This window comes from Massilia sp. HP4, from assembly GCF_005222695.1.
In the GTDB taxonomy this organism is placed as follows: Bacteria; Pseudomonadota; Gammaproteobacteria; order Burkholderiales; family Burkholderiaceae_D; genus Telluria.
Genome location: NZ_STGG01000041.1, coordinates 459,258 through 512,980, shown reverse-complemented (window position 1 = coordinate 512,980; position 53,723 = coordinate 459,258). Strand labels below are relative to the sequence as shown.

General features: G+C 66.9%; 47 protein-coding genes (1 of these 47 only partly in view). 35 read left to right on the top strand and 12 right to left on the bottom strand.

Annotated features, from left to right (window positions below; all coding sequences use genetic code 11):
* Positions 1 to 137: 137 nt before the first annotated feature.
* Complete coding sequence (locus E8M83_RS16230) at positions 138 to 980, bottom strand: chemotaxis protein (protein ID WP_137174351.1); 843 nt, start codon at positions 978 to 980, stop codon at positions 138 to 140.
* A 7-nt stretch (positions 981 to 987) separates the two neighbouring features.
* The gene (locus E8M83_RS16225; RefSeq protein ID WP_137174350.1) at positions 988 to 5,901 is read right to left on the bottom strand and encodes a response regulator; all 4,914 of its coding nucleotides are present in this window, start codon (positions 5,899 to 5,901) and stop codon (positions 988 to 990) included.
* Between the two features lie 341 nt (positions 5,902 to 6,242).
* Between E8M83_RS16225 and E8M83_RS16220 the strand changes: the two genes are divergently transcribed.
* Positions 6,243 to 6,983 (top strand): LuxR family transcriptional regulator, encoded by a 741-nt coding sequence (locus E8M83_RS16220; RefSeq protein ID WP_229491556.1) that lies wholly within the window; start codon positions 6,243 to 6,245, stop codon positions 6,981 to 6,983.
* Here the strand turns inward: E8M83_RS16220 and E8M83_RS16215 are convergent.
* The gene (locus E8M83_RS16215) at positions 6,958 to 7,230 is read right to left on the bottom strand and encodes a DNA-binding transcriptional regulator (RefSeq protein WP_137174349.1); all 273 of its coding nucleotides are present in this window, start codon (positions 7,228 to 7,230) and stop codon (positions 6,958 to 6,960) included. The two genes, E8M83_RS16220 and E8M83_RS16215, sit on opposite strands and share 26 nt — an antisense overlap.
* A 186-nt stretch (positions 7,231 to 7,416) precedes the next feature.
* On the opposite strand from E8M83_RS16215, the gene E8M83_RS16210 reads away from it, so the two are divergent.
* Complete coding sequence (locus tag E8M83_RS16210) at positions 7,417 to 7,998, top strand: acyl-homoserine-lactone synthase (RefSeq protein ID WP_137174348.1); 582 nt, start codon at positions 7,417 to 7,419, stop codon at positions 7,996 to 7,998.
* A 7-nt stretch (positions 7,999 to 8,005) separates the two neighbouring features.
* Here E8M83_RS16210 and E8M83_RS16205 read toward each other — a convergent pair whose 3' ends face one another.
* Positions 8,006 to 10,090, bottom strand: a complete 2,085-nt coding sequence (locus tag E8M83_RS16205) for a prolyl oligopeptidase family protein (RefSeq protein ID WP_267874229.1) — start codon at positions 10,088 to 10,090, stop codon at positions 8,006 to 8,008.
* A gap of 44 nt (positions 10,091 to 10,134) precedes the next feature.
* Between E8M83_RS16205 and E8M83_RS16200 the strand changes: the two genes are divergently transcribed.
* The 4 genes from E8M83_RS16200 to recD all read left to right on the top strand — a co-directional run bounded on the left by E8M83_RS16200 (position 10,135) and on the right by recD (position 22,301).
* Positions 10,135 to 13,224 carry a CHASE domain-containing protein gene (locus E8M83_RS16200; RefSeq protein ID WP_137174346.1) on the top strand — a complete coding sequence of 1,030 codons (3,090 nt, stop codon included), beginning with the start codon at positions 10,135 to 10,137 and terminating at the stop codon, positions 13,222 to 13,224.
* A gap of 80 nt (positions 13,225 to 13,304) precedes the next feature.
* Entirely contained in the window at positions 13,305 to 16,733 is a 3,429-nt protein-coding gene (gene recC / locus E8M83_RS16195) for an exodeoxyribonuclease V subunit gamma (RefSeq protein WP_137174345.1), read from the top strand.
* Entirely contained in the window at positions 16,730 to 20,395 is a 3,666-nt protein-coding gene (gene recB, locus E8M83_RS16190) for an exodeoxyribonuclease V subunit beta (protein WP_137174344.1), read from the top strand. The genes recC and recB overlap by 4 nt, the downstream gene beginning before the upstream one ends.
* On the top strand, positions 20,382 to 22,301 hold the full coding sequence (gene recD, locus E8M83_RS16185; RefSeq protein ID WP_137174343.1) for an exodeoxyribonuclease V subunit alpha: 1,920 nt from the start codon (positions 20,382 to 20,384) through the stop codon (positions 22,299 to 22,301). Before recB ends, recD begins: the two co-directional genes overlap by 14 nt.
* Before the next feature lie 63 nt (positions 22,302 to 22,364).
* On the opposite strand, the gene E8M83_RS16180 is transcribed toward recD, so the two are convergent.
* Together E8M83_RS16180 and E8M83_RS16175 are read right to left on the bottom strand one after the other, a co-directional pair.
* Positions 22,365 to 23,288: a serine hydrolase gene (locus E8M83_RS16180; RefSeq protein WP_373995054.1), complete on the bottom strand. Its 924-nt coding sequence runs from the start codon at positions 23,286 to 23,288 to the stop codon at positions 22,365 to 22,367.
* 321 nt (positions 23,289 to 23,609) lie between these two features.
* Positions 23,610 to 24,629 (bottom strand): sulfate ABC transporter substrate-binding protein, encoded by a 1,020-nt coding sequence (locus E8M83_RS16175; protein ID WP_137174341.1) that lies wholly within the window; start codon positions 24,627 to 24,629, stop codon positions 23,610 to 23,612.
* A 204-nt stretch (positions 24,630 to 24,833) separates the two neighbouring features.
* On the opposite strand from E8M83_RS16175, the gene E8M83_RS16170 reads away from it, so the two are divergent.
* From E8M83_RS16170 to E8M83_RS16150, 5 genes are all read left to right on the top strand, one after another.
* The gene (locus E8M83_RS16170) at positions 24,834 to 25,355 is read left to right on the top strand and encodes a GNAT family N-acetyltransferase (RefSeq protein WP_137174340.1); all 522 of its coding nucleotides are present in this window, start codon (positions 24,834 to 24,836) and stop codon (positions 25,353 to 25,355) included.
* A 127-nt stretch (positions 25,356 to 25,482) separates the two neighbouring features.
* Complete coding sequence (locus E8M83_RS16165) at positions 25,483 to 26,100, top strand: DUF882 domain-containing protein (protein ID WP_137174339.1); 618 nt, start codon at positions 25,483 to 25,485, stop codon at positions 26,098 to 26,100.
* Positions 26,101 to 26,250: 150 nt separating this feature from the next.
* Positions 26,251 to 26,502: a DUF378 domain-containing protein gene (locus tag E8M83_RS16160; protein WP_137174386.1), complete on the top strand. Its 252-nt coding sequence runs from the start codon at positions 26,251 to 26,253 to the stop codon at positions 26,500 to 26,502.
* A 12-nt stretch (positions 26,503 to 26,514) separates the two neighbouring features.
* Positions 26,515 to 26,976, top strand: coding sequence for a metallophosphoesterase family protein (locus tag E8M83_RS16155; RefSeq protein WP_137174338.1), 462 nt, complete (start codon positions 26,515 to 26,517; stop codon positions 26,974 to 26,976).
* Between the two features lie 59 nt (positions 26,977 to 27,035).
* A complete protein-coding gene (locus tag E8M83_RS16150) occupies positions 27,036 to 27,437 on the top strand; it encodes a hypothetical protein (RefSeq protein ID WP_137174337.1) in 402 nt (133 codons plus the stop codon).
* Positions 27,438 to 27,440: 3 nt separating this feature from the next.
* Here E8M83_RS16150 and E8M83_RS16145 read toward each other — a convergent pair whose 3' ends face one another.
* Positions 27,441 to 28,397, bottom strand: coding sequence for an SMP-30/gluconolactonase/LRE family protein (locus tag E8M83_RS16145; RefSeq protein ID WP_137174336.1), 957 nt, complete (start codon positions 28,395 to 28,397; stop codon positions 27,441 to 27,443).
* A 154-nt stretch (positions 28,398 to 28,551) separates the two neighbouring features.
* Between E8M83_RS16145 and E8M83_RS16140 the strand changes: the two genes are divergently transcribed.
* Positions 28,552 to 29,664: a Gfo/Idh/MocA family protein gene (locus E8M83_RS16140; RefSeq protein ID WP_137174335.1), complete on the top strand. Its 1,113-nt coding sequence runs from the start codon at positions 28,552 to 28,554 to the stop codon at positions 29,662 to 29,664.
* Positions 29,665 to 29,741: 77 nt separating this feature from the next.
* Complete coding sequence (locus E8M83_RS16135; protein WP_307721860.1) at positions 29,742 to 30,539, top strand: transporter substrate-binding domain-containing protein; 798 nt, start codon at positions 29,742 to 29,744, stop codon at positions 30,537 to 30,539.
* Positions 30,540 to 30,600: 61 nt separating this feature from the next.
* Here the strand turns inward: E8M83_RS16135 and E8M83_RS16130 are convergent, their stop codons facing one another.
* From E8M83_RS16130 to E8M83_RS16120, 3 genes are all read right to left on the bottom strand, one after another.
* A complete protein-coding gene (locus E8M83_RS16130; RefSeq protein ID WP_137174333.1) occupies positions 30,601 to 30,981 on the bottom strand; it encodes a hypothetical protein in 381 nt (126 codons plus the stop codon).
* Between the two features lie 134 nt (positions 30,982 to 31,115).
* The gene (locus E8M83_RS16125) at positions 31,116 to 32,090 is read right to left on the bottom strand and encodes an alpha/beta hydrolase (protein ID WP_137174332.1); all 975 of its coding nucleotides are present in this window, start codon (positions 32,088 to 32,090) and stop codon (positions 31,116 to 31,118) included.
* Positions 32,091 to 32,100: 10 nt separating this feature from the next.
* The gene (locus E8M83_RS16120) at positions 32,101 to 33,777 is read right to left on the bottom strand and encodes an electron transfer flavoprotein-ubiquinone oxidoreductase (protein WP_170976833.1); all 1,677 of its coding nucleotides are present in this window, start codon (positions 33,775 to 33,777) and stop codon (positions 32,101 to 32,103) included.
* A 183-nt stretch (positions 33,778 to 33,960) separates the two neighbouring features.
* Here E8M83_RS16120 and E8M83_RS16115 point away from each other — a divergent pair, with 183 nt between their 5' ends.
* From E8M83_RS16115 to E8M83_RS16010, 22 genes are all read left to right on the top strand, one after another.
* The gene (locus E8M83_RS16115) at positions 33,961 to 34,737 is read left to right on the top strand and encodes an SDR family oxidoreductase (protein ID WP_123069242.1); all 777 of its coding nucleotides are present in this window, start codon (positions 33,961 to 33,963) and stop codon (positions 34,735 to 34,737) included.
* Positions 34,738 to 34,759: 22 nt separating this feature from the next.
* Positions 34,760 to 35,179 carry a thioesterase family protein gene (locus E8M83_RS16110; protein ID WP_137174331.1) on the top strand — a complete coding sequence of 140 codons (420 nt, stop codon included), beginning with the start codon at positions 34,760 to 34,762 and terminating at the stop codon, positions 35,177 to 35,179.
* Between the two features lie 284 nt (positions 35,180 to 35,463).
* Complete coding sequence (locus tag E8M83_RS16105) at positions 35,464 to 36,141, top strand: beta-ketoacyl synthase chain length factor (protein WP_229491555.1); 678 nt, start codon at positions 35,464 to 35,466, stop codon at positions 36,139 to 36,141.
* A complete protein-coding gene (locus E8M83_RS16100) occupies positions 36,131 to 36,904 on the top strand; it encodes a 1-acyl-sn-glycerol-3-phosphate acyltransferase (protein ID WP_137174329.1) in 774 nt (257 codons plus the stop codon). Before E8M83_RS16105 ends, E8M83_RS16100 begins: the two co-directional genes overlap by 11 nt.
* Positions 36,897 to 37,151 (top strand): phosphopantetheine-binding protein, encoded by a 255-nt coding sequence (locus tag E8M83_RS16095; RefSeq protein ID WP_137174328.1) that lies wholly within the window; start codon positions 36,897 to 36,899, stop codon positions 37,149 to 37,151. Before E8M83_RS16100 ends, E8M83_RS16095 begins: the two co-directional genes overlap by 8 nt.
* A gap of 27 nt (positions 37,152 to 37,178) precedes the next feature.
* Positions 37,179 to 37,463, top strand: a complete 285-nt coding sequence (locus E8M83_RS16090) for an acyl carrier protein (RefSeq protein ID WP_137174384.1) — start codon at positions 37,179 to 37,181, stop codon at positions 37,461 to 37,463.
* Between the two features lie 4 nt (positions 37,464 to 37,467).
* The gene (locus E8M83_RS16085; RefSeq protein ID WP_137174327.1) at positions 37,468 to 38,013 is read left to right on the top strand and encodes a hypothetical protein; all 546 of its coding nucleotides are present in this window, start codon (positions 37,468 to 37,470) and stop codon (positions 38,011 to 38,013) included.
* Complete coding sequence (locus E8M83_RS16080; protein ID WP_137174326.1) at positions 38,006 to 39,703, top strand: AMP-binding protein; 1,698 nt, start codon at positions 38,006 to 38,008, stop codon at positions 39,701 to 39,703. Before E8M83_RS16085 ends, E8M83_RS16080 begins: the two co-directional genes overlap by 8 nt.
* A 6-nt stretch (positions 39,704 to 39,709) precedes the next feature.
* Entirely contained in the window at positions 39,710 to 40,786 is a 1,077-nt protein-coding gene (locus tag E8M83_RS16075; protein WP_137174325.1) for a methyltransferase, read from the top strand.
* Positions 40,787 to 40,791: 5 nt separating this feature from the next.
* Positions 40,792 to 41,532, top strand: coding sequence for a glycosyltransferase family 2 protein (locus E8M83_RS16070; RefSeq protein WP_137174324.1), 741 nt, complete (start codon positions 40,792 to 40,794; stop codon positions 41,530 to 41,532).
* Positions 41,520 to 42,470: an acyltransferase gene (locus E8M83_RS16065; protein WP_137174323.1), complete on the top strand. Its 951-nt coding sequence runs from the start codon at positions 41,520 to 41,522 to the stop codon at positions 42,468 to 42,470. Before E8M83_RS16070 ends, E8M83_RS16065 begins: the two co-directional genes overlap by 13 nt.
* Positions 42,457 to 44,016 (top strand): histidine ammonia-lyase, encoded by a 1,560-nt coding sequence (gene hutH, locus E8M83_RS16060; protein WP_137174322.1) that lies wholly within the window; start codon positions 42,457 to 42,459, stop codon positions 44,014 to 44,016. The genes E8M83_RS16065 and hutH overlap by 14 nt, the downstream gene beginning before the upstream one ends.
* Entirely contained in the window at positions 44,009 to 44,443 is a 435-nt protein-coding gene (locus E8M83_RS16055) for a thioesterase family protein (RefSeq protein WP_137174321.1), read from the top strand. The genes hutH and E8M83_RS16055 overlap by 8 nt, the downstream gene beginning before the upstream one ends.
* A complete protein-coding gene (locus E8M83_RS16050; protein WP_137174320.1) occupies positions 44,440 to 45,042 on the top strand; it encodes an outer membrane lipoprotein carrier protein LolA in 603 nt (200 codons plus the stop codon). Before E8M83_RS16055 ends, E8M83_RS16050 begins: the two co-directional genes overlap by 4 nt.
* Positions 45,039 to 47,417, top strand: coding sequence for an MMPL family transporter (locus E8M83_RS16045; protein WP_137174319.1), 2,379 nt, complete (start codon positions 45,039 to 45,041; stop codon positions 47,415 to 47,417). The genes E8M83_RS16050 and E8M83_RS16045 overlap by 4 nt, the downstream gene beginning before the upstream one ends.
* The gene (locus tag E8M83_RS16040) at positions 47,401 to 47,961 is read left to right on the top strand and encodes a DUF3261 domain-containing protein (protein ID WP_137174318.1); all 561 of its coding nucleotides are present in this window, start codon (positions 47,401 to 47,403) and stop codon (positions 47,959 to 47,961) included. Before E8M83_RS16045 ends, E8M83_RS16040 begins: the two co-directional genes overlap by 17 nt.
* Before the next feature lie 8 nt (positions 47,962 to 47,969).
* Complete coding sequence (locus tag E8M83_RS16035) at positions 47,970 to 49,163, top strand: beta-ketoacyl-ACP synthase (RefSeq protein WP_137174317.1); 1,194 nt, start codon at positions 47,970 to 47,972, stop codon at positions 49,161 to 49,163.
* The gene (locus E8M83_RS16030) at positions 49,160 to 49,618 is read left to right on the top strand and encodes a 3-hydroxylacyl-ACP dehydratase (RefSeq protein WP_137174316.1); all 459 of its coding nucleotides are present in this window, start codon (positions 49,160 to 49,162) and stop codon (positions 49,616 to 49,618) included. The genes E8M83_RS16035 and E8M83_RS16030 overlap by 4 nt, the downstream gene beginning before the upstream one ends.
* A complete protein-coding gene (fabG, locus tag E8M83_RS16025) occupies positions 49,615 to 50,349 on the top strand; it encodes a 3-oxoacyl-ACP reductase FabG (protein WP_137174315.1) in 735 nt (244 codons plus the stop codon). Before E8M83_RS16030 ends, fabG begins: the two co-directional genes overlap by 4 nt.
* Positions 50,346 to 51,569, top strand: coding sequence for a beta-ketoacyl-ACP synthase (locus tag E8M83_RS16020; RefSeq protein WP_137174314.1), 1,224 nt, complete (start codon positions 50,346 to 50,348; stop codon positions 51,567 to 51,569). The genes fabG and E8M83_RS16020 overlap by 4 nt, the downstream gene beginning before the upstream one ends.
* A 34-nt stretch (positions 51,570 to 51,603) precedes the next feature.
* On the top strand, positions 51,604 to 52,044 hold the full coding sequence (locus tag E8M83_RS16015) for an excinuclease ATPase subunit (protein WP_373995053.1): 441 nt from the start codon (positions 51,604 to 51,606) through the stop codon (positions 52,042 to 52,044).
* 5 nt (positions 52,045 to 52,049) lie between these two features.
* Positions 52,050 to 52,670: a 4'-phosphopantetheinyl transferase superfamily protein gene (locus E8M83_RS16010; protein WP_137174312.1), complete on the top strand. Its 621-nt coding sequence runs from the start codon at positions 52,050 to 52,052 to the stop codon at positions 52,668 to 52,670.
* 22 nt (positions 52,671 to 52,692) lie between these two features.
* Here the strand turns inward: E8M83_RS16010 and E8M83_RS16005 are convergent, their stop codons facing one another.
* Together E8M83_RS16005 and E8M83_RS16000 are read right to left on the bottom strand one after the other, a co-directional pair.
* Positions 52,693 to 53,496, bottom strand: coding sequence for a hypothetical protein (locus E8M83_RS16005; protein ID WP_137174311.1), 804 nt, complete (start codon positions 53,494 to 53,496; stop codon positions 52,693 to 52,695).
* A 187-nt stretch (positions 53,497 to 53,683) separates the two neighbouring features.
* Positions 53,684 to 53,723 carry the final stretch of a PAS and helix-turn-helix domain-containing protein gene (locus E8M83_RS16000; protein WP_137174383.1) on the bottom strand. Its footprint extends 521 nt past the window's final position, so the window shows 40 of its 561 coding nt (coding positions 522–561); its start codon lies beyond the right edge, outside the window; it ends in the stop codon at positions 53,684 to 53,686.

Sequence of the window (53,723 nt, the reverse complement as noted above, 5' to 3'; positions counted from 1 at the left end):
GTTGGCGGCTCCGCCGCCGACGCGTCGATCGCTATCGGCGCCGATGTCGTGCCGGATGATCTCGCTGCCAACCATCACCGCGTCGGCGGCGTAGCCGCCAACCCTACGGCGATATAGCGTCGGCGCGCCAGTCGCGGTCACCGCACCCGCTTGTACCAGGCCCCATCCTCGAACAAGGGCTGGTAATCGCCCGCCGCCGCATCTCCCACCACCAGTTCGCGGTCGATCCCCAGCACCCCGAACAGGGCCAGGCTGTCCCGGAACAGCCGCAGCACGCGCTGGCGCAGCACTGGCCCGAAGTCGGGCAGGGCGCGGCAGCAGACGATCGCGTGGAATTCATTGAACGAGCCGTCGGTCACCAGGCAGTACTGCAGCCAGGTGATGCGCTCGAGCAGCCGCGGCAGCAGGCGCGCGCGGCCATCGCTGACCTCGAAGTAGTCGGCCAGGCGCCCGGTGCCGCCACTCGCCTCGTAGCCGCACTGGGCGTCAAGCAGATGGGCCGCCGGCAGCGTGGCTTCGCGGGCCTCGAACAGCAATTCGTCGCTGGCCAGGGTCGCGAATACCTCGGTGCGTCCATACAGCTTTTCTTCGGCCAGCAGCACCGCCAGGGTCCAGGCCTCGCCCACGCCGGCTGCTTCCGGCAGCCAGACCTTGGGTAGCGCCGTCGGCCGCAGGCTATCGGCCAGTGCCCTGCGCTGGCGCCGCACCCAGTCGGGACGGTCGAACAGGGCAGCCGGCGGCACTGCCAGCGCGCGTACCACCTCGAGCGCGGCGCCGGGCGCATGCAGCACCTGCTCCTGCAGGCGCGACAGGTTCGGCAGCGCGCGCCGGCGCGCCAGCCCCTGCAGCCGGCGCCGCAGGATGGCGCGCTCGTGGCTGCGGTAGTCGAAGCCGAAGCGCTGGTACAGCGCTTCGAGCAGCAGCTCGATCTCGAGCTCCGCCAGGCCGGTATCGACCGGCAATCCCGTCAAGGCATTCACCGCGGCCTCAGTGCAGCCAGACCCGCATCATCGACAGCAGCTGCGCCACGTCGACCGGCTTGGTGATGTAGTCCGAGGCGCCAGCCGCGATGCATTTGTCGCGGTCGCCCTTCATTGCCTTCGCGGTCAGGGTGATGATCGGCAGCGAACGGAATTTGGGGATGCGGCGGATCGCCCGCATCGTGTCGTAGCCGTCCATCTCGGGCATCATGATGTCCATCAGGACGATCTCGATGCCGGGATCCTTTTCCAGCACCTCGATGCCGTCGCGGCCATTCTCGGCGAACAGCACCTGCATCTGCTGGCGTTCCAGCAGGGTCGAGAGGGCGAAGATGTTACGCAGGTCGTCGTCGACGATCAGCACCTTGCGCCCGGCCAGGCCCGAATCGAGGGCGTGGATCTCTTCCAGCATGCGCCGTTGCGTCTCGGGCAGGCTGGCCTGCGAGCGGTGAAGGAACAACGCGGTCTCGTCCACCAGGCGCTCGGGCGAGCGCGCATCCTTGATCACGATCGTCTTGGCATAGCGCTTGAGCTTTGTCACTTCCTTGCGATTGAGTTCCTGGGCCGTATAGATCACGATCGGCAGGTCGCGCAGGCGCTCGTTGCGGCCGATCTGGTCGAGCAAGTCGAAGCCGGAAATGTCGGGCAGGGTCAGGTCCAGCACCATGCAGTCGAAATGCGACGATTGCAGGGCCTCGAGCGCGGCGGCGCCATGGTCGACCGTGACGATATGGATGTCGTTATTGCCGATCAGCGAGACGATCGACTCGCGCTGGGCCGGATCGTCCTCGACCACCAGCAGGCTGCGCTTGCCGCCCATCAGGAATTTCTGGATGCGCTTGAATTCTTCTTTCAGCGCGTCGCGCTCGACCGGCTTGTTGATGTACGAGATCGCGCCCTGGCGCAGCGCGCGCTCGCGTTCGCGCAGCGACGACATGACATGCACCGGGATATGGCGCGTGCTCGGGTCGCGCTTCAAGCGGTCGAGCACCGTGAAGCCGTCGATGTCGGGCAGGTCGATGTCGAGCAGGATGGCCGACGGCAGGTAGTCGCGCGCCAGCGACAGCGCCGAATCGCCGCGGTGGGTGACAATCGCCTTGAAGTTCTTCTCCCGCGCGAATTCGAGCACTACCTTCGCAAAGCGCTCATCGTCCTCGACGATCAGCACCGAAGGGTCGCCCGGCGTCACCAGGCCGCGGTCGTCCAGCACGCTCGCATACTCGACCACGGCGCCGCTCGGATCGAGCAGGTCCGACGTCAGGTCGAGGGTCGAGACTTCGCTATTCTCCTGCAGCACCGGCACCAGCGGGGCGGGGAGGTTCAAGGGCGGCGCCAGGCGTGCCGGCTGCGGTTGGCGCGCCTGTTCGTAGTTGATGAAGCCTGCGCGGTTGTAGGGCAGGTACAGCGTGAACACCGAACCGACATTGACGGTCGACTCGACCCGGATTTCGCCGCCCAGCAGACGCGCCAGTTCGCGCGAGATCGACAGGCCCAGGCCGGTGCCGCCGTATTTGCGGGCGGTCGAGCCGTCGGCCTGCTGGAAGGCTTCGAAGATCAGTTGCAGCTTGTCGGCCGGGATGCCCACGCCGGTGTCGTAGACCGAGAACGCCAGCACCGCGTCGGCATGCTCCAGGTTCGGATGGTCGGAGGTCCAGCCGCTGGTCACCAGGCTGATGCCCAGCGACACCTGGCCGTGGCTGGTGAACTTGAAGGCATTCGACAGCAGGTTCTTGAGCACCTGCTGCAGGCGCGTGGTATCGGTCATCACCGCCGTCGGCAGGTTCTCGGCCAGGTCGACCTGGAAGCCCAGGTGCTTGGCCTCGGCCATGTGCCTGAAGGTGCGGTCGACGTAGTTGCGCAGGTTTGAGAAGCGGTATTCCGACACGTCCAGCGTGACGGTGCCCGACTCGATCTTCGACAGGTCGAGGATGTCGTTGATCAGGGTGAGCAAGTCCGAGCCCGAGCCGTAGATGGTCTTGGCGAATTCGACCTGCTTGCCCGACAGGTTGCCTTCCGGGTTGTCGGACAGTTGCTGGGCCAGGATCAGCAGCGAATTCAATGGCGTGCGCAGTTCGTGCGACATATTGGCCAGGAATTCGGATTTGTATTTCGACGACAGCGCCAGCTGGGTCGCCTTTTCTTCCAGCGCCAGCTTGGCCTGCTCGACCTCGCGGTTCTTGCGCTCGACCTCGATATTCTGCTCGGACAGCAGGCGCGCCTTCTCGGCCAGTTCCTGGTTGGTTTGCTGCAGCTCTTGCGCCAGCGACTGCGACTGCGTCAGGAGCGACTCGGTGCGGCTATTGGCCTCGATCGTGTTCAAGACCACGCCGATCGACTCCATCAGCTGGTCCATGAACGACAGGTGGGTTTCGGTGAAGCGGTCGAGCGAGGCAATCTCGATGACGGCCTTGACCTGCTGCTCGAACAGGATCGGCAGCACCACGATATTGTTCGGCGGCGCCGAGCCCAGGCCCGACGACACCACGATATAGTCGCGCGGCACGTCGGTAAGCCAGATGCGGGTCTTCTCCAGCGCGCACTGGCCCACCAGGCCTTCGCCCGGCAAGAAGGAAGTCGGCAGCTTGCGGCTCGAGCGGTAGCCGTAGCTGGCGATCATGCGCAGGCGCGCATCGATCTCTTGCGAGTCCATCATGTAGAACACGCCGTGGTGGGCCGAGACCAGCGGCGCCAGTTCCGACAGGATGAGCTTGGTCACCGCCTGCAGGTCGCGCTGGCCCTGCAGCAGGCGCGTGAAGCGCGCCAGGTTGGTCTTGAGCCAATCCTGCTGCGCGTTCTTCTGCGTCGTTTCCTTCAGGTTGCGGATCATCTCGTTGATATTGTCCTTCAGGTAGGAGACCTCGCCGCGTGCCTCCACTTGAATGGAACGCGACAGGTCGCCGCGGGTCACCGCCGTCGCCACTTCACCGATCGCACGCATCTGGTTGGTGAGGTTGGCTGCCAGCTGGTTGACGTTTTCCGTCAAGTCCTTCCAGGTACCGGCCACGCCCGAGACGTTCGCCTGGCCGCCCAATTTGCCTTCGGTGCCGACCTCGCGCGCCACCCGGGTCACTTCGGACGCAAACGACGACAGCTGGTCCACCATCACGTTGATGGTATCCTTCAGTTCGAGAATCTCGCCCTTGACGTCCACCGTGATCTTCTTGGACAGGTCGCCGCGCGCCACGGCGGTGGTCACCGCCGCGATATTGCGCACCTGGCCGGTCAGGTTCGAGGCCATGAAGTTGACGTTATCGGTCAAGTCCTTCCAGGTGCCGCCCACGCCCGGCACATAGGCCTGGCCGCCAAGCTTGCCCTCGGTGCCGACCTCGCGCGCCACCCGCGTCACTTCGGACGCGAACGACGACAGCTGGTCGACCATCACGTTGATGGTGTTCTTCAGTTCAAGGATCTCGCCCTTCACGTCGACCGTGATCTTCTTGGACAGGTCGCCGTTGGCCACCGCGGTGGTCACCTCCGCGATATTACGTACCTGGGCGGTCAGGTTGCCCGCCATCGAGTTCACGCCGTCGGTCAAGTCCTTCCAGGTGCCGGCCACGCCCGGCACGTTCGCCTGGCCGCCGAGCTTGCCCTCGGTGCCGACCTCGCGCGCCACCCGCGTCACTTCGGACGCGAAGGAGTTCAGCTGGTCGACCATCACGTTGATGGTGTTCTTCAGCTCGAGGATTTCACCTTTCACGTCGACCGTGATCTTCTTGGACAAATCTCCGTTCGCCACCGCGGTCGTCACGTCCGCGATGTTACGCACCTGGCCAGTCAGGTTGCCCGCCATCGAGTTGACCGAGTCGGTCAAGTCCTTCCAGGTGCCGGCCACGCCTTTCACCATCGCCTGGCCGCCGAGCTTGCCTTCGGTGCCGACCTCGCGCGCCACCCGCGTCACCTCCGAGGCGAACGACGACAGCTGGTCGACCATCACGTTGATGGTGTTCTTCAGTTCGAGAATCTCGCCTTTCACGTCGACCGTGATCTTCTTGGACAGGTCGCCGTTCGCCACCGCGGTCGTCACCGCCGCGATATTCCTCACCTGGCCGGTCAGGTTGGACGCCATGAAATTGACGTTGTCGGTCAAGTCCTTCCAGGTGCCGGCCACGCCGGGCACATACGCCTGGCCGCCGAGCCTGCCCTCGGTGCCGACCTCGCGCGCCACCCGCGTGACTTCCGACGCAAAGGAGCGCAGCTGGTCGACCATCACGTTGATGGTGTCCTTCAATTGCAGGATCTCGCCGCGCACGTCGACCGTGATCTTCTTGGACAGGTCGCCGTTGGCCACCGCGGTGGTCACCTCGGCGATATTACGGACCTGCGAGGTCAGGTTGCCGGCCATCGAGTTGACCGAGTCGGTCAAGTCCTTCCAGGTGCCGGCCACGCCCTTGACTTGCGCCTGGCCGCCGAGTTTACCTTCGGTGCCGACCTCGCGCGCCACGCGCGTGACTTCGGACGAGAACGAGGACAGCTGCTCCACCATGGTGTTGGCGGTCATCGCCGCGCGCAGGTACTGGCCCTTGAGCGGATGGCCGTCGACTTCGAGGGCCATGGTCTGGGACAGATCGCCCTTGGCCACGGCGCCGATCACGCGCGCCATCTCGGTCGTGGGGCGCACCAGGTCGTCGATCAGGGTATTGACCGAGCTGATCATGGTGCTCCAGCCGCCGACCACGCCCGGCAGGTCGGCGCGCTGGGTCAGGTGGCCCTCGCGGCCCACGACCCGGGAGACTTCCGTCACCGTCTCCACCATCTTCTGTTTGGTCTCGATGATGTCGTTCAGGGTGTCGGCGATCTTGCCGGACACGCCGGTCCAGTCGTCAGGCATGCGTACCGAGAAATCGCCTTTTTTCAAGGCCATCAATGTGGTGAGCAGCAGCTTGACGTCCAACTGTTCGCCCATATCGGTCATGGTGTTCATCGCCTGGATCCTTGTCCTGAAGGGAAGTCTGTATCGGCCGGCCTGTACCGGGCGATAGTGTCGTTTTTATACATAGCACGATACCGCTCTATAGATCTAAGTCAAGGTGCGCAGCGCGATATCTGGGCTAGCAAATACTTGCAAATCTGAAATTTATTACAGGTAATTCGGCGGAGGGTAGCGGATTCCCTCTAAAACGGGCGCACGATTGCAGTTAGTTGTTGTTTATGCACTGCTACATGCAAAATAAATAGAAGCAAACCATAGGATTGTTAATTTCTGTGAATTTGTGAACGGGGTGAACCATCTAGCATAGCGGGGTTACATCAACATCTGCCCCCATGATCGACACCGCCTTATTACTTGAGCTGATGCAGGCCAAGGACGCCTCCCACTGGAGCGCGTCGCTGTTCACCATTGCGCGGGGGCTGGGTTTCGACAACGTGCTGTTCGGCGTCGTCAATTCGCGCCATACCCGCTTCGAGTCGGCCTTCTTGCGCAGTAATTACGCCGAGAACTGGCGCGATCGCTATGATCGCAATGGTTTCGCCTACGTCGACCCCACCGTCTCGCACTGCATGGCGAGCACGATGCCGATCGTGTGGCAGCCCGGCACCTTCGCCTCCAGCCCGCGGCAGGCCGGGCTCTACGAAGAAGCCAGCGCCCACGGCATCCGCAGCGGCGCGACCCTGCCGATCCACGGGCCGCAAGGCGAATTCGGGGTGATCAGCTTCGCTTCCGATGCGCGGCCCGATGCCGCCGCCGAGCGCGCCATGAACGAGGTGCTGCCGATGCTGTCGCTGGTGCGGGACTATGCCTTCGCTTCTTCCAGCCGCTTTCGCGGCGAGGAGGTGCGGCTGGATGAGGCGCCGCGCCTGACGCGGCGCGAGCTGGAAGTATTGCAGTGGGTGATGGCGGGCAAGTCGTCATGGGAGATTGCCCGCATCACGAATTGCTCCGAAGCGACCGTGAACTTTCACCTGGCGAATGTGCGTCAAAAATTCGACGTCAACACTCGCCAGCAGGCGGTGGTCAAGGCCATCGCCCTGGGGCTGATCACCCCTGAAGATCACCATCGCTGAGCTTGCCATTCATGTACATGCGCAACAGGATTGACACCGGGGCAGGGATCGCGAGACCGGTCTCGAAGCGGCTGCCACTGGATTGGGTCACGCCGAAGCGGCCCCAGAATTTTTCCTGGCTTTCGCGCTTGGTGATGCGCAGCCGGCGCAGTTCGTGCGGGGCCAGGCGGGCGGCGCCGGCGGCGTGGACCAGCTGGTTGGCCTGCAGTTCGGCGGCCAGCGCTTCGCACATCAGATCGTTTGCCATGGTGAATCCTTTCGGGGTGATGGAGCAACAAGTTGGAACAATGCGTCGTTTCCAAAAGTATTGCACTGCCGATATTGCTCGCCACCTATCAATGCTGATAGTACCCAAGTTACCCAAGTTGCATGACTCTTCCATGCGTAGTGCATATTTCTTGCACCGATTTTCTCAACGAGGAGGGGGTTGGCAATGAGCATGCAAATCAGGATCGCGCCACGTCGCGCATTCGCATCGAAAGAGCTGTGGGAAATGCATACCCTGCGCGCGAAAGTGTTTCGCGGGCGGCTGGGATGGGAAGTGCCGGTGCTGTCCGGCATGGAGATCGACGGCTATGACGCCCTCGAGCCGCGCTATATGCTGATGCGCGACGGCGAGACCCTGCGCGGCTGCTGGCGCCTGCTGCCAACCGAAGGACCGTATATGCTCAAGGACTCCTTCCCCCAACTGCTCGACGGCCAGGAAGCCCCAAGCGACCCGCATATCTGGGAGCTGTCGCGCTTCGCGATCGAGACCGAGGGCGCCGGCAGCTACGGCTTCTCGGAGATGACGATGGAATCGATCGAGGCCATCATCCGCCACGCCCACGAGCGCGGCCTGTCGCGCTACGTGACCGTCACCACCACCGCGATCGAGCGCATGCTGCGCCGGGCCGGCGTGGTCACCACCCGCATCGGCGCGCCGCAGGCGGTCGGGATCGAGACCGCGGTCGCGCTCTACGTCGAGATCGAGCCGACCTGGGAAGCGCTGTTCGCCCGCCGGTTGGCGTCCTGACGGGGCGCTACGCCGAGTGCGCGCCCAACGTTCGCAGCAGGAAGGTATAGGTCAGCGCCTGCATGCGCGCGATCTGCGCGTTGTCCGCGGCGCCGGCATGGCCGCCCTCGGTGTTTTCCCAGTACAGCACGTCGTGTCCCTGGTCCAGCATGCGCGCCGCCATCTTGCGCGCATGCGCCGGGTGGACGCGATCGTCGCGGGTCGAGCTGGTAAACAGCACGCGCGGGTAGCGCTGGCCCGGCCGCACATTGTGGTAGGGCGAATAGCGCGCAAGCCAGGTCCATTCCTCGGGCTGGTCCGGGTCGCCATACTCTCCCATCCACGAAGCGCCGGCCAGCAGCAGGTGGTAGCGCTGCATGTCGAGCAGCGGCACCTGGCACACCACGGCGCCGAACAGCTCGGGGCGCTGGGTCAGCGCCGCGCCCACCAGCAGGCCGCCATTGCTGCCCCCCATGATGCCCAGCTGCTGCGGCGTGGTGAGGCCGCGCCCGACCAGGTCTTGCGCCACCGCGTAGAAGTCGTCGAAGGCGCGCTGGCGGTGCTGGCGCAGGGCGGCCTGGTGCCAGCGCGGGCCGAACTCGCCGCCGCCGCGGATATTGGCCAGCACATAGGCGCCACCTTGTTCGAGCCAGGCGGCGCCGGTCATGCCGCTGTAGAAGGGCTTGAGCGAGACTTCGAAGCCGCCGTAGCCGTACAGCAGGGCCGGCGCGGGGGCGTTGTTTGCACCCTTGCCGGTGACGACGAAGTAGGGCACGGGCGTGCCGTCGCCCGACGTTGCCGTGTGCTGGGCCACGTCGTAGGGCGCGGACTCGAAGAAGGCCGGCATTGCCTTGAGCGGTTCGCGCTCGTCGCTGCCGGCGCGCATCAGGTACAGGGTGGTCGGATGCAGGAAGTCGGTCACCGTCAGGAAGTAGTCGTCCGAGTTGTCCGAGTCGAGGGCCGACACGCCCAGCGAACCTATGCCGGGGACGGCGACTTCGCGCCGGATCCAGCGCTTGCCATCGCGCCGCAATTCGGTGATCCGGTTCTTGACGTTGTCGAGCACCGTCAGCAGCAGGCTGGTCCTGGTTGCCGCCACGCCGTCCAGCGAGGTGGTCGGGGTGGGCGCGAACAGCACCTCGACAGCACGCCTGCCGGCCAGGAAATCGTCGAAGCCGGTCGCCAGCAGCGCGCCTTGCGGATAGGTGACGCCATCGATGGTCCAGTCCGAACGCAGCTCGACGATGAGCTGGTCGCGCAGGGCGAAGGCATTGGCGTCGAGCGGCTTGTCGATCCTCTGCAGTTGGTTCCCGCGGCGCCAGAACAGTTCGCTCGTATAGAAATCGATCTGGCGCAGCACGAAGGCGCGTTCCCAGCCGGGACTGTTGTCCTGGTAACCGGAGGCCGCCATATCGCCAGGAGCCGCCTCGTACACGGTGGTGGCCGCCGCCAGCGGCGCGCCGCGCTTCCACTCCTTGACGATGCGCGGGTAGCCCGATTCGCCCAGGCTGCCCGGACCGAAGTCGGTGCCGACGAACAGGGTGTCGCGGTCGATCCACGACACGTCGCTCTTCGCTTCGGGCAAGCTGAAACCGTCGGGCACGAAGGCGAGGGTAGCAAGGTCGAATTCGCGCACCACGCGGGCGTCTCCGCCGCCGCGCGACAGCGACACCAGGCAGCGATCGGCCTGCGGCTCGAGCCAGGACACGCCGGCCCAGACCCAGTTCTCGTTCTCGGCGCGCGCCAGCGCATCGAGGTCGAGCACCGTTTCCCAGGCTGGCGCCGGCTTGCGGTATTCGTCCAGGGTGGTGCGGCGCCACATGCCGCGCACGTGGATGGCGTCGCGCCAGAAGTTGTAGCACCATCCGCCGTGCACGCCGACGTAGGGAATCTTGTCGCTCGAATCGAGGATGCCCTTCAGGCGCTCGCGCAGCGGCGCGAAGCGCGGGTCGCTTTCCAGCTCGGCCTCGGTCGCGGCATTGCGCGCGTGGACCCAGGCGCGGGCCGGTTCGCCGTCGACCGCTTCCAGCCACAGCCAGGGATCGTCGTGTTCGTCGCGGCTTTCGTGTTGCATGCTTACCTCATCAGTATCACGCCGGCGCGGCGCGCCGATATACTAACAATTTTGCGGGGCAGGCATCGCCGGCCAGGGGAAGCATGAAGCGAGCGTTTTTGCCAGCCAATTTGCCAGACAACTTGCCAGGAGCGGGCGCCATCGATGCCGCCGCGGCGCGCCTTGGGCGGCCGTTCGTGTTGTGGGGCGGCGGCATCGCGCTGTCGCTGGCAATCGGCCTGCTGTTGCATGCGGTGGTGAGCGCCGCCATCGAAGACGATGCCCGCGGCCGCTTCGAACACCTGGCCGAGGGCACGCGCGAGCGGCTCGACGGCGCCCTGGTTTCCTACGGGCGCGCGGTGCGGGCGCTGGCGGCGCTGCACGCGGCCGGCGGCGGCGAGCGCGTGCCCGACCGCGCCGCCTTCCACCGCTACGTGGCGGCGCTCGACCTGCCGGCCAACTATCCGGCGATCGAAGGCTTGACCTATGCCGCTCATGTCAGGGAAGGGGAGCGCGACGAATTCATCGCCACCATGCGCGCCGACCGCAGCGTGGACGTGCGCGGCTATCCCGACTTTACGGTGTTCCCGGCCGGGCGCCGGCCCTGGTACGAAGTGATCGCCTACCAGTACCCGGTCGACCAGCCCAGCCGCCGCCTCGGCTTCGACATGGCGGCCAGGCCGGCCGTGGCCCGCGCGCTCGAGCAGGCGCGCGACAGCGGCGGCATCAGCGCTTCGGGCCAGCCGATCCTGGTGAACGGGCCGTTTCCCCACTATGTCCTCGGCATGCGCATGCCGGTCTATCGCGGCGGCGTGCTGCCGCTCGGGATCGAGGAGCGGCGCGCCGCCTACCTCGGCTCCTTCGGCATCGCCTTCGCGGTGCACGAGCTGGTCGAGCAAGCCGTGGGCGGCTACGACTGGATCCCGCGTTCGGTCAGCGTGTATGGCGCCGGCATCCTCCTGCATGGCCCCGACGCGCGCTCCACGCCGCACGACCCGCAGCATAATTTTACGACGGTGCTGGACGTGGATTTCGCCGGCAGCCCCTGGAAAGTGCATTTCGCGGTGCCCAAGGCGGCGATGCTGGCCGGGACCGACCCCTGGCTGCCGATGGGGGCGCTCGTCGCCGGTTTCCTCGGCACCCTGCTGGTGTACGGCTTGTTCCTGGCCCAGTACCGCTCGCGGCGCGCCGCCGACGAACAGCGCCTGCTGCTCGACACGGTGCTCGACAACCTGGACGCCGAGGTCTACCTGAAGGACGCCGGGCGCCGCATCCGCTATCTCAATGCCAAGGGCGCCTCCAGCATCGGGCGTCCGGCCGCGGAGCTGATCGGCAGCCGCGATGTCGACGTGATCGAGCGCGCCCAGGCCGATGCCGCCTGGGAGCTCGACCGCGCCGTGCTGCACGAAGGGCGGCGCAGCAGCGCCCAGGTCGGGCAATCGAGCCCGGGCGCCGCGCCACGCCAGCTGTGGACGGTGCGGGTGCCGATGCAGGTCGACGAAGAGCCGGCGGTGCTGTGCGTGGCGACCGACGTCAGCGAGCTGCACCGCCTCAAGGCGCGCGCCGATGCGGCCAGCAAGGCCAAGAGCGACTTCTTGTCGAACATGAGCCACGAGATCCGCACGCCAATGAACAGCATCATCGGCATGACCCACCTGGCGCTGCAGGCCGCGCCCGATCCGCGCCAGCGCGACTACCTGGAAAAGATCTATCACTCGGGCCAGCACCTGCTGGGCATCATCAACGACATCCTCGACTTTTCCAAGATCGAGGCCGGCATGCTCGAACTGTCGCGGGTGTGCTTCATGCTCGACGCCCTGATGCGCAATGTCGAGGCCCAGCTCGGGACCGCGGCCGCGGCCAAGGGACTGGGCTTCGACATCGAGATCGATCCAGCGCTGATGCGCCCCCTGTGCGGCGATTCGCTGCGGCTGGAGCAGGTGCTGCTCAACTTCGCCAGCAATGCGGTCAAGTTCTCCGAACGCGGCCGGATCACGATGCGCGCCCGCCTGGCGCATGCCTTCGGTCCCGAGGTGCTGGTGCGCTTCGAGGTCGAGGACCGCGGCATCGGCATCGACGAACAGGACCAGCCCCACCTGTTCACGCCGTTCCAGCAGGCCGACCAGTCGGCCACGCGGCGCCACGGCGGCACCGGCCTGGGCCTGGCCATCAGCCGCCAGCTGGCCGAACTGATGGGCGGCGAGGTCGGGGTGCGCAGCACGCCCGGCGTCGGCAGCACCTTCTGGTTTACGGCGCGGCTGGCGCTGGACGACGCCGCCGGCGGGCGCTCCGGCGCGGTGCAAGGCGCCGGCCTGGGCGCCGCGCCGGCGCCGGCTGGAGCACGGCTGGATGGCTGCGCGGTGCTGCTGGTCGAGGACAATGCCTTCAACCAGCAGGTCGCGCGCGAGCTGCTGGAGCTGTCCGGTGCGACGGTGGACGTCGCGAACAATGGCGAGGAAGCCTTGGCGGCGATGGGGCGGCGCGGCTTCGACTGCGTGCTGATGGACGTGCAGATGCCGGTGATGGATGGGCTGGAGGCGACCCGCCGCATCCGCAGCGATCCCGCACTGCGCGACACCCTGGTGGTGGCGATGACGGCCAATGCCGGGGTCGACGACCGCGCGCGCTGCCTGGCCGCCGGCATGAACGAATTCCTCGCCAAGCCGGTGGTGCCCGAACTGCTGGCCGCCACCATTGCGCGCTGCCTGGGGCGCACCACGGCGCCGGTGCCCGATGTCGCGATCGGGCGCACGGCGCGTTCGCCGGCCGATGCGCTGGCGGCGTCGCTGGCGGGAGCGTCCGCGAGCCAGGCGCTGCACGGCGAGGTGCTCGACCTGTCCAGCCTGGCCGATACGGCAGGCGGCGACCCGGAGCGCATGCGTAGATATGCCTTCCTGTTCCTCGACACCGCGCGCGAGAACCTGGCCGGCATCGATGCCGCGCTGGCCGGCGGCGACCTGACGCACACGGCGAGCCTGGCGCACCAGCTCAAGTCGGCGGCGCGCGCGATCGGCGCCGCCAGCTTCGGCGCCATCTGCGAAGACCTGGAAGCGCAGCCGAGGCGCGAGCTGCGCCTGGGCGCCGCCGGCACCGCCCAGGCCCGGGCGCTGGCGGCGCGCCTGCGCGCATTGTTGATCCGCATTGAACGCGAAGTGTCGACCCAGTTCGGCTGCCGCGACGGCGAGGCGCGCTGAGGGCGAAATAAGTCGTTTCGGCCCTACCGCCGGCGCACCAAACGGGGTATTCTGTTGGCCCGACTGTTCGAGCCACACGCATGCCTCCGATCACCCCCGCCACGATCACTCCCGGCCTCCTCATCCTCCACGGTAACCAGATGGAGCTGCTGCGCAGCGCCGTGTTCGACTGGCTGGGCAAGCACCCGCTCGGCCCCCTCGAAGAAGAGATCTTCCTGGTGCAATCGAATGGCGTGGCCGAATGGCTCAAGATCGCGCTGGCCGAAGAACTCGGCGTATGCGCCGCCACCCGCGTGGCGCTGCCGGCGCGCTTCATGTGGGAAGCCTACCGCGGCATGCTGGGGCGCGAACGGGTGCCCACCCGCGCGCCGTTCGACAAGGACCCATTGACCTGGCGCCTGATGCGCCTGTTGCCGACCCTGCTGCAAGAAGATGGCTACGAGCCGCTGGCGCGCTTCCTGGCCGACGGCGACGCCGAGCGCCGCCTGCAACTGGCCGAGCGCGTGGCCGACCTGTACGACCAGTACCAGGTCTACCGCGCCGACTGGCTGGCCGACTGGGCCGCCGGTCGCGACCAGTTGCGTCGCGCCGCGGGCTCATTGGGCAATGAAGCGGTGCCGCTGGCGCCCGAGCAGCGCTGGCAAGCCTGCCTGTGGCGCGCGGTGCACGAGAGCCTCGACCCGGCGCAGCGCGCCAGCGGGCGCGCCACCATCCACCAGCAGTTCCTGGATGCGATCGAGGCCGGCGCGACGCCCGCCAGCCGCCTGCCGCGGCGGGTGGTGCTGTTCGGGATGTCGACCCTGCCTTACCAGACCCTGCAGGCGATCGCCGCGCTGGCGCGCCATACCCAGGTACTGTTCGCGGTGCCGAACCCGTGCCAGTTCTACTGGGGCGACATCATCGACGGCCGCGACCTGCTCAAGGCCGCGCGCCGCCGCCAGCCGCAGCGCAATGGCATCGACCTCGGCGCCTACCCGCTCGAGGAACTGCACGCCCACAGCCATCCGTTGCTGGCGAGCTGGGGCCGCCAGGGCCGCGACTTCGTGCGCATGCTGGATGAATTCGACAACCAGGACCACGCCGAAGGTGCTACTACACCACTGAAGGTCGACCTGTTCGGCGATGACGATGGCGCGACCCTGCTGGGCCAGGTCCAGGCCGCGGTGCGCGACCTGCTGCCACTGTCCGAGCATCCGAAGGTGCCGCCGATGCCGGATGACCGCTCGATCGAGTTCCACGTGACGCACAGCGTGCAGCGCGAAGTCGAGGTGTTGCACGACCAGTTGCTGTCGTGGTTCGCCGGGGACCCGAGCCTGCGTCCGCGCGACGTGGTGGTGATGGTGCCCGACATCGACACCTTCTCGCCGGCGATCCACGCCGTGTTCGACCAGCACCGCGGCAAGGACCAGCGCCGCATCCCGTTCGAGATCGGCGACGTGCGCGACCGCAGCGTCAATCCGCTGCTGGTCTCGCTCGAATGGCTGCTGCGCCTGCCGCAGCAGCGCTGCCGCCAGAGCGAGGTGCGCGACCTGCTGGACGTGCCGGCCGTGGCGCGCCGCTTCGGCCTGGGCGACGAAGACCTGGCCATCCTCGGCCGCTGGATCGAAGGCGCCGGCGTGCGCTGGGGCCTCGATCACGACCACCGCGCCGGCCTGGGGCTGGGCATGGCGGGCGAGCAGAATGCCTGGATCTTCGGCGTGCGGCGCATGTTGCTCGGCTACGCCAGCGGTGCCGGCGCCAGCTTTGCCGACATCGAGCCGTATGCCGAAGTCGGCGGGCTCGATGCGGCGCTGGCCGGCGCGCTGGCCCAGCTGGTCGATTGCCTGCTGACCTGGCGCGCGCAGCTCGACACGCCGCGCACCCCGGCCGCCTGGGGCGAGGCCGCGCGCGAGATGCTGTCCTGCTTCTACGCCGCCAGCGACGAGGCCGACCGCCTGACCCTGTCGAACCTGGGCGAGGGCCTGCAATGCTGGCTCGAGACCTGCGACGCGGCCGGCTTCGACGAGCCGGTACCGTTGGCGGTGCTGCGCGAAGCCTGGCTGAATGAACTCGACCAGCCGACCCTGAATCACCAGTTCGTCTCCGGCGGCGTGACCTTCTGCACCCTGATGCCGATGCGCGCGGTGCCGTTCCGCGTGGTGTGCCTGCTCGGCATGAACGATGGCGACTTCCCGCGCCGCGCGCGCCAGTCCGACTTCGACCTGCTGGCCTTGCCCGGCATGGCGCGGCCCGGCGACCGCTCGCGCCGCGACGACGACCGCTACCTGATGCTCGAGGCCCTGCTGGCGGCGCGCGACAAGTTCTATGTGAGCTGGGTCGGGCGCAATGTGCGCGACAACAGCGAACAACCGCCGTCGGTGCTGGTGTCGCAGCTGCGCGACTACCTGGCCGATGGCTGGAAGCTCGACCTCGGGCACCTGACGGTCGAACACGCGCTGCAGCCTTTCAGCCGCGTTTACTTCCAGCAGGGCGGCCTGCTGACCTATGCCGGCGAATGGCGCTCGGCCCACGGCGCGCAGCAGCTGGAGGCGGGCGACACCTTGCCGGCTTACGAGCTGGAGCCGGATTTCGTGCTCAAGCTGGGCGAACTGGCCAGCTTCCTGCGCCAGCCGGCGCGTTATTTCTTCCGCCGGCGCCTGGGTGTGGTGTTCGCCGACGCCGCCCAGGTGGGCGAAGACGAGGAGCCGTTCGCGCTCGATGCGCTTGAACGCTACCAGATCGAGGATCACCTGCTGGACGACAGCGGCGAGCCGGAAGCGCTGCACGAGGTGCGCGCTGCGCTGGCCACGCGCGCCGGACGGCTGGCGCGCGAGGGCGTGCTGCCGATCGGCCTGATGGGCCGCATGTGGCAGGAGCAGCTGGTCGAGAGCCTGGCGCCGGTGCGCACCGAGTGGCTGCGCCTGCGGGCGCGCTTCCCCGAGTCCGCGCCCAAGCAGGCGCTCGGCCTCGACCTGGCGCTGGGCCCAGACCGCGACGAGATTCGGCTCGACGACTGGATCGACCGCCTGCGCAGCAATGGCGAAGCGTCGGCCTGGCTGATGCAGCTGTCCTCGAAGGTGCTGGACCGCGAAGGCCGCCCACGCGGCGACAAGCTGATCGCCCCCTGGCTGCGCCAACTGGCCAGCGCCGCGGCCGGCCATCCGGTCGCCGGCTACCTGGTCGCGCGCGACGCGGTGCTCGAGATGGCGCCTCTCGGCCAGGAAGAATCGCTGCAGGCGCTGCACGACCTGGCGCGCCTGTGGCGGGCCAACCTGGACGCGCCGCTGCCGGTGGCCTGCCGCACCTCGCTGGCCCACCTGGCCGAAGCCGATCCGCGCGCGACCTACGACGGCGGCTTCGAGATGAGCGGCGAAGTCGACGACCTGTGCCTGGCGCGCCTGTGGCCCGATTTCGCGGCGCTGCGCGCCGCCGGCGGTTGGCCCGACCTTGCCGAAGAATTGTATGGACCGCTGGCGCGCTGGATGAATGGCGCCGTCACGATCAAGCCCTTGCAGGAGTTGCAACAATGAGCAGTAATCAACTCGACGCGCTCCGGTTCCCGCTGCATGGATCGCGCCTGATCGAAGCGTCGGCCGGCACCGGCAAGACCTGGACCATCGCCGCGCTGTATGTGCGCCTGGTGCTCGGCCACGGTGGCGACGACGGTTTCATGCGGCCGCTGCTGCCGTCCGAGATCCTGGTGATGACCTTCACCCGCGCCGCCACCCGCGAACTGTCGAACCGCGTGCGCGAGCGGCTGGTGCAGGCGGCCGCCTACTTCCGCGGCGAGTCCGAGGCCGAAGACCCCTACCTGGAGCAGCTGGCCGAGGCCTATGCGCCAGGCAGCGAACGCAGCGTCGCCGCCCACCGCCTGATGCTGGCCGCCGAAACCATGGACGAGGCGGCGATCTTCACCATCGACGCCTGGTGCCAGCGCATGCTGCGCGAGCACGCCTTCGATAGCGGCAGCCTGTTCGACGAAGAACTGGTGAGCGACGAGCGCATGCTGTTCGAGGACGCCGCCCACGACTACTGGCGCCAGCATGTCTATCCGCTCGGCGCCGACAGCCTGGCGGCGGTGCTGGACACCTGGAGCGACGTCGATGCGCTCAAGCGCAGCGTGCAGGACCTGGTGCACCGCGCAGCGCTGCTGGGCGAGGTCGAGCGCGCGCCGCTGGGCGCCTTGATCGCGCGGCTGTCGCAAGAGCAGCGTGCCGAACTGGGGCGCCTGAAACAGGGCTGGAGCGAACGCGCCGACGAGATGGAGCGCTGGATCGCCGGCCATCGCGAGCGCGCGCCCAAATGCTTCAACGGCAACAAGATGCGCGCCGATTCGCTGCGCAAGTGGTTCGAGGCGCTGCGTGCCTGGGCCGTCGACCCGGCACTGCACATGCCGGAGCTGAACGACACCGCCTGGCGCCGCCTGACCCCCGACGGCATCGCCGATGCATTCAGCAAGGACTTCAGCGCCGCAGTGCCGGCCTGTTTCGACGGCACCGCCGACTTGCAGCAAGCCCTGGCCGCGATCGATCCGATCGCCCATGCGCTGCTGCGCCACGCCGCCGCCCACATCGGTGCGCGCATGCAGGAGCTCAAGCGCCGCAACCGCCAGTTCGGCTTTGCCGACATGCTCGAGCGCCTGAAGCTCGCGCTCGAAGGCGAGAACGGCGCGGCGCTGCGCGAACGCATCGTGCAGCAGTATCCGCTGGCCATGGTCGACGAATTCCAGGACACGTCGCGCGACCAGTACCGCATCTTCGACCTGCTGTACCGGGTCGAGGCCAACGACCCCGGCCAGGGCCTGTTCCTGATTGGCGACCCCAAGCAGTCGATCTATGGCTTTCGCGGCGCCGACATCCAGAGCTACCTGGACGCGCGCTGCGCCACCGCCGGCCGCCATTACCAGCTCGACACCAACTACCGTTCAACGGGGGCGCTGGTGGGCGCGGTCAATGCGCTGTTCCTGCACGCCGAAGGCGGCGACGGCAAGACCGGCCATGCGGCGGCGGCATTCCGTTTCAAGCGCGGCCAAGACAATCCCTTGCCGTTCGAGGCGGTCAAGGCGCGCGGCCACAGCAAGCGGCTGGTCGGTGTCGAAGGAGGCGGCGAGATCGAGGCGCTGTCGGTATGCACCACCTGCCGCGACGACCTGAAGGCCGACGACTACCGCGAGTTCTTCGCCCACCACTGCGCCGAGCACATCGTGCGCCTGCTGAACGACGAGCGGGTGGGTTTCCGGGACGACGAAGACGGCAGTTTCCGGCGCCTGATGCCGGCCGATATCGCGATCCTGGTGCGCGACCGGCGCGAGGCGGCCGCCGTGCGCCAGGCGCTGGTGCGGCGCAAGGTGGCCAGCGTCTACCTGTCCGACAAGGATTCGGTGGTCGAGAGCGAAGAGGCGGCCGACGTGCTGCGCTGGCTGCATGCGGTCGCCAATCCGCTCGATGGGGCCCTGGCGCGCGCCGCCTTCGCGACCCGCACCGCCGGCCTGGCGATCGGCGAGCTGGCCCGGCTCTCGAGCGACGAGCTGGCCTGGGAACAGCGGGTGGAACAACTGAAAGCCCTGCACGTCGCCTGGCAGCGCCGCGGCGTGCTGGCGATGCTGCGCACCTTCATCCATGAACTCGGGCTGCCGGCGCGCCTGCTGGCCGAGCCGGGCGGCGAACGGCGCCTGACCAACCTGCTGCACCTGGCCGAACTGCTGCAGGAAGCCAGCGCCCAGCTCGAGGGCGAGCAGGCCCTGATCCGCTGGTTCGCCGAGCAGATCGAGGGCCTGGGCGCCGGCGGCGACGAGCGCGTGCTGCGCCTGGAAAGCGACGCCGAGCTGGTCAAGGTGGTGACGGTGCACAAGTCGAAGGGCCTGGAGTATCCGCTGGTCTACCTGCCGTTCGCGGTGACCGCGCGCGCGACCAGCCGCCGCAACCGTGCCTTCTTCGACTACGTCGACGACGCCGGCAAGCGCCACCTCGACCTGGCCCTGTCCGACGAGGCCTTGGCCGCGGTCGACCGCGCGCGCATCGAGGAAGACCTGCGCCTGCTGTATGTGGCGCTGACCCGGGCGCGCCACTTCCTGTGGCTGGGCGCGGCGGCGGTGGCTGGCGCGCGCAAGGGCGAGAACCGGCTGCACGAGTCTGCGCTCGGCTACCTGCTGGCCGGCGGCGACGCGATTGCGGCGGGCGACCTGCGCGCGCGCTTCGAGGACGTGGCGGGCACGGTGCAGGGCATCGCGCTACGCGAGCTCGAACCGGACGAGGGCGTCACCATGCTGGCGCGCCACGATGCCCGGCCCGAGCTGCTCGAGGCGCCGGTGTACCGCGCCGATTTCGAGCGCGACTGGTCGGTCGGCTCGTTCACTTCGCTGACCCGGCATGCGGTGGCGGCGCCGACGCCGATGCGGGCCCAGGAACAGACCCTGCTCGAAGAGGCGCCGCAGGTGCACACGCCGCCGCGCATCGAGGACGTGGCGTGGCACCGCTTCCCGCGCGGTTCGGTGCCCGGCAACTTCATGCACGAGCAGCTCGAGTGGCTGGCGCGCGAGGGTTTCGACTGCCTCGACCAGCCGGGTTGCGAGACACGCCTGCGGCAGCGCATCGAACGCGCGGGCTGGGGAAACAGGCTGGACGACGCACTGGCCTGGCTGCGCGCGATCGTCGACACGCCACTGCCGCCGCTCGGCGCTTCCCTGCGCGACCTGCGCGGCGTGCTGCCCGAGATGGAATTCTGGTTCCCGAGCGAACGCCTCGACCTGGAAGACCTCGATGCGCTGTGCCGCGCCCACCTGTTGAACGGCATCGAGCGTCCGGTCCTGCCAGAGCGCGCGCTGCACGGCATGCTCAAGGGCTTTGCCGACCTGGTGTTCGAACACGAGGGGCGCTACTGGGTGCTCGACTACAAGACCAATGCGCTGGGGACGGGCGACGCGGCCTACAGCCAGCCGGCGATGGAAGCCGGCATGGCCGAGCACCGCTACGAGATCCAGGGCAGCATCTACCTGCTGGCACTGCACCGCCTGCTGCGCGCGCGCCTGGGCGCGGCCTACGAGCCCGAGTACCAGCTGGGGGGGGCGATCTTCATGTTCCTGCGCGGGATCGCCAATGAGGACACGCGCGGCTGCTGCATGCTGGCGCCCGACCTCGAACTGCTGGATGGACTGGAACGATTGCTGGACAAGGAACACCATGGGCAAGACTGAATCCGACATCGACGCCCTGTGGCGCGAGATCGGCAAGCTGACCGATGCGGGCGAACTGCGCCGCCTGTCGAGCGCGTTCGCGCGCTTCATCGCGCAACTGGGCGGCGCGCCGCCACCGCTGGTGCTGGCGGCGGCCATCCTGTCCGAGCTCGAAGGCCATGGCCACAGCTGCGTGCAGCTGGCTGACCTGGCCGCTGGGCCGGCCGAGTTGCTGGGCTGGAGCGACGAGCAATGGGCGCAGCTGGCGGCCACCGCCGCGCCGCTGCCCAAGGGCGTGGCCGGCTGGAGCACGCTGCTGGCGCGCTGCGAGCAGGTCTGGGTACGCGGGCAATTCGACCACGACCAGCCGCTGGTGCTCGATGGCGAGCGCCTGTACTTGCGCCGCTACTGGCGCGACGAGACCCAGGTCGCGGCCGCCGTGCGCGAGCGCGCCGAGTCTACCCATCCGGTCGACACGGCCCTGGTGCGCGCCTGGCTCGACAAGTTGTTCGTGGCGTCTCCCGACGTCGCGCGTCCGGACTGGCAGAAGCTGGCCTGCGCGGTGGCCGTGCGTGGCAAGGTTGCGATCATCACCGGCGGCCCCGGCACCGGCAAGACGTATACCGTGGCGCGCCTGCTGGCGCTGTTGTTCGCGACCGCGCCCGACGCCGATCGCAAGCGCGTGGCGCTGGCCGCGCCGACCGGCAAGGCCGCCGCGCGCCTGAAGCAGTCGATCGACAAGGCGCTGGGCGAACTGGCCGACCGCGTCGGCGACGAGCTGCCGCTGCGTACGCTGACCGGCCGCATGGGCGCCGCGCGTACCTTGCACAGCCTGCTCGGCGCGCGGCCCGATACCCGCGCCTTCGCCCACCACCGCGGCAACCAGCTCGATGTCGACGTCCTGATCGTCGACGAAGCTTCGATGGTGCACCTGGAAATGATGGCCAGCCTGCTCGAGGCGCTACCGCCCGAGGCGACCCTGATCCTGCTGGGCGACAAGGATCAATTGGCGTCGGTGGAGGCGGGTGCGGTGCTGGGCGACCTGTGCCACGACGCCCAGTCCGGCAACTATGACGAAGACACGATCCGCTATGTGGATCAGGCCAGCGGCGAGGCGATCCCCGCCCAGTATGCGGGCGAGGGCGGGGCGCTGGCCCAGCAGACCGTGATGCTGCGCCACAGCCGCCGCTTCGGCGGCCCGATCGGCCAATTGGCGCTGGCGGTCAACGCCGGCGAGACGGCGCGCGCCGAGGAAGTGCTGCGCGCCGGCGACAGCGTGCGCTGGATCGAGCACGCCCAGCAGGCCCAGTTGCTGAAACTGGCCTGGACCGGCTACGCCCCCTATCTCGAACTGCTGCAACAGGGGAAGGGGGGCGATGACGCCTGGATCCGCCAGGTGCTGCAGTCCTTCGAGACCTTCCGCATCCTGTGCGCGGTGCGCGACGGGGAATGGGGCGTGTCGGGGCTGAACGAAGCGATCGAGAAGCGCCTGGAGGCCGGCGGCCTGCTGCGCCGCGGCGCCGAATGGTATGTCGGCCGCCCGGTGATGGTCACCCGCAACGACTACTCGACCGGCGTGTTCAACGGCGACATCGGCGTGACCCTGGCCGACCCCGCGCGCCCGGGCGCCCAGCGGGTGTACTTCCTGGAAGGCGACACGGTGCGCAGCGTACTGGCGACGCGCCTGCGCAATGTGGAGACGGCGTTCGCGATGACGGTGCATAAATCGCAGGGCTCGGAGTTCCGACACACGGTGCTGGCGCTGCCGCGCGAGGCCAGCGCCGTTCTCACGCGCGAGCTGGTCTACACCGGCATCACGCGCGCCAGCAATGAGTTCACGCTGGTGACGCCGAGCGGCGACGTGCTGCGCGACGCGATCGCCAGCCGCACGCACCGTACCAGCGGCTTGCGGGCGCTGGTGGCGTAGGGTGCGCCGCACGCCATGACAAAGGGGCCTCGCGGCCCCTTTGTCATGGTGCACCGTCGCGGATCAGTCGCGGCGCTTGCGCGCGGTCTTGACCTTGGCGGTGGTGCGCTTCTTGGTGGCCTTGGCCTTGGAAGACTTCGACTTGGCGCGCGCCTTGGCTTTCGAGCCGCCGGCGCTGGCCTTGATGCGCGGGCCGCCGCTGGCGGCGCGCGCCACCCGGCTCACCGGCTCGTCGCCCGTGATGAAGCGGCGGATATTGAGCGCGTCCATCACGCGCGCCGACGAGGCGCTGGCATTGAGCAGCACCAGCGTCGCCTTCTTGCCGGCGGCGGTGATGTTCATGATCAGGCAGCGGCCGGCTTCGTTGGTGAAGCCTGTCTTGGACAGGCCCACGTCCCAGCCCTTGGCGCCGACCAGGCGGTTGGTGTTGCGGTATTCGACGCCGCGGCCGTTGATGTCGATGATTTCCTTGGTCTCGGTGGTCATGCGCACGATCTCGGGATAGCCGCTCGAGGCGGACGCCATCTTGACCAGGTCGGCGGCATTCGAGCGGTTGTGCGGCGACAGGCCGGTCGGCTCTTCGATCTCGGTCTGGGTCATGCCCAGCGCACGGATCTTGCGGCGCACGGCGGCCTTGAAGCCCTCCTTGCCGCCCGGGAAGGTGCGGGCGAGGGCGGCGGCGGCGCGGTTGTCCGAAGACATCAGGGCCAGGTGCAGTACGTCGCGGCGCGAGATGCTGGCGCCGACCGGCACCCGCGAACTGCTGAACTTGACGCGATCGACGTCTTCCCGGTCGATCTCGATCTGCTCGTCCATGTCGAGCTTGGCATCGAGCACGACCATTGCGGTCATGAGCTTGGTGAGCGATGCGATCGGCATCACGGTATCGGCGTTTTTTTCGAGCAGGATCTTTCCGGTCTCATCTTCGACGACGAGCACCGACTGCGACCCAAACGGCACGGCGAATGCCGCAGCCGAAATAGTCATCAGGACCGTTGCTAACAGTTTCTTGATCATTCTTTGTCTGGAATCTGGGTTGAGGTTGAACGTCGGGGCGCCTGGCGGCGCAAGATCAACATCTATCTCTAGAGCAACTAGAGTAAGGACAATATCATCCATCCCAGCTGCATGTCTATGGCGCACGAGCAAATTCCCCTATGGGAAGCCATTTTTTGACGGAAATGTGACGACTTGAGTGAATAAAATTAACAACCCATGTCACATAGAAATGTCGAGTGATCAATTTCTATGCAACTCATGCAAAACAGCCCTGCACGCGGCAGGGCTGTCTCGATGCATCGGGCCGGCTTACTTGGCCTGGTAGATCTTGTCGAACTCGCCGCCATCGTTGAAGTGGCGTTTCTGGGCCGCGGTCCAGCCGCCGAATACCTCGTCCACGGTGAACAGGCTGACGGGCTTGTAGTTGGCAGCGTATTTCTTCATGACTGATTCCGAACGCACACGCATGAAGTGCTTGGCGCCGATTTCCTGGCCGGCCGGCGAGTACAGGAAGTTCAGGTAGGCGGTGGCCGGCTGGCGTACCTTGAGGCGATCGACGACCTTGTCGACCACGGCCACCGGCGACTCGGCCAGGATCGAGCTGCTCGGGTAGATGACTTCGAAATCGTTGCCGAATTCCTGGCGTACCATGCTCACTTCGTTTTCGAAGGTCACCAGCACGTCGCCAATCTGGCGCTGGGTAAAGGTGGTGGTGGCCGCGCGGCCGCCGCCGTCCAGGATCGGCACGTTCTTGAAGATCTTGCCGACCAGGTCGCGCGCCTGCGCTTCGGTGCCGCCTTTCTTGATCACCGCACCCCAGGCCGCCAGGTAGGTGTAGCGGCCATTGCCCGAGGTCTTGGGATTCGGGATGATGCTGGCCACGCCCGGACGCGCCAGGTCGGCCCAGTCGCGCACCTGCTTCGGATTACCCTTGCGTACCAGGAACACCATGGTCGAGTAGTACGGGGTGGCGTTGTTCGGGAATTTCTTGGCCCAATCCTTGGCCACCAGGCCACGGTCGACCAGCAAGTCGATGTCATTGGCCTGGTTCATGGTCACCACGGATGCCTCGAGGCCATCGGCCACGGCGCGCGCCTGCTTGCTCGAGCCGCCGTGCGACTGCTTGATGGTCAGGGTCTGGCCGGTCTGCTGTTTATACGAGGCGATGAAGGCCGGGTTGACCTCTTTATACAGCTCGCGCGCCACGTCGTAGGACACGTTCAGCAATTCGGCATCGGCCGCGCTCGCGTGCAGCGGCAGCGCACCGCCGGCGGCGAGGACCAGTGCCAGGAGGGAGCGGCGTAGCGTGTTCGGGGTGGTGTCGCGCATTGTTTTTTCTCGCTTCGAAAGTTGTAGTGACAGAGTGCATGTTCCCTAATCCATGCCGCAAACGGAACGATAGTTTCGTCATATCTTTATAAGCGGAACGCGTTTGACCGTGTCGCCAGCAGGGTCTCTACCTTTCGGTGTATAGTCGAGGCCGTGCGATGCCCTGTCATCGTTCGTTCATGTCCGTTTCCAAGTAGATGATTGATGTCCACGCGTATTGAAATCCGCAGGGCTGTCCCTGGCGATGCAACGGCTGCCTGCACTCTGCTGCGCCGTTCGATCGAGGAGGGCTGCCGCGCCGACCACCAGGGCCAGCCAGGCGTGCTCGACGCATGGCTCGGCAACAAGACGCCGGCCAACGTCGTCACCTGGTTTTCCGCGCCCACCAATTATGTGGTGGTCGCCGAAAGCGAAGGCGAGCTGATCGGCCTAACGCTGTTGACGCAGGCCGGCAAGCTGGCCTTGTGCTACGTGCTGCCGGACGCCTTGCGCTGCGGCGTCGGCCGTGCCCTGCTGGATGCGGTGGAGCAGCAGGCGCGTGCCTGGAATATCAGTAAATTGCACCTGCACAGCCCATCTGGGGCCAGCCAGTTCTTCGAGCGCCACGGCTATATCAATGCCGGCAAAGAAAGAGCTTGTTATGGGCTCGAGTGCGACCTGCTGTGGAAGCGCCTCGACGGCGCCTGCGATCCAGCGAACAAGCGTTTCTGCAACTGCAGCGAGTAAAGTCCGGCCCAGGTCGCCTAATTGCAACAAAGCGATAACATTTGCACGCTTCGTGAACACTTCTGCATGCTTGTCGGATACGCTATAGTATGCGTCATCGCAATTGTCGAGTACCGGATCCGCACCCATGGCTTCACGTAGAGACTTTCTTCATCACAGTGCGCGCCTGGCCGCGCTGGGCGCCCTCGGGGCGCCGCTGGCCGCTGCCGCCACCGACCTCCAACCGCCGCCCGACCTGTTCGATTCGCAAGCCCTCGACCTCGATTTCTGGGTCAAGCCGCGCACCCTGTCCGTGACCCGTCCGGCCAGTGGCGAACGCGCGAGCGTGCTGTACTGGAAGGACGGCGAAGTCATCGACTCGGCCTACGAGCAGTTGTGCCACCTGCTGCGCGACGTCAACGGCAAGGCCACCGCCAGGATCGATCCCAAGCTGCTCGAGATGCTGTGGAGCACCCAGGCCTTCATCGCCCGCTACGGCCTGCTGCAGCCGCTCGAGATCCTGTCCGGCTACCGCTCGCCGGCATCGAATGCGCGCCTGCGCGAAGCCGGCATTCCGGCCGCGCGCCAGTCGCTGCACATGGTGGGCAAGGCGGCCGACATCCGCATCGCCGGCCTGAACGAGGAAGTGCTCGGCGGGCTGATCAAGAGCTTCCGCGGCGGCGGGGTCGGCTACTACTACCGCTCGGGCCCGCGCGGCGGCTGGATCCACGCCGATACCGGCCTCGAACGCAGCTGGAAGGGGTGATTCGCCATCCCGCCGATGCGTGCGAGCGTGTCCGGTAACTTGGGATAGTATGGTTGTCAAGCGCCGGGGCAGGACGCCCCGGCTGTCCCACGTCTTTCCAAGGAGGCTGTGATGGCAACAATCAATGCACCAACCATGGATCGCCGGTCGATGCCCGATCGTCGCGTCAACGTTCACGCGCGCGAGCGTGCGGCCATGTCCGCCATCGACTATATCGCGATGGCGCTCCTGATCATCGGTGGCCTCAACTGGGCCATGGTCGGCCTGTTCGGGGTCGACATGGTCGCCACGCTATTCGGTCCCGATACCGCGCTGACCCGCATCGTCTACGTGGTGGTGGGCCTGGCCGCGCTGTACTCGATCTATACCACGGCCAAGATGGCCAGCAGCAAGCGGCACTGAGTGCCGGCGCCCGTGCGGATCGGCCTCATTTCCGACACGCACGGGCTGCTGCGCCCGCAGGCGCTGGATTTCTTGCGGGGCAGCGACCACATCCTCCACGCGGGCGATATCGTCGGCGCGGACATCCTCGCGCAGCTCGCCGAACTGGCGCCATTGACCGCCGTGCGCGGCAATAACGACCACGGCGCCTGGGCACGCGATCTCCCCGAGACGGTCACCCTGACCGTGGGTGGCGTCGTCATCCACATGCTGCATGACCTCAAGGAACTCGCCATCGATGTGGCCGCCAGCGGCGTGCGCGTGGTGGTCACCGGTCACTCGCACAAGCCCGCCTGCGCGGAACGCGGCGGCGTGCTGTATGTGAATCCTGGCGCCGCGGGACGGCGGCGCTTCAAGCTGCCGGTGTCGGTCGGAGAATTGCTGGTCGAGGATAGCCGCGTGGACGTGCGGCTGGTGACGCTCGACGTGATATAGCAGGGCGCTGCGCACGAAAATCCCGTAAGATACTCGCCGTTTCCTTCACCGCGCAGCAGATGACTCTTCCGTCCGACCAACCCCGCTTCAAACCCCGCCCCTGGACGCCGCTCGAGACGCCGCAGGACGTCGAACTCTGGATCGACGAACACAATCGCGCCATGCAAGAGCTGATCCGCCCCCAGGAAACCGGCGTCGGCATCTGCTTCATGCTGGCCGAGGGCGGCACCGTCCACATGCAGACCACGGAAGATGCGATCGTGCTCGACGTCGACCAGGATGCCTCCTGGATCGCGCCGCTGATCATGGCCGCCACCCAGGCCGAGCAGCCGCCCGGCCAGTTCTGGGTACTGCCCGACGACAAGCTGGTGCAGCTGATCCTGGGCCTGTCGATGCTGGTGCAGAGCACCACGCTGGTGACCGGCCACAATTTCGGATCGGCCGGCCGCCGCGCCTGGTAATACTCAATAGGGCAGGCCGGTCACGTCCAGCCGCACCTGCCACACAGCGCCGGCGCCCGTGATGTACAGCGTCTTGCCATCGGCGCCGCCGAAGGCGACGTTGGTGACATTGGCGTCCGTGCGGATCGTAGCCAGCTCGCGGCCCTGGGGCGTGAACACGCGCACCCGTCTCGGTCCGTGTTCGGTCACGTACAGGTTGCCGTGGCAGTCGAGCGTCATGCCGTCGCCGTTCTCGATGCCCTTGATCACATCTTTTCCTGGCTGCGGCACGCCGTCCTTGATCGGATAGGCGCGCACCGCGCCGTCGCTCGCGTTCACGTACAGGGTGTCGCCGTTCAGCGAGAGCGCGATCCCGTTCGGATTCTTGCGCGTGCCGTCCACCAGGGTGACGGTGCCGTCGGTGGCGATCCGGTAGATGCCGGTCACCGGCTGGCCGCCTGGCGCCGCGGCCTTCTGGTAGTCCGGGTCGGTGAAATAGATCGCACCGTCGGCCGCGATCGCGATATCGTTCGGCGAATTGAAGACTTGCCCCTGGAAGCGCGTGGCGGCGTCGGTGCGCCGGCCGCTGGCGAGGTCGTAGCGCGACATGGCCTTGTACTTGTGGGTCGCGGCGACCAGCGCGCCATCGGCGTCGATCGCCAGGCCATTGCTGCCGGCATCCTCGATCGCGGTGCTCACCGTGCCATCGGGCGAGAACTTGCGCACGCGCGAAGGAAAGCCTTCGCTGAAGCTGAAGTCCGAGAAGTACAGCGCATCCCTGATCCACACCGGCCCCTCGTACAGCCCCGGCTCGCTGCGCGATGGCTTGATCGCGGCGATCCGCTCGGCCTTGAGTTCGCCCGATGGCGGCTTGCCACTGCAGCTGGCGGCCAGCGCGCCGGCGGGCAGGGCGGCTGCGATGCCTGCGGCGAGCAGGGTGCGAACGGCGGTGGCGAAGCGGGTAGGGCGGGTACGGGTCATCGATGGTCTCCTCATGAATATCGGGGCGATCAACCCCATGTTAACGCTACCATTTCAATCGAATCGATTGTATCCTTGGTAACGAGGCAATTGTATCCCGCCGTGCCGCTCGATCGGCACGGTATTTGAACGACAATCCTGCGAGGAGACCTGAATGATCGATCTGAATCGGCGCGGCCTGGTACTGGCTGCGGGTGGCGTGCTGGCGGCGGGCGCCGTAGGTGTACCGGCCTGGGCCAATCCCGAACGCAAGCTGGGCTATGCGGTCGTCGGCCTGGGCGGCTATGGACTGGGACGGATCATCCCCCAGTTCAAGGAGTGCCAGCACAGCCGCCTGGTGGCGCTGGTCAGCGGCGACCCGGCCAAGGCGAAGAAGGTGGCGGCGGAATATGGCGTGCCCGAGCGCGGCATCTACAACTACGAGAACTACGACAGCATCCGCGACAACCCCGACATCGACATCGTCTACATCTGCCTGCCGGTCTTCATGCATGCCGAATATACGGTCCGCGCGGCATCGGCCGGCAAGCACGTGATGTGCGAGAAGCCGATGGCGGTCAGCGTGGCCGAGTGCGAGCAGATGATCGCCGCCTGCCGCAAGGCCGGCAAGAAGCTGATGCTCGGCTACCGCTCGCGCTTCGAGCCGCACAATGTCGAGGCGATTCGCCTCGCGCGCAGCGGGGCCATCGGCAAGCTGCGCTATTTCCGTTCCGAGCATGGCTTTGTCGCGCGCGACCCGAATACCTGGCGCATGAAGAAGGCGCAGTCGGGCGGCGGCTCGCTGATGGACATCGGCATCTATGCACTGCAGGCCGCACGCTACATGACGGGGGAGGAACCCGTCGCCGTGTTCGCCAAGGAAACCACCGACCGCAGCGACCCGCGTTTCCGCGAGGTGGAAGACATGATCGACTTCCAGCTCGAGTTCCGGTCAGGCGTCATCGCATCCTGCATGTCGATGTACAGCGCCAACCGGAACCAGTTCGTGCTGATGGGCGACAAGGGGCGGATCGAGCTGGAGCCCGCCACCGCCTACAGCGGCCAGCGCATGTGGGTCGGCGGCGAACGCAGCGACAAGACCCTGGTCACGCCGCCGCCCGGACCGTACGCGAACCAGTGGGTCGGCCAGCTCGACCATATGGCGCTATGCGTGAAGGATAATCGCGAGACCATCGTGCCGGGCGAAGAGGGCTTGCGCGACATCCGCATCATCGAGGCCGTTTACCGTTCGGCGCGCGAACAGAAACGAATCGGCTTGCGTAGCTAGTCACCGGCGCTGTTTTTCGGTTATAAAGTGTCTTTGACCGAGGTGCGGGGTAACAGTTGATGGTTGAGGCGGCAAGCTTGGCGGGATGGCGCCTGGTCCGGGCCCTGGCGGTGACGATGGGAATGACGGTCGTGCTGCCCCAGCCTTTGCACGCTGCGGACCTGATGAGCGAGACCAGGGCGCGCGGTGCGCTGCGCATCGCTGTCGAGGGCACGTATCCCCCCTTTAATTTCAAGGACCCGAAGACCGGTCACCTGACCGGCTACGATATCGAGGTCGCGCGCCTGGTGGCCACCCGGCTCAAGCTCAGGCCGCAGTTCGTGCCGACCGAATGGAGCGCCATCCTGCCGGCTGTTTCTTCGGGCAAGGTCGACGCCGCCATCAGCCAGGTGATCATCACGCCCGAGCGCGAACAGGCCTACGATTTTTCGATTCCCTACACGTATTCGAGCTTCCAGCTCATCGTGCGCAAGAACGAGCGCGCCAACTACCGCAGCCTGGCCGACCTCAAGGGGCGCAAGCTCGGCGTGCGCGAGGGCAGCGTGTTCGAACAGCAGGCGAAAGCAGTGCCAGGCATCGAGGTCAGGAGCTATCCGGCCGTGCCCGAGAACCTGCAAGACCTCGCCTTCGGCCGCATCGACGCCTCGCTCGACGACAGCCTGATGGTCAACTACCTGTTGAAGAATTCGGAACTGCCGATCAAGGCCGGGCCGCGGGTGGGCCAGCTCGCGCGCATCGGGGTGGCGTTCGGCAAGGGCAATCCGCGGTTCAAGGCGGCGGTCGACAAGGTCTTGACCGATGCGCGCGCCGACGGCACCTTGCGCCGCTTGTCACTCAAATGGTTCGGCATCGACGCCAGCAGCGCCACACGCTAGCGGATGCGACTAAAAGGCGCGGCTCGCACTGCGGGCCGCGCCATGCGTGGTCGATGCCACGTCAACGGTTCTTGTCCTGCTTGCCGTCCCAGTCGCTCGTCTGGTCCATTTGCCGGGACGCGTTGCCCAGCGACCCACGGTGACGACTGTCGAGGTCGGCGTTCAGGTCGTCCAGTGCGGGCGTGCCGCCCGATGCGTGCTGGCCGCCTTGTTGCCGGTTCTGCCGTTGTCCGCCAGCGCTTTGCTGATTGCCGGCGTCTTGCTGCTGGATCGTGCTGTCTTGTTGCTGGATGCTGCCTTGCTGCTGGTTTCCGGCATTCTGCTGATTGCCGGTGCTCTGCTGATTACCGGCACTTTGGCCGGCTCGACTTGCGGCCGATCCCATCTCATCGAGTTCGGGATAGTTCGGCGCTTTATCGCCATGTCCTTTGTTTTCACCCATGTATGACTCCTGGCACTGGTGTCTGGATCTCCGATGCTACGCCGATGCCGCGCCCCGCCAATCAGCGGATTGGCGGAGGCTGCGTAGGATTTTTCGGACAAAGTCAGCAGTAACCCAGGAAGCCGGGCTGGCGTTCAGCGCGGCGCCGCAATGACGCCATGCTGGCGCAGGAAGGCCTGGACCTCGCTGAAGATGGCGACCTGCTGTTCAGCGCTGAATCCGCCATGGCCGCCACCCTTGACGGTGTGCAGCACATTGCTCACGCCCGCCTTGTCGAGCGCGCTTTTCAGGCGCACGCCATGGGCATAAGGCACCAGCGTGTCGGCGTCGCCGTGGATGGTGAACACGGCCGGTCCGCCGGCGCGCACGTGGCTCAGCGGCGACAATTCCTTCGCCAGCGCGGTGCGGCCCGGCAGGCTGCCGAACCAGGCCACCGCATACGAGCGGATGTTCGGGCCCTGCAGCATGTCGGCCACGTCGGTAATGCCATACCAGTTGACGACGGCCTTCACCTTCGGCGCAACGTTCTGGTACGGACCGCTCCAGGTCGGCTCGGTCGACGCGCACTGATTGGCAAGCGGAGCGTCGCCGGGAATCATCGCCGTGGCCAGCGCCAGGTGGCCGCCGGCCGAATCGCCGGTGGTCACGACCCGGTCCAGGTCGAAACGGTAGCGCTCGGCATTGCGGCCGACCCATTGCAGCGCACACAAGGTGTCTTCGACCGCGGCCGGGGCCAGCGCCACGTTCGCCAGCCGGTACTGCACATTGATGACGGCAAAGCCCATCTGCAGATAGGGCAGGGCGGCCAGCGCGCGGCTTTCGCGGTTGCCCGCCACCCAGCCGCCGCCGTGGAAGTTCAGCACCACCGGCAGGCGCGCCGTGCCGTCGCCGCGCGGGCGGTAGACATCGAGCTTGAGGTCCTGGCCGCTCGCGCGCAGGTAGGTAATGTTCGGCTCGACCGCCATCCCGTGGCCGAGCAGGACAGCGGTGCGCAATGGATCGTATGCCGCGCCGTCCTGGGCCTGGCTGGCAGTGGACGTGAAGGCCGCTGCCAGCAGGCAGGCGGCCGCCACGGCGCGCAATGGTGTGTGCAGCGTGCTGGTCGCCATGGGCGGCTCCTTACATATTGGGGTAGTTGGGGCCGCCGCCGCCTTCCGGCGTGACCCAGACGATGTTCTGGGTCGGATCCTTGATATCGCAGGTTTTACAGTGCACGCAGTTCTGGGCGTTGATCTGCAGCCGGTCGCCGCCATCCTCGCGCTTGACGAACTCGTAGACCCCGGCCGGACAGTAACGCTGTTCCGGGCCGGCATACTTGGCCAGGTTGACGTCGACCGGCACGTTCGGGTTCTTGAGCGTCAGGTGGACCGGCTCGTCTTCGCGGTGGTTGGTGTTCGAGATGAACACCGACGACAGCTTGTCGAAGGTCAGCTTGCCGTCCGGCTTCGGATAGGCGATCGGCTTGTAGTGCGAGGCCGGCTTCAGGCATTCGTGGTCGGCGTGCTGGTGGTGCAAGGTCCATGGCGCCTTGCCGCGGAACACGATCTGGTCGATGCCGGTCATGATCGTGCCCAGGATCAGGCCCTTGCTCATCCACGGCTTGAAGTTGCGCGCGATGTGCAGCTCTTCATGCAGCCACGATTTCTCGAAGGCGGCAGGGAAGGCGGCCAGTTCGTCGGCCGAGCGGCCTTCGCCCAGGGCGGCAAACGCGGCTTCGGCGGCCAGCATGCCGGTCTTGATCGCGGCGTGGCTGCCCTTGATGCGGCTGGTGTTCAGGAAGCCGGCATCGCAGCCGATCAGGGCGCCGCCCGGGAACACGGTCTTGGGCAAGGACTGCAACCCCCCCGCGGTGATGGCGCGCGCGCCATACGAGATGCGCTTGCCGCCCTCGAAGAAGCCGCGGATGTCCGGGTGAGTTTTATAGCGCTGGAATTCCTCGTACGGCGACAGATAGGGGTTCTGGTAGGACAGGCCCACCACGTAGCCGACCGCGACCAGGTTGTTTTCGAGGTGGTACAGGAACGATCCACCATAGGTGTCGTTCGGCAGCGGCCAGCCGGCCGTGTGGATCACCAGGCCAGGCTGGTGCTTGGCCGGATCGATTTCCCACAATTCCTTGATGCCGATGCCGTAGGTCTGCGGATCCTTGCCCTTGGTCAGGTCATATTTCGCCATCAGCTGGCGGCCCAGGTGGCCACGCGAGCCTTCGGCAAAGAAGGTGTATTTGGCGTGCAATTCCATGCCGAGCTGGAAGTCGGCGCCGGGCTCGCCTTCGCGATTGACACCCATATTGCCGGTGGCCACGCCCTTGACCGAACCGTCCTCGTTATACAGGATTTCGGCAGCCGGGAAGCCGGGGAAGATTTCCACGCCCAGGCTTTCCGCCTGCTGGCCCAGCCAGCGCACGACATTGGCCAGCGAGACGATGTAGTTGCCGTGGTTTTTCAGGGCCGGCGGAATGGCGAATACCGGGGTCGAGATCGATTTGGTCTCGGTCAGGAACATGACCCGGTCTTCGGTGACGACCGTGTTCAACGGTGCGCCTTTTTCCTTCCAGTCAGGGATCAGTTCATTGAGCGCGCGCGGATCCATTACCGCGCCGGACAGGATGTGAGCGCCGAGCTCGCCGCCTTTTTCCAGGACGCAGACCGATACTTCCTGGCCTTTCTCCCCTGCGAGCTGCTTGAGCCGGATCGCCGCGGACAGGCCGGCTGGGCCACCGCCGACGATCACGACGTCGTATTCCATGGCTTCGCGCGGTCCGTATTGTTCGAGAAGATTGTTTGTCTCTGTCATGGTTTTTTGTAAGCCCTCGGTGAGGCCATCTAGAAAATAGCACGAGTGTGCGGGTTTTTACTGTCGAATGCAACTTGCGCGCCATTGTAAAGGCAATATTAGATGAGGCAATCTAATACCCGTCATTTGTGGGATCATTATGCTTTCGCAACTAGCTGGCGCGACAGCACCTGGGGAGCCGACGTGGGAATTGAAGTCAATTTCGAAGGAAAGATTGCGATGGTTACCGGTGCGTCGAGCGGGCTCGGTGCGCGTTTCGCGAAAGCGCTGGCCGGGGCCGGGGCCCAGGTCGTGCTGGCCTCGCGCCGGGTCGAGCGGCTCAAGGAATTACGGGCCGAGATCGAGGCCGACGGCGGCGCGGCCCATGTGGTGCGCCTCGACGTCACCGACCTGGGCAGCATCAAGGCGGCCATCGCGCATGCCGAGACCGAGGCCGGGCCGATCGATATCCTGGTGAACAATTCCGGCGTCTCGACCACCCAGCGCCTGCTGGACGTGGGCGAGGACGACTATGGCTACATCATGGACACCAATCTGCGCGGCGCCTTCTTCATGGCCCAGCAGACCGCCAAGCGCATGATCGCGCGCGCCAAGGGCGACCCGCGCAAGCAGCACCGCATCGTCAATATCGCCTCGGTGGCCGGCTTGCGCGTCTTGCCGCAGATCGGCGTGTATTGCATGAGCAAGGCCGGCGTGGTGCAGATGACCAAGGCGATGGCGGTGGAGTGGGGCAAGTACGGGATCAACGTCAATGCGATTTGCCCCGGCTATATCGCCACCGATTCGAACGAGGATTATTTCGACACCGAACCGGGCCGCAAGCTGATCGAGATGCTGCCGCGCAAGCGTCCGGGAAAGCCGGAAGACCTCGATGGGCTGCTCTTGCTGCTGGCGGCGGAAGAAGCCCATTTCATCAATGGCGCCATCATCACGGCCGATGACGGGATGACGGCGCAGTAATCATTTGGAAGCAGAGACAGTAATGAGTAGCAAGAAGCTGGTGCACACCCTGCGCATGCCGATCCGCTGGGGCGATATGGACGCCATGGGGCATGTCAACAATACGAATTATTTCCGTTACATCGAATCGGCCCGCATCGCCTGGCTGGAGCAGGTCGGCGGCCTGCCGGATGCGCGCGGCGAAGGGCCGGTGATCGTCAATGCCTCGATGAATTTCATCAAGCAGTTGACCTATCCGGGCGAGATCGAGGTGACGACCTTCGTATCGCCGCCGGGACGCTCGAGCGTCGAGGTGTCGCACGAGATCCGGCTGGTGAACGGGCTGGGCGAGGCGGGGGATCTGCACGCCGAGGGCATGGCCAAGGTGGTGTGGGTCGATTTCAGGCTGGGCAAGTCGGCGCCCTTGCCCGACGTGTTGCGGGCCCAATTGCCAGAAGCCTGATCTGGTCGCGCCCTGCGGCGTGATATTTCGAGAGTTTTACACCTCGTTCCTTATGGCAAAATCAGGTTCTTCCCGGAACTACATTTCGTGACAAAAACAGTACACACTGTTGCAAAACGAGCTTGTAGCCATGTCAGACAGTTCCTACGCAGAAACTGAACGATTATAATCGGGCTCAGTTTCTGCGCGCTTCGTTGCGCGCGTCCATTCCCCACTGTTGGCAGTTTATGTTCGAGAATGAGGTCGTTTTCTCCATCGCGCGGCACGCGGCATGGGCTCCAGGCATGGCGACACGCACGCAGTGGGCAGACTGGGCGCGCGAGCCATGGCCATTGATGGCCGGCCCCGAACCGAAAGTGGCGGCAATGCCTGCCATGCTGCGGCGCCGCGCCGGCTTCCTGGGCCGTATGGCGCTCGAGGTTGCCTACGAGTGCATCGGCCAGGACGCCGATGTGCCGACTGTCTTTTGCTCGCGGCACGGCGAGGTGGAGCGTTCGATCGCATTGCTGCGCGACCTGGCGCGCGGCGAGCCCCTGTCCCCGACCGCCTTCGGCCTGGCCGTGCATAACGCCAGCGCCGGCCTGTTCTCGATCGCACGCGCCGACCGCGCCAACCATGTGGCCCTGGCCGCAGGCGGCGCGACGCTCGAACATGCCGTGATCGAAGCCTGCGGCCAGCTTGCCGACGGCGCGCCGATGGTCTTGCTGGTGGCCTGCGACATGCCGCTGCCGGCTCCGTACGAAGCATTCGAGGATTGCGCCGAGCAGCCGTTCGCCTTCGCCTGGGCGATGGTCCCGGCCGCTGCGCAGCCGATGCGACTTTCCTGGCAAGCCGGGGTTGACGCCATGCCGGCGCCCATGCCGGGAGGGCTCGAGGTATTGCGCTTCCAGCTCGGCGCCGACGCCGCGCTGGTGCGCGACGCGCTGGGCAAGCGCTGGACCTGGAGCCGCGATGCTGACTAGGGCAGGGCGCGTCTGGCGCGTGTTCGCCACCGGCCTCTGCTTCGCATTGTTCGGCATCGGTGGATTGGTCTTGCGGGTCGTGGTGTTTCCGCTGCTGTCGCTATGCGTGCGCGCTCCCGCTGCGCGCCAGCGTGCGGCGCGCAGCGCGGTGCGCCTGAGTTTCCGGGCTTTCGTGGGCGTCATGCACTTGCTGGGCGTGCTGCGCTACGAAGTGCGCGGCCTGGACAAGCTCGAACGCCAGGGCCAGCTGATCCTGGCCAACCATCCGACCCTGATCGACACCGTGTTCCTGATCGCCTTCGTGCGCAATGCCGATTGCATCGTCAAGAGTGCGCTGTCGGGCAACCCGTTCATGCGCGGACCGATCCGCGCCGCCGGCTACATCTGCAACGACCGCGGCCCCGAGCTGGTCGAGGATTGCATCGCCTCGCTGCGGGCCGGCGGCAACCTGATCGTGTTCCCCGAAGGCACGCGCACCCCGCCCGGCGGCGCCGCGACGCTCAAGCGCGGCGCGGCCAATATCGCGGTGCGCGGCATGCGCGCGGTGACGCCGGTCGTGATCCGGTGCGATCCGCCCACCTTGGGCAAGGGCGACAAGTGGTGGCATGTGCCGCCGCGCCAGGCCCGGTTTCGCATCGACGTCAAGGACGATATCGCGGTGGAGGTATTCCGCCACGACGATGTGCCCGAGGTGGTGGCGGCACGCCGCCTCACCGCATACCTCCAACAGTTTTTTGTGAAAGAAGGCCAGCAACATGCTTGAACAGGAAGTGAAAGCACTGATCGTCGACGTCCTCCAGCTCGAGGACATCGCGCCCGAGGATATCGACAGCGAGGCGCCGCTGTTCGTCGAAGGCCTGGGCCTCGATTCGATCGATGCGCTGGAAATCGGCGTGGCGCTGCAGAAGCGCTACGGCATCACCCTGTCGGCCGAGTCGCAAGAGACGCGCCGTCATTTCGCTTCGGTGCGCGCGCTGGCATCGATGATCGAAGCCAACCGCAAGAAGTAGGAGAACCCCATGGTACGCATTGAAGACATGAACCGCGATGAACTGTTCACCTGGGTCGCCGACCTGCTCGCCGAGATGTTCGAACTGGAACGCGCTTCGCTCACGCCAGCCTCGAACCTGTACGCCGACCTGGACATCGACAGCATCGACGCGGTCGACCTGGCGGTCAAGCTCAAGCAGATGACCGGCAAGCGCCTGCAGCCCGAGGTGTTCAAGACCATCCGCACCATCGAGGACGTGGTCAATGCGCTGGTCGCGCTGGGCGAATCGAAGTCCGACCAGCAGGCCGAAGCGCAGGCGCAAGCGGCTTGAACGCATGATCTGGAATGTCCTGGCGGCCGCGCTGACGCTGGTCTATCCGCTGGCGATCTGGTTCGGCCACGACCGCATCGAGCCGCGCTGGCTGGCGGCGCTGCTGTTGCTGACGGTCGCCACGCGCCTGCCCACGCTCAGGCTGAACCAGGCCGCGCGCTGGAGCGCGGCCGGGGCGCTGCTGCTGGTGGCCGTCGCCATCGCGTCGAACGCGGTGCTGCCGCTCAAGCTGTATCCGGTGCTGGTCAACGCGGCCATGCTGGCCGCATTCGGCGCGACGCTGGTGTCGGGACCGTCCATGATCGAACGGCTGGCGCGCCTGCGCGAGCCGGCGCTGCCGCCGGCCGCGGTGCGCTATACGCGGCGCGTGACCCAGGCCTGGTGCCTGTTCTTCATCGTCAACGGCGCAATTGCGCTCGGCACCGCCTTGTTCGCCTCCGAGGCCGTCTGGTCCCTGTATAACGGCGTGATCGCCTATCTCCTGATGGGAGCGATGTTCGGCGGGGAATACCTGCTGCGCATGCGCTTCAAGCGCCTGCACCATGCGTGATTTGTTCGATCGACTTGCCACCCGCCCGGCGGGAGAGGTGGCCGGCTGGCGCGACGGCGCGCCAGTCACCCATGCCGAATTTCTCGCGCGCGCCGGCGCCTGGGCGGCCTGCGGCCGGCGCAGCCCGGCCACGCAGGTGGCGCTGTTCATCGAGGACAGCCTCGAATTTTCCGCCGCCCTGCTTGGCGCCTGGGCGAGCCGCAAGACGGTCTGGCTGGTGGCCGACACCTTGCCGGCCAGTTGCGCGGCGCTTGCCGGCAGGGTCGACGCCTTCTGGGGCGAGTTCCCGGCGCAGCATGCACCAGGCGCGCCGCTGCCGGGCGAGGCGTGGGATGGCGTTTGGCGCGCGCCGGCCGACGACTTCGCAGCCATGGTGGTGTACACCTCGGGCAGCACCGGCGTGCCGACGCCGATCCCCAAACGGCTGTCGCAGCTTACCAGCGAAGTCGCGGCGCTCGAGACGCAGTTCGGCGCGGTGCTCGGCGATGCGGACGTGATCGCCACCGTCTCGCACCAGCACATCTACGGTTTGCTGTTCCGTATCCTGTGGCCGCTGGCTGCGGGGCGTCCGATCCACGCGGCGCGCCACGAGTTTCCGGAAGCGCTGGCGCCAGCGCTGGCGGCGCGTCCCTGCATTTTGCTGGCCAGCCCGGCCCACCTGAAGCGCTTGCCCGCGCACCTCGACTGGAGCGGCGCCGCGCGCATGCTGCGCACTGTGTTTTCGTCGGGCGGCATGCTCGAGCAGGCCGCGTCCAGGCATGCGGCCGACCTGCTCGGCAAGGCGCCGGTCGAAGTCTACGGCAGCTCGGAAAGCGGCGGCGTGGCCTGGCGCCGGCGTGATGCAGGCGAGGAGTGGACCCCGTTGCCCGGCGTGCGCTGGCGTCTCGACGGATCGGGCGCGCTCGAAGTGGCGTCGCCGTTTGCCGCCCCGGATGGCTGGCTCGCGCTTGCCGATCGCGTCGAACCGCGAGCCGATGATCGCTTCGTATTGCGCGGCCGCGCCGACCGGATCGTGAAGATCGAGGAAAAGCGCGTCTCGCTCGATGCCATCGAAGCGGCCTTGTCGAACACCGGTCTGGTGCGCGAAGCCCGGGTGCTGTGCGTGCCGGACGGCGCGCGCCAGTCGCTGGCGGCCTTCGTGCTGCCGAGCGAAGAGGGGAATGCGTTGCTGGAACAGGGCGGCAAGCCGGCGCTGAACGCGCGCCTGCGCGCAGCATTGGCGCCGGTGGTCGAAGCGGTGGCGCTGCCGCGTCGCTGGCGCTACCTGGACGCCTGGCCGGTCAATGCCCAGGGCAAGACGCCGCAGTCGCAGTTGCTGGCATTGCTGGAAGCGCCGCGCGCTGGACGTCCGCGTTTCCCGGCGCTGCGCGTGCTCGACACGGCAGCGGGCCGGGCGCTGCTCGAACTCGTGGTGCCGGCCGACCTGCTGTATTTCGACGGTCACTTTTCGGTGGCGCCGGTGCTGCCGGGCGTGGTGCAGGTGGACTGGGCCATCCATTACGGACGCCATTACCTCGGCCTGGCGGGCGCCTTCAAGGGCATCAACGCGCTCAAGTTCCAGCAGATGATCCGCCCGGGCCACCCGGTGCAGCTCGAGCTGCTGCACGACGCGGCCAAGGGCAGCCTGAATTTCCGTTATTTCTCGGACGCCGGCGCCCATGCCAGCGGCCGCATCCTGTTGGAAAGCTGAACCCGCATGTTGAACAAAAAATTCTCGCCAGAGGGCCAGCGCGCCTTCGACGCCCGCTTCGAAGCGCAAAAGATCGCGTATGGCCCGGTCGTGTTCCAGTGCGTACGCTATGCATGGAAGCGCGGCATGCTGCAGGCGATCGCCGACGCCGGCGATACCGGCCTGTCGGTCGAGGAGCTGGCGGCGAGCGGCGGCTGGACGCCGTACGTGCTCAAGGTAGTGTTGGAAACCTGCCTGTCGGCCGGCGTGGTGCTGATCGACGACGGCCGCTATGCGCTCGACAAGGCCGGCTTCGTGGTGCTGACCGACCCGATTACCCAGGTCAACATCGATTTCAACCATGACGTCTGCTACCAGGCGATGTTCGACCTCGAGCACGCGCTCGATGCCGAGAAGCCGCTGGGCCTGAAGGTGTTCGGCGATTGGCCGACCCTGTACCAGGGCCTGTCGCAGTTGCCGGAACCGGCGCGCAGCAGCTGGCTAGCCTTCGACCACTATTACTCGGATACCTCGTTCCCCGAGATCATGCCCGATGTGTTCGCGACCGCGCCGCGGCGCCTGATGGACATCGGCGCCAACACCGGCAAGTTCACGCTGGCCGCCCTGGCCCACGACAAGTCGGTGGCGCTGCACCTGGTCGACCTGCCGGGGCAGCTGGCCGTGGCCGACACCAGGCTGGTCGAGGCCGGCCTGCGCGAACGCGCGTCGCTGCATCCGACCGACCTGCTGGACGACGCGTTGGCGCTGCCGGGCGACATGGACCTGATCTGGATGAGCCAATTCCTGAGCTGCTTCTCCGAAGGCGCGATCGGCAGCATCTTCCGGCGCGTAGCCGCTGCGCTTGGCCCACGCGGCCAGGTGCTGGTGCTCGACACCTTCTGGGACCGCCAGCGCTACGATATCGCCTCCTACTGCCTGATCAATACCTCGCCTTACTTCAATGTCCTGGCCAGCGGCAACAGCAAGGTCTACGAGAGCGAGGACTACATCCGGCTGGCGCGCGAGGCCGGCCTGACCCTCCTGACGGCGCGCGACGGCATCGGCTACTGCCACACGCTGCTGCGTTTCGCCAGGGCGGAGTAAAGCCGATGTTCGATCCCTGCGTCGTCATCCCGGTGTACAACCACGAGCACGCGATCGGCAAGGTCGTGGCGCAGGTGGCGCAGCACGGCCTGCCATGCATCCTGGTCGACGACGGCAGTTCGCCGTCCTGCGCCGCCGTGCTCGACGCGCTGGTGGCGGACTATCCGGGCCAGGTGGTGCTGGAGCGCCATGCCGTCAACCAGGGCAAGGGAGGGGCAGTGCTGACCGGCTTCGCACGCGCGGGCCGCGACGGCTACAGCCACGTGCTGCAGGTCGATGCCGACGGCCAGCACAGCGTCGGCGACATCCCGCGCTTTCTCGACGCGGCGCGCGCGGCGCCGCAGGCAGTGATCGCGGGTTGCCCGGTGTACGACGAATCGGTGCCGGCGCTGCGCCTGTACGCGCGTTATCTGACCCATGTCTGGGTCTGGATCAACACGCTGTCGCTGGCGATCCGCGATTCGATGTGCGGCTTCCGGGTCTATCCCCTGGCGCCGGTGGCGGCGCTGGCGGCGCGCCGCAGGCTCGGCCTGCGCATGAATTTCGATATCGAAATCCTGGTGCGCCTGTACTGGGACGGCCTGGCGGTGGTGAACCTGCCGACCCGGGTCGGCTATCCCGACGACGGCGTCTCGCACTTCAAGGCCTGGGCCGACAACGTCCTGATCACCCGCCTGCACGTGGCGCTGTTCTTCGGCATGCTGCCGCGTATTCCTCGCCTGCTGGCTCGCTCATGGCGCAACTGAAGCACGCCGCCGAGACGCGCCACTGGGCCGCCATCAACGAAGCCAGCTTCGTGGGCGGCATGCGCCTGCTGTTCTGGATCTGCCGCGTGTTCGGGCGCTGGCCTTTCCGGCTGGCGCTGTATCCGGTGCTGCTGTGGTACGTCGCGACCCAGGGCCGCGCGCGCCGCGCCTCCAGCGCCTACCTGGCGCGGGTCGGCGCGCCGCACGGCTTGGCCGGCGTGCTGCGCCACTTCGGCGCTTTCGCCGAGGCTATCCTCGACAAGATGCTGCTGTGGGGCGGCCTGTTCGACTTTTCCAGGGTGTCGCTGCACGGCGCCGAACCGCTGCTGGAGATGATCGAGACGCGCCGCGGGGCGCTGCTGGTATGCGCCCACCTGGGCAACCTCGACCTGTGCCGGGCGCTGTCGCTGCGCACGCCGGGGCTGAAGGTGACGGTACTGGTGCACACGCGCCATGCCCAGGCCTTCAACGCCATGCTGGCCAGGCTCGATCCGCGCAGCCAGCTGAACCTGATGCAGGTGACCGAGATGACGCCGGCGATGGCGATGCAGCTGTCCGAGCGCATCGAAGGCGGCGAGTTCGTGGTGATCGCGGGCGACCGGGTGCCGGTGTCGGCCGCGCCGCGCGTGGCGATGGCGCCTTTCCTGGGCCGGCAAGCGGCTTTCCCGATCGGCCCCTACGTGATGGCCTCGGTACTCGGCTGTCCTATCTACACCATGTTCGCGGTGCGCCAGGGCGCGCGCCACGAGCTGCATTTCGAATGCCTGCGCGAGCGCGTGAACCTGCCGCGCGCGGCGCGCGAACGGGCGCTGGGCGAGCTGGCCGCCGATTACGCGGCGCGGCTCGAACGCCATGTGCGGCGCGCCCCCCTCGAGTGGTTCAACTTCTACGACTTTTGGCAACAACCCGGATCGGAACGTCCTGATGCATCTGAATGACCTCAACGTGCCTGCGCGCACCGTGCGCTTCGATCGCGAGCGCCTGACGCTGGATGACGTGACGGCGATCGCGCGCGGCGCGGCGCGGCCTGTCTTGTCGGACGATCCGGCATTTCGCGCGGCGATCGCCCGTGGCGCCGATTTCCTCGACCGCCTGCTGCGCGAGGATGGCACCATCTATGGCGTGACCACCGGCTATGGCGACTCGTGCACGGTGCCGGTGCCGCTGTCGCTGGTAGCCGAGCTGCCGCACCATTTGTATACCTACCACGGCTGCGGACTGGGCAGTTTTCTCACGCCGGCGCAGACCCGCGCCGTGATGGCGGCCCGGCTGGCGTCGCTGTCGAAGGGCTATTCGGGCGTGAGCGTCGGCCTGCTGGAGCAGGTCGTGCGCCTGTTCGATGCCGGCCTGCTGCCCCTGATCCCGAGCGAAGGCTCGGTCGGCGCCAGCGGCGACCTGACGCCGCTGTCCTACCTCGCGGCGGTGCTGTGCGGCGAGCGCGAAGTGCTGCGCGACGGCGTCCAGCTTCCGGCCGCGCAGGCGCTGCACGACGCCGGGATCGAACCGCTGCGCCTGCGGCCGAAGGAAGGGCTGGCGATCATGAACGGCACCGCCGTCATGACGGGCCTGGCCTGCCTGGCCTTCGAGCGCGCCGAGTACCTGACGCGCCTGACGACGCGCATCACGGCCATGGCCTCGTTCGCGCTGGACGGCAACGACCATCACTTCGACGAGACCCTGTTCTCGGTCAAGCCGCATGCCGGCATGCAGGGCGTGGCGGCCTGGCTGCGCCAGGACCTGGAGTACGCCGGCCAGCGCGAACGCAACGGCAAGCGCCTGCAAGACCGGTATTCGATCCGCTGCGCGCCGCACGTGATCGGGGTGCTGGCCGACGCCTTGCCGTTCTTCCGCAGCGCGATCGAGAACGAGCTCAATAGCGCGAACGACAATCCGATCATCGACGCCGAGGGCGAGCGCGTGCTGCATGGCGGCCACTTCTACGGCGGCCATATCGCCTTCGCGATGGACGGCATGAAGAACGCGGTGGCCAACCTGGCCGACCTGCTGGACCGCCAGATGGCCTTGCTGGTCGACGCCCGCTACAACGCCGGCCTGCCGGCCAACCTGTCGGGCATGCAGGGCGAGCGCGCCGCCATCAGCCACGGCCTCAAGGCCTTGCAGATCAGCGCCTCGGCCTGGACCGCCGAAGCGCTCAAGCTGACCATGCCGGCCTCGGTGTTTTCGCGCTCGACCGAATGCCATAACCAGGACAAGGTCAGCATGGGCACGATCGCCGCGCGCGACTGCCTGCGCGTGCTGGAACTGACCGAACAGGTCGCGGCGGCGCTCTTGATCACCGTGCGCCAGGGCGCCTGGCTGCGCCAGCGCCTCGACCCGGCGCGTGTCTTGCCGGCGCCGCTGGCGCGCATGCTCGAGCTGCTGGGCGAGGACGTGGCGCCGGTGCTGGAAGACCGCCGCCTCGATCCCGACCTGCACGTGCTGCTGGAGCGCATTCGCGGCCAGGCCTGGAGCCTGTATGCGTAAGGCGAAGGCGGCGGCGCGCTGGTGGGCCGAAGTCGAGGTGCAGGTACAGTTCTTCGACCTGGATCCGATGCAGATCGTCTGGCACGGCAACTACGTCAAATATCTCGAGGTGGCGCGCTGCGCGCTGTTCGACAAGATCGGCTACAACTACGAGCAGATGCGCGACTCGGGCTATATGTGGCCGATCATCGAGATGAACCTGCGCTATGCCGGCCCGGCCGTGTTCGGCCAGCGCCTGCTGCTGCGTGCCGAGATCGTGGAATGGGAGAACCGGCTGCGCATCGATTACCTGGTCCAGGACGCGGCCAGCGGCAAGCGCCTGAACCGCGCCACCACCACCCAGGTCGCGGTCGACATCAAGAGCGGCGAGATGTGCTTCGCGTCGCCCGCCATCCTTTTCGAGAAGTTGGGAGTAGCAGCACCATGAAACACATCCTCGCCATCGCCGCCCTCCTGTTTGGCGCGGCCAGCGCCCACGCCGCCGCGCCGGTCGCGCAGATCCAGGCCATGCTGGCCAAGCCCGACCAGCTGTGCGGCCGCTTCGACCAGGTCAAGCGCCTGGCCGGCATGAAGAAGCCGCTCGCCTCCCAGGGCAGGTTCTGCGTGGTGGCCGGCAAGGGCGTGCTGTGGCGCACCCTCAAGCCGTTCCCGAACACGCTGCGCCTGAAGCGCGACGAGATCGTCCACCTGCAGGGCGACCGCGTCGCGATGCGGCTGGAAGCGAGCCAGGAGCCCACCGTGCGCATGATCAACGGCGTGCTGTTCTCGCTGCTGGCCGGCGACCTCGGGCAGCTCGACAGCCTGTTCGAGGTCGACGGCAGCGTCGACGGCGAGCGCTGGAAGGTCGCGCTCAAGGCGAAGAGTGCGGCGCTGGCGCGCGCGGTCGGGGCGATCTCGCTCGAAGGCGGCGCCTATGTGCGCAGCATCCAGATGGTCGAGGAGAGTGGCGACCGCACCGAGATCGTGTTCTCGGATATCAAGACCGGCCCCGGCGCGGTCTTGCCTGAAGAGGCGGCCCAGCTTTGACCGTCCAACGCCGCCTGGCGCTGGCCTGGGCTTTCGTCGTCTGCCTCCTGGTCGGGTATAACGCCTGGCTGTGGCTGGACCAGCGCATCGCGCCCGATACCGACATCCTGGCCTTGCTCCCGCTCGAAAAGCGCGACCCGGTGCTGGAGCAGTCGTTCACCCATATGGTCGACAGCGCGCAGCAGCGGGTGGTGGCGCTGGTCGGGGCCAGCGAGTGGAGCACGGCCGGGCAGGCGGCCGACGCCTATCGTGCGGTGCTGGCGCCGCACGCCGGCCTGATCGCGTTCGACGCGATGGGCGACGACACCCAGGCTGGCTGGCTCGCCAGCCTGCAGCCGCATGCCACGCTGCTGGTCGGCGCCGCCCAGCAACGCCAGCTGCGCGAGGAGCCGGCGCGGTTCTGGGCCGACGCGGCGCTGGCGCGCCTGTACAACGCTTTCTCGGGACCGAAGCTGGGGGCTTTCCGCGACGATCCGTTCGGCCTGTTCGCGGGCTGGGCCCAGGAGCGCGCCGGCGAAACGCCGGTGCGTCCGCGCGATGGCCGCCTGTTCGTGGCCGAAGAGGGGGGAGAGGGGCGCGAGTACGTGCTGCTCACCTATACCTTGAAACAGTCGGCGTTCTCGCTCGGCGCCCAGGACGCCGTAGTGCCGCTGCTGGAACAGGCCAGGGCCGCCGCGCGAGGAGCAGCGCCCGACGCCGAGGTCATCACCGCCGGCGTGGTGCTGCATGCCGCCGCCGCCGGCCGCCAGGCCAGCCGCGAGATCCACACCATCGGCGTCGGTTCGCTGGTGGGTATCGTCCTGCTTACCTGGCTTACCTTCCGCTCGCTCAGGCCGATCGGCCTGACCCTGCTGGCGATCGGCGTCGGCTTCCTCGGGGCGCTGTCGGTGTGCTGGTTGCTGTTCGGGCAAATCCACCTGTTGACGCTGGTGTTCGGGGCCAGCCTGATCGGCGTGGCCCAGGACTACGGCATCTATTTCCTGTGCCATCGCCTGCGCGCCGACCCTGGCCTCGACTCGCCGGCGCTATTGCGGCGCCTGTTGCCCGGCCTGGGCCTGACCCTGCTGGCGGCGGTGATCGGCTACCTGGGCCTGGCGCTCACGCCGTTCCCGGGCCTGCGCCATATGGCGGTGTTCTCGGCGCTGGGCCTGGTGTTTGCGTGGTTGACCGTGGTGTGCTGGTTCCCTGGGCTGATTTCCAGCAGTACGCTGAAGGCCGGCTGGCTGGCGCAGCGCTATCGCGGCCTGGTGAGAAACTGGCCGCGTTTGACGCGCACGCCGGCCGCCATTGCCCTGGTGCTGGCGCTGGCCGTGGTCGCCGCCGGCGGCTGGTCGCAGCTGACCACCAACGACGACATCCGCTCGCTGCAATCGTCGCCGCCCGCGCTGATCCAGGACCAGATCAAGCTGGGCAAACTGCTCGACGCGCCGAGCCCGGTCCAGTACTTCCTGGTGCGGGGTGACTCGGGCGAGCAGGTGCTGCAGCGCGAGGAGGCGCTCAAGCGCCGGCTCGACCCCTTGATCGCGCAAGGCCATATCGCTGGCTACCAGGCCTTGTCGAACTGGGTGCCGTCGGCCCGCGCCCAGGCCGAACGCCTGGCGCTGGTAGAGGACAAGCTGCTGCGCGCGGACGGGCCGCTGGCGCTGCTGGCAAGCGAGATCGACGAAGACCGGCAGTGGGTCGCGGACAGCGCAGCCCACCTGCGCGCGCAGGCGCGGCCGATGCTGGTCGACGACTTCATGCGCACACCCGCGGCCGAGCCGTGGCGCCACCTGTGGCTGGGAGGCATCGACGACCGCGGCCGCACGGTGCACGCCAGCATCGTGGCCCTGCGCGGCCTGCAGTATGCGTCGCTGCCGGTGCTGGCCATCGCCGCCGACGGCCTCGATGGCGTGCAGTGGGTCGACAAGGTCGGCGGCATCTCGGCGGTGCTGGGCAGCTACCGCGCCACCATGGGCTGGGTGGTGCTGGGCGCCTACGCGGTGGTGTTCGCGGTGCTGTTCCCTCGCTACCGCGGCCGCACCTGGCGGGTCCTGGCGCCGACTGCCGTGGCCAGCGTACTGGCCGTGGCGCTGCTCGGCTTCAGCGGCCAGCACCTGCAGCTGTTCCACGTGCTGGCGCTGATGCTGCTGCTCGGCGTGGGCGTCGACTACGGCATCTTCATGCAAGAAGACACCGAGGGCGACGACGCCCCCTGGCTCGCAGTCGGGCTGTCGGCCGCCAGCACCATCCTGTCATTCGGCCTGCTGGCCCTGAGCGGCACCCCGGCGCTGCGGGCCTTTGGCCTGACCATGCTGGCCGGGGCCGCCCTGGTCTGGCTGCTGGCCCCCTGTTTTGCGATTACCAAGGAAGCGAACCATGCGCCGCCTCACTGAGTCTCTTACTGCGCGCCTGGCGCCCTGCATGTGCGCCTTGCTGCTGGCGGCCTGCGCCACCCAGCCGCCAGCCCCGGCCCGCCTGGGCCTGCGCCTGGCGCCCGACGCGCTGGGCGAGACCATCAGCGTGCAGCAGCAATTGACGGTCGAACGTGGCGGCAGCACCAACGACCTGGTGGCGGCGCTCGAGGTCGACCCGCAGCGCGTGAGCCTGGTCGGCCTGGCCCTGGGCCTGCGCGTGCTGAGCCTGGAATTCGACGGCAAGGAGCTGACCGAATGGCGCCATCCGATGCTGCCGTCCCAGGTGCGCGCTGCCGACGTGCTGGAAGACCTGCAACTGACCTTGTGGCCGCTGGCCGAGATCGCGCGCGCCTTGCCGCCTGGCTGGACGATCGAGGACCAGGGGCTGCGTCGGACGCTGCGCCGCGAAGGTGAACTGGTCGCGACCATCGACTACAGCGGCATGCCGCGCTGGACGGGAACCGCGGTGCTGGATAATGTGCGTTATAAATACCGGCTGACCGTGGTGTCGGCTCCCGAATGAACGAGGCCATGGGCAAACCGACTGTGTATCTCAATGAATGCGCGATCCTGTGCGCACTCGGCGCCGACCGCGCAACGGTCGCGCGCCGCCTGCTGCATGTCGCGGCCAGCGGCCTGACGCTGTCCGATCAATTTTCGCCGGGGCGCATGCTGCCGGTGGGCCAGGTGGGCGCGGGACTGCCCGACCTGTCGCACCTGCCGCTGCGGCTGCGCAGCCGCAATAACGCGCTGGCGCTGGCCGCGCTGGCGCAGATCCGTCCCGCCGTCGACGCGGCCATCGCGCGCCATGGCGCGGCCCGGGTCGGCATCGTCATCGGCACCAGCACCTCTGGAGTGGGCGAGGCGGAGGCAGCGCTGGCCCCGGAGCAGGGCAGTGGCGAACTGCCGGCCGGCTTCCATTACGGCCAGCAGGAAATGGGCTCGTGCGCCGAGGCGCTGGCGCTCGAACTGGGCGTGGGCGGCCCCGCCTACGTGCATTCGAGCGCCTGCTCGTCGAGCGCCAAGGCCATGGCCAGCGCCGCGCGCCTGATTCGCATGGGCTTGTGCGACGCGGTCGTCACCGGCGGCGTCGATACCCTGTGCGGTTTCACGGTGGCCGGTTTCTCGGCGCTGGAGTCGGTCAGCAGCGCGCGCTGCAACCCGCTCAGCGCGCGCCGCAACGGCATCAACCTGGGCGAAGCGGCGGCGCTGTTCCTGATGAGCCATGTACCGGCGCCGGTGGCGCTGTGCGGCTGGGGCGAATCGTCCGATGGCCACCATATCTCGGCGCCCGACCCGGAGGGCGGCGGCGCGCGCATCGCGATGCGCGAAGCTTTGCTGCGCGCCGGCCTGGATGCCGCGCAGGTCGACTACATCAACCTGCACGGCACCGCCACCGTCCAGAACGACGCGATGGAGTCGCGCGCGGTGGAGGCGCTGTTCGGGACGCAGGTGACGGTAAGTTCGACCAAGCCCCTGACCGGCCATACGCTGGGCGCCGCCGGCGCCCTCGAAGCGGCGTTCTGCTGGCTCGCCATGCAGGACGATAATCCCGAGGGCCGGCTGCCGCCGCACCTGTGGGATGGCGAGCAGGATCCGGCGCTGCCGGTCCTGAACGTGGCGGCGATCGGGGCCCGGCTCGGTCGCCCGATCCGCTATGCGCTGAGCAACTCGTTCGCCTTCGGCGGATCGAACGCGGCGCTGGTGTTCGGGAGGACGGCATGACCGCGCCCGACATCCGCGAACTGGTGCCGCACAGCGGCGCGATGTCGCTGCTCGGCCGGCTGCTGGCCGCCGCCGACGACAACCTCTGCGCCGAAGTGGCCATCACGGCGGACAGCATGTTCTGCGTGGACGGCGCGGTCGGCGCCTGGGTTGGCGTGGAATACATGGCGCAGGCCGTGGCCGCGCATGCCGGGCATGCGGCGCGACAGCTTGACCGGCCGGTGCGGGTCGGCTTCTTGCTGGGCACGCGGCGCTATGCCTGCACGGTGCCAGCATTCGCGGTAGGCAGCCTGCTGCACATCCACGTGCAGCGCGTGCTGCAGGGCGAGAACGGCCTGGGGGCCTTCGAGTGCCGCATCGTGGATGGCGCCGGCGGCGGCGAGCTGGCCACGGCGACCATTACCGTGTTCCAGCCTGATAATGTAGAAGAGTTTTTGCAACGGAGTTCCGAATGAGCAGTACCAAGAAAACTGTGCTGGTGACGGGTTCGTCGCGCGGCATCGGCAAGGCAATCGCGCAGCGCTTAGCGCGCGACGGCTTCGATGTGGTCGTGCATTGCCGCGACCGGCGTGCCGACGCCGATGCGGTGCTGGCCGGGATCGTGGCGCAAGGTGGCGCCGGACGCGTGCTGCAGTTCGACATCGCCCAGCGCGAGGCGACGGCCGCGATCCTGCTGGACGACATCGAACGGCATGGCTGCTACTACGGCGTGGTCGCCAACGCCGGCGTGGCGCGCGACACCGCGTTTCCGGCCATGAGCGGCGACGAGTGGGACCTGGTGCTGGACACCAACCTGGATGGCTTCTTCAATGTGCTCAACCCGCTGGTAATGCCGATGGTCCAGCGCAGGAAGCCCGGCCGCATCGTCACCATGGCATCGGTCTCGGGCCTGGTCGGCAACCGCGGCCAGGTCAATTACAGCGCGGCCAAGGCCGGCATCATCGGCGCCACCAAGGCGCTGGCGCTGGAACTGGCCAAGCGCGAGATCACCGTCAATTGCGTGGCGCCGGGCCTGATCGAGACCGACATGATCGCCGAGGTGCCGCTGGACGAGGCCCTGAAGCTGGTGCCTGCGCGCCGTGTCGGCCGGCCCGAAGAAGTGGCGGCGGCGGTGAGTTATCTGATGTCGGAAGACGCGGGCTATGTGACGCGCCAGGTGCTGTCGGTGAACGGGGGGCTGGCATGAACCGCCGCGTCGTCGTCACCGGCATGGCCGGTATCAGCCCGCTCGGCAACGATTGGCCGACGATCCGCGCGCGACTTGGCGAATACCGGAATGCGATCGTGCGCATGGAAGACTGGGCCGGCTACGAAGGGCTCAACACGCAGTTGGGCGCGCCCGCGGCGCCGTTCGAACTGTCCAAGCGCTACGACCGCAAGGCCACCCGCAGCATGGGCCGGGTGGCGCTGCTGGCCACGCGCGCCAGCGAACTGGCCTTGCAGGACGCCGGCCTGCTCGATCATCCATTGCTCACCAGTGGCCAGATGGGTGTGTCGTTCGGATCCTCGGCCGGCACCCCGAGCGCGATCGGCGACTTCGGCCGCATGATGGAAGAGCGCACCACGCGCGGCATCAACGCCACCACCTACATCAAGATGATGGCGCACACGGCGCCGGTGAATATCGGCGTGTTCTTCGGCGTGACCGGGCGCGTGTTTACCACCTCGTCGGCCTGCACCTCGGGCAGCCAGGGCATCGGCTATGCCTATGAGGCGATCAAGAGCGGGCGCCAGCTGGCCATGATCGCCGGCGGCGCCGAGGAACTCGACGCGACCGAGGCGGCGGTGTTCGACACCCTGTTCGCGACCAGCACCCGCAACGACGCACCGCACACCAGCCCGCGCCCGTTCGACCGCGCGCGCGACGGCCTGGTGATCGGGGAGGGGGCCGGCTGCCTGATCCTGGAAGAGCGCGAGCATGCCATGGCGCGCGGCGCGACCATCCACGCCGAGCTGGTGGGATTCGGCACCAACAGCGATGGCACCCACGTCACCCAGCCGAATGCCGCGACCATGAAGATCGCGATGGAGCTGAGCTTGCGCGACGCCGGCCTGGCGCCGGACGCCATCGGCTACGTCAATGCGCACGGCACCGCCACCGCGCATGGCGACCTGGCCGAAAGCCAGGCCACGGCGGCGCTGTTCGGCAAGCGGCTGCCGATCAGCTCCCTCAAGAGCTATATGGGGCATACGCTCGGCGCCTGCGGCGCCCTGGAAGCGTGGATGAGCATCGAGATGATGCGTGAAGGCTGGTTCGCTCCGACGGTCAACCTGGATGAAGTCGATCCTGAATGCGGTGAACTCGACTACATCCGCGGCGAGGGACGCAAGCTCGACTGCGATTATGTGATGTCCAATAATTTTGCGTTCGGCGGCATTAACACGTCGCTGATTTTCAAACGGTAGTGTTTATTAATCCATTAGAAAAAGGAGTATGCATTTGAATAAGCTCATCCTGACCGGCGCCATGGCCGCCATGCTGACCGCCGCGCTCCCTGCCGCGGCCCGCGATACCGTGCACTTCCTGCCGATCGAGGCAGCCCTGGACGCCAACGATGCGCGCAACCGTCTCGGCGACAACATCAAGTTCTATTTCGGCGACCAGAAAACGCCAGCCATCGGCTCGCGTCTCGGCTCGGACAAGACCAGCCAGAAAACGAATTCCTTCGGCAAGGATGCCGTCACCGCCTGCAACTGGGCCTTCTTGTCCGCAATGTTGCGCCTGCAGGCAAGGGCCCAGGAGCTGGGTGCGAATGCGGTGATCAATATCGTCAGCAACTACAAGAATATCGAGCGTTCAAGCACGACCGAGTTCGAATGCCATGACGGCGCCATCATGACCGGCGTCGCTCTCAAGGCCGACTTCGTGAAGACGAAATAAGGTCCGTGGGCAGTCTGCCGTCGCCCGTTGCCACGGTGGTGTGGCTGCTGGATAGCCATGACGTCGCACCCGATGCCCTGGCATCGTATGCAGCCTGGCTCGGGCCGTCCGAGCGTGCCCGCTGCGCGCGTTTCGTGAGGGCCGAACGGCGCCGCCAGTTCGTGCTCGGCCGCGCGCTGCTGCGGGTGGCGCTGGGCAGGCTGCTGCAGCGCCAGCCGGATACCATCGTGCTGGACGAGCGCCCGGGGCAGGCCCCGGTGCTGGTGGGAGAGCCGGATGCAGGTTTCAGCATCTCGCACAGCGGGCGCTGGGTTGCTTGCGCAGCGGGGAGGGGCATGCGACTTGGGTTGGACATCGAGCGGCTCGATATGGCGCGCGATGTGATGGCGCTGGCGGGGCAGGCCTTCGGCGCGGCAGAGGTGGCGGTCTTGCAAGCCCTGGACCCGCAGGCGCGCCGCACTGCTTTCTACCGTATGTGGTGCGCCCACGAAGCACGTTTCAAGCTGGGGTGTCCCAGTGCGATCGAGTATCCGCTGGAGACTTGCGAGCTGCTTGGCGTGCTCGCCGTTTCCAGCCCGCTGGCGCAGGCGCCGGATTTGACTCCGGTGCGCCTGCGCGGATTGTAGAGCGGCCGGTGGCCCTGACGTATCAGTCGACGCCGAAGTCGAAATAGCTGTTTGCGGCCTGTGTGAAGAATCCAGAGGTACGCATTTCACCCGTGTACAAGACCAGCGCATATTCTCCCTGAGCCATCGGAGTAACTGGCGTGATTTTATGCAGGACGAATCCCTCGCGCGCAGCAGACTGATCTGCCAATGGTTCGGTGGTAATCGGCACGACACGGCTCTTGTTGATGCCGCTCGAATAACTCATATAACCGCCGCCGGTCATGACTTCACGGGTTCCATTTTTACGGACGGCGAAATTGGCGAGCGTCAGGTAATTGTTTGCCTGCGCATTGCGCGGTACCGAAACAATAAATTCCGGATTGCCGGCGATGCGGCGCTGTGCCTTTTCCCCGCTGAGTGTCGCATACGTCGCCATGCCGCCAAACCCGAGTGCGCGGGCGGCGGTGCGGGTTTGGGGAATAATATATTGCAGGGTACTCGATTGACCGTCGAGGACGAGCGTGATTTCTTCGGGATTGTAGGAGGACGAAGACGAGGCCTTGGCATTGGTCGTGGGCGAGGCCTTCTGGCCCGGCGTACCGGCTGCGAGAATGGCCTTGAGGATGTTTGGCGTGGCGCCTTTTGCCTTCAGGGCGATCAGTGCATTGGCCGAGGTATCGAACTTGCCGTTCCCCGATTCGATGGCCTGTAATACCACTTCTTCCGGCATTCCTGCACCGAGCAATTTAATGACATCAGCATTGCCGATTTGCGCGGCCAGTGCGGCTTGGGCAAAAAACGCTGTCGATAAAACTGCCGCCAGCAGGCGACTGATCTTTTTCATGAGGACATCCCGATCTTTGTGATTATTTGGTCACGAAAGTGTATCAGGGAGTATTGTCTGCGGGCAAGTTTATAAGCTGCAGCGGTTCACGCATAAACAACAGGGATATTATCGTCGACCGCGTTCACCCAGCAATCGTCGCGATTATGCGTAATGGGTCGAATGGAAATGGTAGTCGCGACGCTGCCTATCGCGCGACCCCGATCAATTTGTGCACCAATTCCACC

Excerpts from the sequence above, each read along its gene's own strand:
- E8M83_RS16225 (WP_137174350.1), bottom strand. The coding sequence starts at position 5,901 with ATGAACACCATGACCGATATGGGCGAACAGTTGGACGTCAAGCTGCTG.
- E8M83_RS16220 (WP_229491556.1), top strand. The coding sequence starts at position 6,243 with ATGATCGACACCGCCTTATTACTTGAGCTGATGCAGGCCAAGGACGCC.
- E8M83_RS16215 (WP_137174349.1), bottom strand. The coding sequence starts at position 7,230 with ATGGCAAACGATCTGATGTGCGAAGCGCTGGCCGCCGAACTGCAGGCC.
- E8M83_RS16210 (WP_137174348.1), top strand. The coding sequence starts at position 7,417 with ATGAGCATGCAAATCAGGATCGCGCCACGTCGCGCATTCGCATCGAAA.
- E8M83_RS16200 (WP_137174346.1), top strand. The coding sequence starts at position 10,135 with ATGAAGCGAGCGTTTTTGCCAGCCAATTTGCCAGACAACTTGCCAGGA.
- recC (WP_137174345.1), top strand. The coding sequence starts at position 13,305 with ATGCCTCCGATCACCCCCGCCACGATCACTCCCGGCCTCCTCATCCTC.
- recB (WP_137174344.1), top strand. The coding sequence starts at position 16,730 with ATGAGCAGTAATCAACTCGACGCGCTCCGGTTCCCGCTGCATGGATCG.
- recD (WP_137174343.1), top strand. The coding sequence starts at position 20,382 with ATGGGCAAGACTGAATCCGACATCGACGCCCTGTGGCGCGAGATCGGC.
- E8M83_RS16180 (WP_373995054.1), bottom strand. The coding sequence starts at position 23,288 with ATGACTATTTCGGCTGCGGCATTCGCCGTGCCGTTTGGGTCGCAGTCG.
- E8M83_RS16175 (WP_137174341.1), bottom strand. The coding sequence starts at position 24,629 with ATGCGCGACACCACCCCGAACACGCTACGCCGCTCCCTCCTGGCACTG.
- E8M83_RS16170 (WP_137174340.1), top strand. The coding sequence starts at position 24,834 with ATGTCCACGCGTATTGAAATCCGCAGGGCTGTCCCTGGCGATGCAACG.
- E8M83_RS16165 (WP_137174339.1), top strand. The coding sequence starts at position 25,483 with ATGGCTTCACGTAGAGACTTTCTTCATCACAGTGCGCGCCTGGCCGCG.
- E8M83_RS16160 (WP_137174386.1), top strand. The coding sequence starts at position 26,251 with ATGCCCGATCGTCGCGTCAACGTTCACGCGCGCGAGCGTGCGGCCATG.
- E8M83_RS16150 (WP_137174337.1), top strand. The coding sequence starts at position 27,036 with ATGACTCTTCCGTCCGACCAACCCCGCTTCAAACCCCGCCCCTGGACG.
- E8M83_RS16145 (WP_137174336.1), bottom strand. The coding sequence starts at position 28,397 with ATGACCCGTACCCGCCCTACCCGCTTCGCCACCGCCGTTCGCACCCTG.
- E8M83_RS16140 (WP_137174335.1), top strand. The coding sequence starts at position 28,552 with ATGATCGATCTGAATCGGCGCGGCCTGGTACTGGCTGCGGGTGGCGTG.
- E8M83_RS16130 (WP_137174333.1), bottom strand. The coding sequence starts at position 30,981 with ATGGGTGAAAACAAAGGACATGGCGATAAAGCGCCGAACTATCCCGAA.
- E8M83_RS16125 (WP_137174332.1), bottom strand. The coding sequence starts at position 32,090 with ATGGCGACCAGCACGCTGCACACACCATTGCGCGCCGTGGCGGCCGCC.
- E8M83_RS16120 (WP_170976833.1), bottom strand. The coding sequence starts at position 33,777 with ATGACAGAGACAAACAATCTTCTCGAACAATACGGACCGCGCGAAGCC.
- E8M83_RS16110 (WP_137174331.1), top strand. The coding sequence starts at position 34,760 with ATGAGTAGCAAGAAGCTGGTGCACACCCTGCGCATGCCGATCCGCTGG.
- E8M83_RS16105 (WP_229491555.1), top strand. The coding sequence starts at position 35,464 with ATGGCGACACGCACGCAGTGGGCAGACTGGGCGCGCGAGCCATGGCCA.
- E8M83_RS16100 (WP_137174329.1), top strand. The coding sequence starts at position 36,131 with ATGCTGACTAGGGCAGGGCGCGTCTGGCGCGTGTTCGCCACCGGCCTC.
- E8M83_RS16095 (WP_137174328.1), top strand. The coding sequence starts at position 36,897 with ATGCTTGAACAGGAAGTGAAAGCACTGATCGTCGACGTCCTCCAGCTC.
- E8M83_RS16090 (WP_137174384.1), top strand. The coding sequence starts at position 37,179 with ATGAACCGCGATGAACTGTTCACCTGGGTCGCCGACCTGCTCGCCGAG.
- E8M83_RS16085 (WP_137174327.1), top strand. The coding sequence starts at position 37,468 with ATGATCTGGAATGTCCTGGCGGCCGCGCTGACGCTGGTCTATCCGCTG.
- E8M83_RS16080 (WP_137174326.1), top strand. The coding sequence starts at position 38,006 with ATGCGTGATTTGTTCGATCGACTTGCCACCCGCCCGGCGGGAGAGGTG.
- E8M83_RS16075 (WP_137174325.1), top strand. The coding sequence starts at position 39,710 with ATGTTGAACAAAAAATTCTCGCCAGAGGGCCAGCGCGCCTTCGACGCC.
- E8M83_RS16070 (WP_137174324.1), top strand. The coding sequence starts at position 40,792 with ATGTTCGATCCCTGCGTCGTCATCCCGGTGTACAACCACGAGCACGCG.
- E8M83_RS16065 (WP_137174323.1), top strand. The coding sequence starts at position 41,520 with ATGGCGCAACTGAAGCACGCCGCCGAGACGCGCCACTGGGCCGCCATC.
- hutH (WP_137174322.1), top strand. The coding sequence starts at position 42,457 with ATGCATCTGAATGACCTCAACGTGCCTGCGCGCACCGTGCGCTTCGAT.
- E8M83_RS16055 (WP_137174321.1), top strand. The coding sequence starts at position 44,009 with ATGCGTAAGGCGAAGGCGGCGGCGCGCTGGTGGGCCGAAGTCGAGGTG.
- E8M83_RS16050 (WP_137174320.1), top strand. The coding sequence starts at position 44,440 with ATGAAACACATCCTCGCCATCGCCGCCCTCCTGTTTGGCGCGGCCAGC.
- E8M83_RS16040 (WP_137174318.1), top strand. The coding sequence starts at position 47,401 with ATGCGCCGCCTCACTGAGTCTCTTACTGCGCGCCTGGCGCCCTGCATG.
- E8M83_RS16035 (WP_137174317.1), top strand. The coding sequence starts at position 47,970 with ATGGGCAAACCGACTGTGTATCTCAATGAATGCGCGATCCTGTGCGCA.
- E8M83_RS16030 (WP_137174316.1), top strand. The coding sequence starts at position 49,160 with ATGACCGCGCCCGACATCCGCGAACTGGTGCCGCACAGCGGCGCGATG.
- fabG (WP_137174315.1), top strand. The coding sequence starts at position 49,615 with ATGAGCAGTACCAAGAAAACTGTGCTGGTGACGGGTTCGTCGCGCGGC.
- E8M83_RS16020 (WP_137174314.1), top strand. The coding sequence starts at position 50,346 with ATGAACCGCCGCGTCGTCGTCACCGGCATGGCCGGTATCAGCCCGCTC.
- E8M83_RS16005 (WP_137174311.1), bottom strand. The coding sequence starts at position 53,496 with ATGAAAAAGATCAGTCGCCTGCTGGCGGCAGTTTTATCGACAGCGTTT.